This window comes from Kribbella sp. NBC_01484, assembly GCF_036227145.1.
In the GTDB taxonomy this organism is placed as follows: Bacteria; Actinomycetota; Actinomycetes; order Propionibacteriales; family Kribbellaceae; genus Kribbella.
This window is the reverse complement of sequence record NZ_CP109437.1, coordinates 3,283,422-3,341,092: the sequence shown is the minus strand read 5'-3', so window position 1 is coordinate 3,341,092 and position 57,671 is coordinate 3,283,422. Positions and strand designations below refer to the sequence as shown.

Annotated in this window: 43 protein-coding genes (2 of these 43 cut by a window edge); 16 read left to right on the top strand and 27 right to left on the bottom strand. The window is 69.3% G+C overall.

What is annotated here, in order from left to right:
• On the top strand, positions 1 to 872 hold the 3' portion of the coding sequence (locus OG555_RS16435; RefSeq protein WP_329483762.1) for a hypothetical protein. The gene continues 70 nt to the left of window position 1, outside the view; 872 of the gene's 942 nt are visible here — the last part of the coding sequence; its start codon lies beyond the left edge, outside the window; it ends in the stop codon at positions 870 to 872.
• Here the strand turns inward: OG555_RS16435 and OG555_RS16430 are convergent.
• Positions 869 to 2,392 (bottom strand): serine/threonine-protein kinase, encoded by a 1,524-nt coding sequence (locus OG555_RS16430; protein WP_329483761.1) that lies wholly within the window; start codon positions 2,390 to 2,392, stop codon positions 869 to 871. The genes OG555_RS16435 and OG555_RS16430 overlap by 4 nt on opposite strands.
• 172 nt (positions 2,393 to 2,564) lie before the next feature.
• Between OG555_RS16430 and OG555_RS16425 the strand changes: the two genes are divergently transcribed.
• The 8 genes from OG555_RS16425 to OG555_RS16390 all read left to right on the top strand — a co-directional run bounded on the left by OG555_RS16425 (position 2,565) and on the right by OG555_RS16390 (position 10,545).
• Positions 2,565 to 3,722 (top strand): hypothetical protein, encoded by a 1,158-nt coding sequence (locus OG555_RS16425; protein ID WP_329483760.1) that lies wholly within the window; start codon positions 2,565 to 2,567, stop codon positions 3,720 to 3,722.
• A gap of 55 nt (positions 3,723 to 3,777) precedes the next feature.
• Positions 3,778 to 4,515 (top strand): metallophosphoesterase family protein, encoded by a 738-nt coding sequence (locus OG555_RS16420; protein WP_329483759.1) that lies wholly within the window; start codon positions 3,778 to 3,780, stop codon positions 4,513 to 4,515.
• A 17-nt stretch (positions 4,516 to 4,532) separates the two neighbouring features.
• Complete coding sequence (locus OG555_RS16415; RefSeq protein ID WP_329483758.1) at positions 4,533 to 5,663, top strand: histidine kinase; 1,131 nt, start codon at positions 4,533 to 4,535, stop codon at positions 5,661 to 5,663.
• Positions 5,664 to 5,672: 9 nt separating this feature from the next.
• Entirely contained in the window at positions 5,673 to 6,422 is a 750-nt protein-coding gene (locus tag OG555_RS16410; RefSeq protein ID WP_329483757.1) for a LytR/AlgR family response regulator transcription factor, read from the top strand.
• Positions 6,423 to 6,437: 15 nt separating this feature from the next.
• The gene (locus tag OG555_RS16405) at positions 6,438 to 6,818 is read left to right on the top strand and encodes a hypothetical protein (protein ID WP_329483756.1); all 381 of its coding nucleotides are present in this window, start codon (positions 6,438 to 6,440) and stop codon (positions 6,816 to 6,818) included.
• Between the two features lie 25 nt (positions 6,819 to 6,843).
• Positions 6,844 to 8,382: a sodium/solute symporter gene (locus OG555_RS16400; protein WP_329483755.1), complete on the top strand. Its 1,539-nt coding sequence runs from the start codon at positions 6,844 to 6,846 to the stop codon at positions 8,380 to 8,382.
• 187 nt (positions 8,383 to 8,569) lie between these two features.
• Positions 8,570 to 8,902, top strand: a complete 333-nt coding sequence (locus tag OG555_RS16395) for a DUF485 domain-containing protein (protein ID WP_329483754.1) — start codon at positions 8,570 to 8,572, stop codon at positions 8,900 to 8,902.
• Between the two features lie 11 nt (positions 8,903 to 8,913).
• Positions 8,914 to 10,545, top strand: a complete 1,632-nt coding sequence (locus tag OG555_RS16390; protein ID WP_329484834.1) for a solute symporter family protein — start codon at positions 8,914 to 8,916, stop codon at positions 10,543 to 10,545.
• Between the two features lie 1,085 nt (positions 10,546 to 11,630).
• Here OG555_RS16390 and OG555_RS16385 read toward each other — a convergent pair.
• From OG555_RS16385 to OG555_RS16375, 3 genes are read right to left on the bottom strand one after another with little or no spacing between them, the layout of a single operon-like run.
• Positions 11,631 to 13,121 (bottom strand): CYTH and CHAD domain-containing protein, encoded by a 1,491-nt coding sequence (locus tag OG555_RS16385; RefSeq protein ID WP_329483753.1) that lies wholly within the window; start codon positions 13,119 to 13,121, stop codon positions 11,631 to 11,633.
• Between the two features lie 31 nt (positions 13,122 to 13,152).
• On the bottom strand, positions 13,153 to 13,296 hold the full coding sequence (locus OG555_RS16380; protein WP_329483752.1) for a hypothetical protein: 144 nt from the start codon (positions 13,294 to 13,296) through the stop codon (positions 13,153 to 13,155).
• Positions 13,293 to 14,093, bottom strand: coding sequence for a methyltransferase (locus tag OG555_RS16375; RefSeq protein WP_329483751.1), 801 nt, complete (start codon positions 14,091 to 14,093; stop codon positions 13,293 to 13,295). The genes OG555_RS16380 and OG555_RS16375 overlap by 4 nt, the downstream gene beginning before the upstream one ends.
• Before the next feature lie 28 nt (positions 14,094 to 14,121).
• On the opposite strand from OG555_RS16375, the gene OG555_RS16370 reads away from it, so the two are divergent.
• A complete protein-coding gene (locus OG555_RS16370) occupies positions 14,122 to 15,846 on the top strand; it encodes an aminotransferase-like domain-containing protein (RefSeq protein ID WP_329483750.1) in 1,725 nt (574 codons plus the stop codon).
• Between the two features lie 106 nt (positions 15,847 to 15,952).
• Here the strand turns inward: OG555_RS16370 and OG555_RS16365 are convergent, their stop codons facing one another.
• From OG555_RS16365 to OG555_RS16355, 3 genes are all read right to left on the bottom strand, one after another.
• Positions 15,953 to 16,921, bottom strand: a complete 969-nt coding sequence (locus OG555_RS16365) for a hypothetical protein (RefSeq protein WP_329483749.1) — start codon at positions 16,919 to 16,921, stop codon at positions 15,953 to 15,955.
• A 12-nt stretch (positions 16,922 to 16,933) separates the two neighbouring features.
• Positions 16,934 to 18,220 carry an MFS transporter gene (locus OG555_RS16360; protein WP_329483748.1) on the bottom strand — a complete coding sequence of 429 codons (1,287 nt, stop codon included), beginning with the start codon at positions 18,218 to 18,220 and terminating at the stop codon, positions 16,934 to 16,936.
• A gap of 120 nt (positions 18,221 to 18,340) precedes the next feature.
• Complete coding sequence (locus OG555_RS16355) at positions 18,341 to 18,685, bottom strand: sterol carrier family protein (RefSeq protein WP_329483747.1); 345 nt, start codon at positions 18,683 to 18,685, stop codon at positions 18,341 to 18,343.
• A gap of 113 nt (positions 18,686 to 18,798) precedes the next feature.
• Here OG555_RS16355 and OG555_RS16350 point away from each other — a divergent pair, with 113 nt between their 5' ends.
• The gene (locus tag OG555_RS16350; protein WP_329483746.1) at positions 18,799 to 19,428 is read left to right on the top strand and encodes a hypothetical protein; all 630 of its coding nucleotides are present in this window, start codon (positions 18,799 to 18,801) and stop codon (positions 19,426 to 19,428) included.
• Positions 19,429 to 19,453: 25 nt separating this feature from the next.
• Here the strand turns inward: OG555_RS16350 and OG555_RS16345 are convergent, their stop codons facing one another.
• From OG555_RS16345 to OG555_RS16315, 7 genes are all read right to left on the bottom strand, one after another.
• Positions 19,454 to 20,992, bottom strand: a complete 1,539-nt coding sequence (locus tag OG555_RS16345) for an alpha/beta hydrolase (protein ID WP_329483745.1) — start codon at positions 20,990 to 20,992, stop codon at positions 19,454 to 19,456.
• Entirely contained in the window at positions 20,989 to 22,032 is a 1,044-nt protein-coding gene (locus OG555_RS16340) for a PSP1 domain-containing protein (protein ID WP_329484833.1), read from the bottom strand. The genes OG555_RS16345 and OG555_RS16340 overlap by 4 nt, the downstream gene beginning before the upstream one ends.
• A gap of 73 nt (positions 22,033 to 22,105) precedes the next feature.
• A complete protein-coding gene (locus OG555_RS16335) occupies positions 22,106 to 23,080 on the bottom strand; it encodes a DUF4190 domain-containing protein (protein ID WP_329483744.1) in 975 nt (324 codons plus the stop codon).
• A 16-nt stretch (positions 23,081 to 23,096) separates the two neighbouring features.
• Complete coding sequence (locus OG555_RS16330; protein ID WP_329483743.1) at positions 23,097 to 23,765, bottom strand: DUF4190 domain-containing protein; 669 nt, start codon at positions 23,763 to 23,765, stop codon at positions 23,097 to 23,099.
• 123 nt (positions 23,766 to 23,888) lie between these two features.
• Complete coding sequence (locus OG555_RS16325; RefSeq protein ID WP_329483742.1) at positions 23,889 to 25,097, bottom strand: DNA polymerase III subunit delta'; 1,209 nt, start codon at positions 25,095 to 25,097, stop codon at positions 23,889 to 23,891.
• On the bottom strand, positions 25,094 to 27,079 hold the full coding sequence (tmk, locus tag OG555_RS16320) for a dTMP kinase (protein ID WP_329483741.1): 1,986 nt from the start codon (positions 27,077 to 27,079) through the stop codon (positions 25,094 to 25,096). Before tmk ends, OG555_RS16325 begins: the two co-directional genes overlap by 4 nt.
• Before the next feature lie 9 nt (positions 27,080 to 27,088).
• Positions 27,089 to 28,219 (bottom strand): pyridoxal phosphate-dependent aminotransferase, encoded by a 1,131-nt coding sequence (locus tag OG555_RS16315; protein WP_329483740.1) that lies wholly within the window; start codon positions 28,217 to 28,219, stop codon positions 27,089 to 27,091.
• Between the two features lie 63 nt (positions 28,220 to 28,282).
• Here OG555_RS16315 and yczR point away from each other — a divergent pair, with 63 nt between their 5' ends.
• Positions 28,283 to 29,701 (top strand): aminotransferase-like domain-containing protein, encoded by a 1,419-nt coding sequence (gene yczR / locus OG555_RS16310; protein ID WP_329483739.1) that lies wholly within the window; start codon positions 28,283 to 28,285, stop codon positions 29,699 to 29,701.
• Positions 29,702 to 29,975: 274 nt separating this feature from the next.
• On the opposite strand, the gene OG555_RS16305 is transcribed toward yczR, so the two are convergent.
• Entirely contained in the window at positions 29,976 to 30,842 is an 867-nt protein-coding gene (locus tag OG555_RS16305) for a LysR family transcriptional regulator (RefSeq protein WP_329483738.1), read from the bottom strand.
• 61 nt (positions 30,843 to 30,903) lie between these two features.
• On the opposite strand from OG555_RS16305, the gene OG555_RS16300 reads away from it, so the two are divergent.
• Entirely contained in the window at positions 30,904 to 31,827 is a 924-nt protein-coding gene (locus OG555_RS16300; RefSeq protein WP_329483737.1) for a zinc-binding dehydrogenase, read from the top strand.
• Positions 31,828 to 31,960: 133 nt separating this feature from the next.
• Here OG555_RS16300 and OG555_RS16295 read toward each other — a convergent pair whose 3' ends face one another.
• The 5 genes from OG555_RS16295 to OG555_RS16275 form a co-directional block, all read right to left on the bottom strand.
• Positions 31,961 to 34,756, bottom strand: a complete 2,796-nt coding sequence (locus OG555_RS16295) for a glycoside hydrolase family 2 TIM barrel-domain containing protein (protein WP_329483736.1) — start codon at positions 34,754 to 34,756, stop codon at positions 31,961 to 31,963.
• Positions 34,757 to 34,854: 98 nt separating this feature from the next.
• Positions 34,855 to 36,633 (bottom strand): sialidase family protein, encoded by a 1,779-nt coding sequence (locus OG555_RS16290; protein WP_329483735.1) that lies wholly within the window; start codon positions 36,631 to 36,633, stop codon positions 34,855 to 34,857.
• Positions 36,634 to 36,760: 127 nt separating this feature from the next.
• Positions 36,761 to 37,198, bottom strand: a complete 438-nt coding sequence (locus OG555_RS16285) for a Fur family transcriptional regulator (RefSeq protein WP_329483734.1) — start codon at positions 37,196 to 37,198, stop codon at positions 36,761 to 36,763.
• Between the two features lie 133 nt (positions 37,199 to 37,331).
• Complete coding sequence (gene topA, locus OG555_RS16280; protein ID WP_329484832.1) at positions 37,332 to 39,998, bottom strand: type I DNA topoisomerase; 2,667 nt, start codon at positions 39,996 to 39,998, stop codon at positions 37,332 to 37,334.
• A gap of 333 nt (positions 39,999 to 40,331) precedes the next feature.
• The gene (locus tag OG555_RS16275; protein ID WP_329483733.1) at positions 40,332 to 41,666 is read right to left on the bottom strand and encodes an alpha/beta hydrolase family protein; all 1,335 of its coding nucleotides are present in this window, start codon (positions 41,664 to 41,666) and stop codon (positions 40,332 to 40,334) included.
• Between the two features lie 139 nt (positions 41,667 to 41,805).
• Here OG555_RS16275 and OG555_RS16270 point away from each other — a divergent pair, with 139 nt between their 5' ends.
• Positions 41,806 to 45,501, top strand: coding sequence for an NPCBM/NEW2 domain-containing protein (locus tag OG555_RS16270; protein WP_329483732.1), 3,696 nt, complete (start codon positions 41,806 to 41,808; stop codon positions 45,499 to 45,501).
• 140 nt (positions 45,502 to 45,641) lie between these two features.
• Positions 45,642 to 47,084: a class I SAM-dependent methyltransferase gene (locus tag OG555_RS16265; protein WP_329483731.1), complete on the top strand. Its 1,443-nt coding sequence runs from the start codon at positions 45,642 to 45,644 to the stop codon at positions 47,082 to 47,084.
• Here the strand turns inward: OG555_RS16265 and OG555_RS16260 are convergent.
• Both OG555_RS16260 and OG555_RS16255 read right to left on the bottom strand, forming a co-directional pair.
• Positions 47,078 to 48,637 carry a GGDEF domain-containing protein gene (locus OG555_RS16260; protein WP_329483730.1) on the bottom strand — a complete coding sequence of 520 codons (1,560 nt, stop codon included), beginning with the start codon at positions 48,635 to 48,637 and terminating at the stop codon, positions 47,078 to 47,080. The two genes, OG555_RS16265 and OG555_RS16260, sit on opposite strands and share 7 nt — an antisense overlap.
• Positions 48,638 to 48,656: 19 nt before the next feature.
• On the bottom strand, positions 48,657 to 50,237 hold the full coding sequence (locus tag OG555_RS16255) for a GGDEF domain-containing protein (protein WP_329483729.1): 1,581 nt from the start codon (positions 50,235 to 50,237) through the stop codon (positions 48,657 to 48,659).
• Between the two features lie 205 nt (positions 50,238 to 50,442).
• Between OG555_RS16255 and OG555_RS16250 the strand changes: the two genes are divergently transcribed.
• A complete protein-coding gene (locus OG555_RS16250) occupies positions 50,443 to 51,261 on the top strand; it encodes a TIGR03619 family F420-dependent LLM class oxidoreductase (protein WP_329483728.1) in 819 nt (272 codons plus the stop codon).
• Positions 51,262 to 51,281: 20 nt separating this feature from the next.
• Here OG555_RS16250 and OG555_RS16245 read toward each other — a convergent pair whose 3' ends face one another.
• The 5 genes from OG555_RS16245 to OG555_RS16225 all read right to left on the bottom strand — a co-directional run.
• Positions 51,282 to 52,586 carry a cytochrome P450 gene (locus OG555_RS16245; RefSeq protein WP_329484831.1) on the bottom strand — a complete coding sequence of 435 codons (1,305 nt, stop codon included), beginning with the start codon at positions 52,584 to 52,586 and terminating at the stop codon, positions 51,282 to 51,284.
• 300 nt (positions 52,587 to 52,886) lie between these two features.
• Positions 52,887 to 53,681, bottom strand: a complete 795-nt coding sequence (locus OG555_RS16240; protein WP_329483727.1) for a DUF2785 domain-containing protein — start codon at positions 53,679 to 53,681, stop codon at positions 52,887 to 52,889.
• A gap of 194 nt (positions 53,682 to 53,875) precedes the next feature.
• Positions 53,876 to 54,637 (bottom strand): ABC transporter permease, encoded by a 762-nt coding sequence (locus OG555_RS16235; RefSeq protein WP_329483726.1) that lies wholly within the window; start codon positions 54,635 to 54,637, stop codon positions 53,876 to 53,878.
• 1 nt (position 54,638) lies between these two features.
• Positions 54,639 to 55,631, bottom strand: coding sequence for an ABC transporter ATP-binding protein (locus OG555_RS16230; RefSeq protein WP_329483725.1), 993 nt, complete (start codon positions 55,629 to 55,631; stop codon positions 54,639 to 54,641).
• A 366-nt stretch (positions 55,632 to 55,997) separates the two neighbouring features.
• A protein-coding gene (locus tag OG555_RS16225) for a sodium-translocating pyrophosphatase (RefSeq protein WP_329483724.1) crosses the window boundary here: on the bottom strand, positions 55,998 to 57,671 show its 3' portion. Its footprint extends 633 nt past the window's final position; only the last 1,674 of its 2,307 coding nucleotides appear in the window; its start codon lies off the right edge, out of view — the gene reads right to left on this strand; it ends in the stop codon at positions 55,998 to 56,000.

Below are 57,671 nucleotides of genomic sequence, written 5' to 3'. Positions count from 1 at the left end.
CGGCGCACGCCGCGATCAGCTGTGACACCGACACCACCGGAGGCTCGACGTTCTACGACGGGCCGTCCGCGTCCAAGAAGTACGACGCCCGCTTCAGCAACAGCGCGACTATCCCCAACCTGAGCACGCAGACCCCACAGGGCGCGGGCACTTGGTACAACTGGGACGGCTCCGGCAAGAACCTGCTCCTGGTCGGGTCATACCGCGACGGCGCCGACTCGCAGATCTACGGCATCGACCCGGCCACCGGCTCCACCGTCGGCGTCGTGGCGATCGCCGAGTCGCACGTCGGCGGCATCACCGTGAGCAAGGGCTGGGCGTTCGTGTCCGGCGCCGGTAGCAGCATCCGCAAGTACAGCCTGACCGCGCTGCGCGACGCCATGAAGGCAGCGGGTACGCCGTACCTCACGCAGGTGGGGACCGCGCGGGACGTGGCCGGCGCATCGTTCATCGGCAGCTACGGGGACTCGCTGTTCGCCGGCACGTTCAACGAGACGGGCCGCGGCACCATGTACGAGTACAAGATCGCCGACGACGGCACCCTGACCACGGTCGCCGGTGCGTGGGAGGTGCCGACCAAGACGCAGGGTCTGACGGTCACCGCGAATCACTTCATCTACAGCACGTCCTACGGGCGCGGGAACCGCAGCAACATCTATGTGGTGAAGCGCGGCCAGAAGGACCTCGACGCGGCGGCCTTGAGCTGCTTCCGCGCGCCGAGCATGACCGAGGGCATCACCGAGTACAACGGAACGGCGTACCTGGTCTACGAGTCCGGCTCATACCTCTACGCCTCGGACCCGGCCACCCTCAACGTCATCCCCCGCCTGCACAAGGCAACCATCTCGTCCCTGACGTCGCTCGTCCCCTAAGGCGTGTAGGCCGCCGAATCCAGTACGGCCTGACGTTCCTTCGTATCCCCGCGCACCTGAATCCGAAGCTGCGTCGTGTCGTTCACCTGCCGGTACTGCTCCACGACCGGCGGGTGGCCGTCGCAGCTGTGCTGGAAGGTGACGATCTGCACGCCGCCGGCTGTCTGACCACGATCCGCGGTGCCAGCTGTGCATCCCGGTGGTGCGCTGGCGCTGTTCGGCAGCGTTGACGAGGCGACCAGCCCGACGAAGACACCCTGGGTGTCCGAGTTGGTCTGCCACGTCGACGTGCTCGTGCTCACCACCAGCGATTTGCCGGGGTCAACCGCCTTCTGCGACCAGGACCGCGGCACATCGACCGACAGGTGATCGGTCGTCACCTGCACTGGGCGAGTCAGGACGTAGCGGTACCCGCCGTAGCCTCCAGCGGCCGCCAGCAGGAGCGCGACGAGAACGGCGATCACCCGGGAGCGAGCAGACCGCTTCGGTCGGGTGGCGACGGTCGACTGGTTGGACCTGGGCGGCTGGGTCGGCTCGGCCGCACTTGCTGGCTGACCAGCGTCCGTCAACTGGCTCACGCTGGTCGGCTCGGCCGCGCTTGTTGGCTGGCTGGCTCCGGACAGGGCCGTCGCCTGATCGACGGCACCGGTCGCGGGGACCGGTGTGGGCATCTCGTCGGCCGGGACCAGCCCGGGTGGGACCTTCCCGGTGGTGTGGGCTTCCCGCAACGCGTTGAGGAAGCTGTCCAGGTCCGGCCAGCGCTTGTCCCGGTTCGGCTCGAGAGCCCGTCGTACGACGACGTCGATCGCGTCCGGGACGTCCTCGCGCAGTGTGGTCATCGACGGGGGTGGCTTCTCGATCTGCATCACCGCACCGAGGCTGGCCACGCCGTGCGGCGCCTGTCCGGTGAAGGCGGCGTACGCGACCGCTCCGAGCGAGTACAGGTCCGCACGCTGGTCCAGCCGCTCTCCGAGCACCTGCTCGGGCGCGACGTACGCCGGAGTGCCGCCAGGCAACGTGATCCGGGAGACCTCGGCCAGCGACTTGCCCAGACCGAGGTCGGACAGCATCGCCCGGTCGCCGGCCGGATCGGTGTGGAACAGCACGTTGGCCGGCTTCACGTCGCGGTGCAGGACGCCGCGGGCATGCAGGTGCTTCAGCCCTCGGCCGACCTGGGTGATGATGCGCACGACCTCGGCGAACTCCATCGGCCCGGCCTTGATCCGGTCCGCGAGCGTGCCGCCGTCGGCGTACGTGAGGACCATGAACGGGCGGCCGTCGTCGGCCTCGCCGATGTCGTGCACGCCGACGACGTACAGCGAGTCGACCTTGCGGAGGAACCGCCCCTCGGCCAGGAACCGGCGCCGTACGTCGTCGTCCTCGATCCAGTTCTCGGACAGGATCTTGACCGCGACCTCGGCGTCCAGTTGCTCGTCGCGGGCCAGCCAAACGGTCGCGAAACCCCCGGCACCCACCCGGCGGACCAGGGAGTACCGGCCGATCCGCGGTGGCTGGTCCATGGCGCAATTATGCTCGATCGCTCCTGCGACTCGCTCGCCGGAGCAAACAATCGGGCGTCTTGGTGCGTCACACGGGGATGGATATGGAACGAGTCGCAGCGCGAAAGCGGCCGCCGGTGGCTGTGGTCCTCCGAACCGCTGCTGCTCGGGTCATGACGTTAGGAGTCCGCTGATGCGGCAGAAGTACGGGGCGCTGATCGCCCTCGTCGCAGCCGTCGCCGTGGCCGCCATCGCCACCGGCGGAGCCCTCGCCTACCGCCAGGGCCCCCAGGACAACGCCCTGGCCAACGCCGCCCCCCTCTCCGGAACGCCGTCCCCCACCCCGACGCCGACTCCGACTCCGACCGCAACCCCTTCGAGCTCCCCGACGCCGAAGCCCGCCGCCACCAAGTCCGGTCCGCTCAAGACCAAGGTCGAGCTCGCCAAACTGACCCAGGGCCGTGCCCCGCAGGTCACCTACCTGTCCGGCCGCACGGTCCGCGGTGGAGCCGGCCGCGACGTGAAGGTTCCGGGCACGGAGGACATCCAGGACGTCGCCCGCCTGAACCAGTCGGTGCTGGCCGTCGTCAGCAAGGGCACCGACACCGAGATGCTGACGATCGACGACTTCAGCGGAAAGGTGCTCCGGCACACCCCGGACGTCACCAGGATCGTGACGACCGAGGACGGCCGGGCTGCCGCCTATGTCGCCCTGCGCAGATCCGCGGAGAGTGACTCGACGCCGGGCGCCGTCATCTACGCGGAGCAGGAATCGGTCCAGAAGCTCACCCTGCCGGACGTCTGGGACCCTGTTCCGCTCGGCTACGTCGACGGCAAGGTCTACTTCCGGGCCGAGTCCGCCCAGGGCGCGCTCACCTGGACCCTGTACGAGTGGGCACCGGGTGCCTCGAAGGCGACCGCGATCAAGACCGTGCCGAAGGCGACCGCCTTGACCGGCGACGGCAAGCTCGCCGCGTCGCTGAGCAATCTGACCGACTACAACAGCTGCTCCACCGTCGTCGAGGTCGCGACCGCCACGCGGCTCTGGCGTACCTGTGACTATCAGATCCACGGCTTCACCCTCGACGGCTCGACCGCCTTCGGCGGTCCTTTCTACGAGGACGGGTACGGCAGCGGCGTCGCATCGGCCTTGGACGCCAAGACGGGCGCCCTGCTGCACGAGTGGTCCGGGATCTTCCGGCAGACGGTCCCTGAAGACGACCAGCACCTGCTGATCCTGGCCGACGACGGCGAAGAGACCCCCGCCTCGATCATCCGCTGCACGATCCCGACCGGCACCTGCGAACTCGCCACGCCGCTGGCCAACGGCAATCTGCTCATCGGCAGTTGATCTGCCGTGAGCAGATGCCCCTGTGATGCAAGGGGTTTGAGGGCAGACTGACGCCATGGAGCGGATAGCGGTGCTGGCAGATGTGCATGGCGTGTTGCCGGCGTTGGAGGCCGTGCTGGCCGAGGAGGACGTGCTGGCGGCCGATGTGATCGTGCTGGCGGGGGACATCGCCAGCGGGCCGCAGCCGGTGGAGACCTTGGACTTGCTCACGGAGTTGGGTGAGCGGGTGGTGTGGGTTCGGGGGAACGCCGACCGGGAGCTGGTGGAGATGGCTCGGGGTGCGTTCGACCGCGAGGCGCCGGATGCGGTGAGTCCCTGGGCCGCTGAGCAGTTGCGGGCGGACCAGGTGGAGTTGCTGGCTGGGTTGCCGACCACGGTGACGATCGGGGACACGGTGTTCTGCCATGCGACGCCGCGCGACGACGAGGAGATGGTGCTGGTGGACAGCCCGATCTCCCGCTGGGCCACGGTGTTCGACGGAGTGCCTGCAGACATCCGGACAATCGTCTGCGGGCACACGCACATGCCGTTCGCCCGGCAGGTCGATCGGCGGCTGGTGGTCAACGCCGGCAGTGTCGGCATGCCGTACGGCGCTCCCGGGCCGAGCTGGGCTCTGCTGACTCCGGATGGCGTGCAGCTGCGGCGTGCACCACTCGACGCGGTGAAGGCTGCGGAACGCATCGTTGCCGAGTCGGCGTTCCCGGATCGCCGCGCCTGGGTGGACGAGTATCTGCTGAACACCTACTCCGACACCGAGGCCTTGGACGCGTTCAGACCACGTGCGGAGGGTTGAACAGCTACCGTCGAGGCATGTTCGCGCGGCGGCGGAAGCATTTCGGGACTCCGGCTGACAAGGCGACGTATGCGACCCTGCATACCGCCTCGCTGGCCACGCCGCACCTGCGCGAGGGTCTGACGCCCGCAGCGGCGGGTAAGGCGAGCCGCCACCTCAGAGACCTCCTCGGTACGGCGGCCATCGCGATCTGCGACTCCTCCGGCGTACTGGCATGGGACGGCATCGGCGGACCCTACGAGAGCAATCACCGTGGTGATGCGAAGGCCATCGCGGCCCCAACACTGCGGTCCGGACGTACGGCGGTGCTCGGCGCACATGACGTGGCCTGTGGCGATCCGCAATGCCCGATCCGTACGGCGGTGGTCGCGCCGATCGTCACCGAGGAGCGAGTGGTCGCCGTACTGGTCGCGTACAGCATCCGCACGTCGGCCGCACTGGTCAGAGCGACTGAAGAGGTCGCCCGCTGGGTCTCGGGCCAGGTAGAGCTGGCGGAGCTCAACAAGGAACGTACTCGCGCCATGGAGGCCGAGCTGCGCGCACTGCGGGCGCAGATCAGCCCGCATTTCATCTACAACGCCCTGGCCGCGATCGCGTCGTTCGTCCGGACCGATCCGGAGCGGGCGCGTGAGCTGTTGCTCGAGTTCGCGGACTTCTCCCGGTATGCGCTGCGGCGCGGCGGTGAGTTCACCACACTGTCCGACGAGCTGCGCAACGTGGAGCGCTATCTGGTGCTGGAGCAGGCCAGATTCGGCGACCGGCTCAAGGTGTCGCTGCTGATCGCGCCCGAGGTTCTTCCCGTGGTCGTCCCGTTCCTGGTCGTGCAGCCGCTGGTCGAGAACGCCGTACGGCACGGCCTGGAAGGCACAACCGGCGTCGGCCGGATCACGATCCACGCGCGGGATCGGATCAACGAGGCGGAGATCAGCGTCGAGGACGACGGCGCCGGCAGCGACCCCGAGGTGATCCGGGCCGCGCTGTCCGGCGAGTCCGGCAGCGACTCGGTCGGCCTCGGTAACGTCGACGCCCGGCTGCGGCAGGTGTACGGAGACGCGTACGGCCTGGTCGTGGAGACCGCCGTCGACGCAGGCACCAAGGTGACTTTCCGGGTGCCCAAATACTCCTCAGGGGTGCACGCTTCGCCGTAGGGTGACGCCATGGCCGACACTCCGCTGCGCGCGCTGGTCGCGGACGACGAGGAGCCCGCCCTGGCCGAACTGGTGTACCTGCTCGAGCGCGACCCCCGGATCGGCCAGATCAAGACGGCGTCGAACGGACCGGACGCGCTGAAGATCCTGCACGAGACAGACCTGGACGTCGTGTTCTGCGACATCAAGATGCCGGGCCTCGATGGCATCGACCTGGCCCGGGTGCTGTCCAAGTTCCGCCAGCCGCACCCGCAGATCGTCTTCGTCACCGCGTACGACGAACACGCGGTGGCCGCGTTCGACCTCCAGGCGGCCGACTACGTGATGAAGCCGGTCCGGGCCGAGCGGCTGGCCGAGGCTGTTCGCCGGGTCGTCACCGCGGGCGCACCGGCCGCGCTGCAGACACCCGAGGAGACCGAGGACGCGACGATCCCGGTCGAACTGGCCGGCGTGACCCGATGGGTGAAGCGCTCGTCGGTCCGGTACGTCGAGGCGCAAGGGGACTACGCCCGCCTGCACACCGGGCAGAACTCACACCTGGTCCGGATCCCGCTCAGCACACTGGAGGAACGCTGGCGCGACGCCGGCTTCACCCGGATCCACCGCAGCACGCTGGTCGCCCTCGCCCACGTGGACGAGATGCGCGTCGACGGCGGCCGGTGCGCCGTCCGCGTCGGCGGCGACTGGCTCCCGGTCAGCCGCCGCCATACCCGTGAACTCCGCGACCTCCTGGTCCGCTCGACCGCCCTGCGCGGATGACGTGAGGCGGATGACATGAGTACGGCGGAAGGCCCGCGACGGGTCCGGGTCACGAGCCCGCGGACCAGCGCCGCCCGCCGGCCCATCATCCCGACCGGTACGCGCGAGATCGACGAGCAGACCCGGCTCGGCGAGATCTACATGCACTCACTGATCCAGTCCCAGCTACGACTTGCGCTCGCCGTCATCGGCGGCGTCCTCCTCGTCCTCGGCAGCATCCCGTTGCTGTTCTGGCTGGTCCCGCCGACCCGCACGCTGTCCGTCCTCGGCCTGCCGTTGCCCTGGGTGCTGCTCGGCATCGCGATCTATCCCGTGGTTTATGGCGCCGCCCGCATCTATGTCCGCAACGCCGAGCGGATCGAGGCGGAGTTCACCGAGTTCGTCGGGAGGCAGTAATGCCTGCCCCGTCGGGAGGCACTAAATGTCTGCCGCGATGAGCGTGACCGCGATCGGATTGGTGATCGTGGCAACGATCGGGATCGGCCTGTTCGGGCTGCGGATCTCGCGGACCACCAGCGACTTCTACGTCGCCAGCCGCGCGGTCACCCCGCGCTGGAACGCATCCGCGATCAGTGGCGAGTACCTATCGGCGGCGTCGTTCCTCGGTGTCGCGGGCCTCGTGCTGGTGAACGGCGCCGACATGCTGTGGTTCTCGGTCGGGTACACCGTCGGCTATCTGATGCTGCTCGTGCTGGTCGCCGCCCCGCTGCGCCGCTCGGGCGCCTACACGTTGCCCGACTTCGCCGAGACCCGCTTCGAATCCCCGCTCGTCCGCCGGATCTGCTCCGGCCTGGTCGTCGGCATCGGCACGCTCTACCTGCTGCCCCAGTTGCACGGAGCTGGACTGGCCGTGCAGACCGTCACGGGCGCACCGCCCTACGTCGGGGCTGCGATCGTCGCGGTAATCGTGGTGATGAACGTCGCCGCCGGCGGCATGCGCTCGATCACGTTCGTGCAGGCCTTCCAGTACTGGCTGAAACTCACCGCGCTCGCCACGCCGATCTTCGTGATCCTGATCGTCTGGCACCAACCGGTCGGCGTGCTGGACTCCTTGCACGGCGCGGCGGCGCAATGGGCCGAGCCGCTGTCCCGGGCCGGCGGTCGCGACCATCCGCTGTACGCGACATATTCGTTGCTCTTGGCCCTTTGTTTCGGGACGATGGGCCTTCCGCACGTGCTCGTGCGGTTCTACACCAACCCGGATGGACGGGCAGCACGCCGTACGACGGTCGTCGTCCTGGCGCTCCTCGGGTTCTTCTACTTGTTCCCACCCATGTACGCCGTCCTCGGCCGATCGTTCGCGCCTGACCTGGTGAGCAGTGGCGCGGACACCGTCGTACTCAAGCTGCCCGGGCTCGTTTTGCCTGGTACAGCAGGGGATTTGCTCGGTGCGCTGGTTGCGGCGGGGGCGTTCGCGGCGTTCCTTTCGACGTCGTCCGGGCTGACGGTCGCAATCGCCGGAGTGATCGACCAGGACCTGTTGCGGAGCCGGTTGCATCGGTGGACCGGTGGGGACTATGTGGCGGTGAACAGCTTCCGGATCGCGGCGCTGCTGGCGATGACCGTGCCGTACCTGGCGTTCACGGTGACCGGTGCGTTGAGTCTCGCGGACACTGTCGGACTCGCGTTCGCCGTGGCCGCGTCGACGTTCTGTCCGCTGCTGGTGCTGGGGATCTGGTGGCGCCGGATGTCGACGACCGGTGCGGCGGCCGGGCTGGTCGTCGGCGGGATCGCCGCGAGCGCGGCGGCCCTGGTGAACGTGGTCGGCGCACCGCACGGCGGCTGGCCGCGGGCGCTGGTCGGCCAGCCGGCAGCGTGGACGATGCCGCTCGCGTTCCTCACCGTGATCGTGGTCTCGAAGCTCACCCCGGACCGCATCCCGGCCGGCACCGCCCGCAGCATGGTCCGCCTCCACACCCCCGAAGCAGTCGACGTTGATCGAGGCCTTCCCACCCGATGAGACCGCTCGTCGTGTGATTCCTACCGCTTGGCGCAACCGAGTGATCCACCGGCCGACTGGTCTGCTCCGCTGAGCGCTCGTTGCGTGTGGGTGCTGTCGGTGCGACGTGACCGGGACCACAGTACGAGCAGCAGCAGCCCCTGCCGGTCAAGCCGCCCGGCCTCATCCCCCGTCTGGAGGTCACGCGATGAGTGATACGCGCGATCCGGACCTGACGACGTACCGAGATGTCCAGTTGTCCCCGGACTTCTCCGAATTGCGTCGCCGGTTCCGCAACTTCGTGTTCCCGATGACCGGACTGTTCCTGGTCTGGTACTTCGTCTACGTCCTGCTCGCCGCCTATGCGCACGACTTCATGTCGCACAAGGTCGCCGGCAACATCACCGTGGCCCTGTTGTTCGGGCTCGGCCAGTTCGTGTCGACATTCGCCATCACGCTGATCTACGTCCGCTGGGCCGACCGCCGGCTCGACCCGGACGCCGAGAAGCTGCGCCACCAGATCGAGGGAGCCGAGCAGTGACCGCCCCATTGATGTTGCCGCTGGCAACCGACATCGGCAATCCGACCGTCAACATCATCATCTTCGCGCTGTTCGTGGTCGCCACCTTGGCGATCGTGCTCCGGGCGTCGCGGAACAACAAGACCGCGGCCGACTACTACGCCGGCGGCCGGTCCTTCACCGGCCCGCAGAACGGCATGGCGATCTCCGGCGACTACCTGTCCGCCGCGTCGTTCCTAGGCATCGCCGGCGCGATCGCCCTGAACGGGTACGACGGTTTCCTGTACTCGATCGGCTTCCTGGTGGCGTGGCTGGTGGCCCTGTTGCTGGTCGCCGAACTGATCCGGAACACCGGCCGCTTCACGATGGCCGACGTCCTGTCGTTCCGGCTCAAGGAGCGACCGGTCCGGATGGCCGCCGCGATCTCGACCCTCGGCGTCTGCTTCTTCTACCTGCTGGCGCAGATGGCCGGCGCCGGGGGTCTGGTCGCCCTGCTGCTCGGTGTCTCCGGACGGACCGGACAGAGCATCGTGATCGCCGTGGTCGGCGCGATCATGATCACCTACGTGCTGGTCGGCGGCATGAAGGGCACCACCTGGGTGCAGATCATCAAGGCCGTCCTACTGGTGGTCGGCGCCGGTATCATGACGATCTGGGTGCTGGCGAAGTACACCTTCAATCTGTCCAGCCTGCTCGGTGCGGCCGTGGACAACAGCCCGGCGGCCGGCGAGAAGCTCCTGCACCCGGGTCTCCAGTACGGCGCAACGGGGATCAGCAAGCTGGACTTCATCTCACTGGCGCTCGCGCTGGTGCTCGGTACGGCGGGCCTGCCGCACGTGCTGATGCGGTTCTACACGGTGCCGAACTCCAAGGAGGCCCGGCGCAGCGTCAGCTGGGCGATCTGGATCATCGGCATCTTCTACCTGTTCACCCTGGTGCTCGGGTACGGCGCCGCCGCGATCGTCGGCCCGGACCGGATCAAGGCCGCGCCGGGCAAGGCGAACTCGGCCGCACCACTGCTCGCGTTCGAGCTCGGCGGTGAGCTGCTGCTCGGTGTCATCTCCGCAGTCGCCTTCGCCACCATCCTGGCGGTCGTGGCCGGCCTGACGATCACCGCGAGTACGTCGTTCGCCCATGACATCTACGGCTCGATCATCAAGAAGGGCCAGATCAGCGGGGACGGCGAGGTCCGGGTGGCCCGCTACACCGCGGTGGTGATCGGCCTGGTCGCGATCGTCGGCGGCATCTTCGCCAACGGCCAGAACATCGCCTTCCTGGTGGCGCTCGCGTTCGCGGTCGCGGCCAGTGCGAACCTGCCGACCATTCTGTACTCGCTGTTCTGGCGGCGGTTCACCACCCGCGGCGCGCTGTGGAGCATCTACGGCGGTCTGAGCTCGGCGATCATCCTGATCGCATTCAGCCCGGTCGTCTCCGGCAAGGTGGACGCGAAGACCCACGCCAGCCTGTCGATGATCACCGACACCTCGATCGACTTCCACTGGTTCCCGCTGGACAACCCCGGCATCGTCTCGATCCCGCTGGCCTTCTTCCTCGGCTGGCTCGGGACGGTCACCAGCAAGGAGCCGGTGGACGTCGACAAGTTCGCCGAGATGGAGGTCCGCTCCCTCACCGGCGCGGGCGCCGAGAAGGCGGTGCAGCACTAGACCTGTCAGGCAGGCCCTGCTGACTCGACGCGAACCTGCCTGACAGCCCCGCCCCGAGAGACGGACCCGGCCCCCGCCGGGTCCGTCTCTCGTTCAAACAACAAGCAACTACAAGCAAAGCCGAGATACATCCAGCCGGGATCCGTGGACCGGTCCGGCGCTCGTCCCCCGATCCCCCCAGCCCACCGCGCAACCTCGGGGGATATCGAGCTCTCCTGACGTATCCGTGGGTGGTTGGTTCGCCTCCTTCGCGTCCCGGGCAGCCGGCCGCGTTGTGTCGGTTGCCGCCGGGGTGGGGAGGATCTCGTCCCGGACCGGGTGGGCAGATCCTCCCCAGCCTGACCCTGGACGGCCCGCGGGTCTCGACCTGGGCGGACGTGGCGCACTCACTAACCCGGTCCGTCAGCCACCGAGTGCACGCGGCCGAGCGTGGCAGCTCTGGCATCGCGTTGCTGTGAGTGGTGCAGGTCCGGCCAGCGTCCCGGCATCACCCAACCCCGCCACCACCGCCGGGCCGCGTATGGCGGACTCCCAGGCCATCACAATCACCCAGACGCTGCGATAGCCCGCGGGAGTCCGTCGTCCTCGCCTCGTTGTGATGGCCTGGCGGTCCGGCCGGACAGCAAGGGACCTGGGACACCATGTCGAGGCCTGGGACAGGTTGTGAGGTGTACCAGGTCCCGACATGGTGTCCACGCCCCCGCCGCCAGACCGCACCCCGACGATGGGCCGGATATCCGTGCGTGGATTGGGTTCCCCGCTGGTGTGCGCGGAGAGAACCCACAACAGCAGCGGATAACCCATGACCTGAACGCCATCCCGGGGTGTCGGACTGGTCAGCATCCACGGATCCGCGTTCAGGCAGGTGGTGGCGCAGGCTCTCATTCATCTGAAGCATCGGTCCACGCAACAGTGAGCTGTTTGGGAACAACGCCTGCCTCGCGCAACTCCGCCTTCTCGAGAGGAATACCACGGAGAGTCGCTATGGCCTGCGCGGGCAACACGCCTTCGATGTATCCGGTGATCGCCCGGGCCGGCAATCGCTGGGGTGCAGGCGCCGCCAACCGGCAGTCCGTCTCGTGCTGTCAGCGGGCCTCGAGGGTGGGCCAGAGGGCGAAGAAGGCGTCGCGGGAGCGGGTGCCGCGGAGTTCCTCGGCGGCATGCAGGCGGCCGAAGGTGAAGGAGTTGCCACCCTCGAGGTAGACCTCGACGGCCAGTTGGCGCAGGAGGTCGCGCGACACGACGCTGTCCTGGTGTTCGCCGAGAACCTCCTGGACTTCCTCGGCGCGGGCGGCGAGGGAAGCGGCATCGTCCCCCAGGACGGGTACGGCGGACTCGGCGGCGTACCGGAGTCGCTTGGCAGCCTTGCGGACCTCGTGGAGTTCGTGGTCCTGCTCGGCGCTGGTCTCGGCCGACTCGGCGCGGCGGACGGCCTTGCGCAGGCGCCGCCGGTCGTGGTCGACGAGCTCGGGAAGCTGCTTGGCGGCCTTGCGATCGTCGTCGGTCAGCGGCGGCTTGGCGATCAGCTCGTCCAGCACGTCGAGCAGCCGAAAGTAGCGCTCGCTCTCCAGCGCGGCCAGCGCGCCCGCCCGGCCGGCCTTGTAGACCCCGCGCAGATGGTCGTCGATGCGGCCGGCCACGCGGCCCATCACCAGTTCGACCGGCTGCTCGGCGACCTCCGCCGCGAAATGCTCACGCTGAACCTCGGCGTCTCGCGCTGCTCCGAGCTCACCCGCCAGCCACTTCAGCTCGACGCGGATCAGGTGCCCGGCCGCACGATCCACGACCGGCCGGTACGTCGCCAGTGCCGACCGCAGTCGTCGCGTCGCCACCCGGAACTTGTGGATCGAGTCCGGGACATCCCGCCGTACCTCGGGGTCGCGTTCGCGGATCGCCTGCACCTGGGCACCGGCGTACGCGCGGAACAGGTCCGAGGTCCTGGGCTTCTTCGGCAGCTCCAACGACTCAGGCGGCGGTACGCGGTCGCCGAGCGCCCGTGCGAGCTTGCTCGGACCCACGGCCGGCTGAGCGCCCGCGGACCGCAGCAGCTCGCCCGCGGCCTCCAGGAACGCGTGGTCCCCGTTGACGAGCTCGACCTCCCACTCCCGCCAGCTCTCGGGCTCGCCACCATCGACGGTCGCGGTGACGCGGTCGTCGGCGAACTCGGCGAGCACCTCGCCGGCCTCGTCCAGGACGCGATGCACGACGCGCTTGGTGTTCAGCGCGACGACGGGCACGAGCTCCTGCTCCCGGACATGCACCCGCACCGAGCGGACGACCGCGACCGGGACCTTGCGAACCGCCCGCCCGAGCGGATGGTGGACCTCCAGCCGCTCGCCGTTCGACTTGGGGAACTTCACGTGCCAGCCGTCGTCCTCGCCGCCGGTGCGCCGACGCAAGGTCACCTTGTTCGCAGCCAGGTCCAGCCCGGCGGTGTCGAAGTACACGGCCTCCAGCTCGAGCTTGACCGGTCGCGACACCCTCGCGACACCGGGGAGATCGCGCAACGTCGGCAGCCGTGCGCTCTCGTCGACGTCGTACTTGGTCTCGATCTCCAGCTGTTCGGTCGGAGGCATACGTACTGTTTACCAGGCATTCATGAACTGGTCAGCTACGTGCGCGCAGGTCGGCGATGAGGCGCTCCATGTCCCGGTCCGGCACGCCGTTGGGTGACGTCGGCCGGAGTTGCCGCCGCTGGTTGCGGTTGAGCCCCCGCCAGATCAGTACGACGAGGGCCAGCAACGTGATCATGTCCGTCCCACCGCCTTGAAGAACGTGTAGTGAAAGGTGCCGCCGGAAGCCGCGGCCTTCTCCAGGTCACGGATCCCCGCCGCCCACTCGGCCGGGGTGCGCATCCCGGCGGCGATGGCGCGTTCGCGGACCGACTCGACCATCGCGATGAAGGTCTTGCGGGTGAAGCCGTCGACCAGGTGCGGCAGCGTCTCGTCGGCGTACACGGTGCACGGCCGGGCGCGGACGTCGTCGTACCCGGCGTTCTTGAGCAACGGTTGCAGGCGCCGGCCGATCAGCGCGTCGCCGCCGGTCTCGGCCTGGAGGTCGCTGAGGCAGTCGATCACCGCTTGCGCCGCCGTACTGCGCGGGTGGAAGAAGGCTGAGCCGTGGTCGCCCTCGATGACGGTGATCGTGCCGCCGGGCTTCAGCAGGCGGCGCAGTCCGGTGAGCGCGGCGTGCGGGTCCGGCAGGTGCTCGAGGACGAAGCAGAGGAAGACGTGGTCGAACTCCTCCGCGGGCAGGTCGTGCAGGTCCGCGTGCCGCCAGTCGACTCGGGCGTCCGGTGCGATGGCAGCGACCCGGGCCTTGGCTCGCGCGAGTGATTCCTCGGAGATTTCGACGGAGACGAGATCGATGCCGGGGCTGCGGGTCACCAGTTGCACCGTCTGTGCGCCGACCCCGCAGCCCGCCTCGAGGACGCGGCTCCCGGCCGGGTAGCTGGTGCCGTCGTGGAGAAGATCGGCCAGGGTCTGCGCCTGGTCCGTCAGCCGGCGGGTCTCCGCCGGCGTGTAGCCGTGCACGTAGTCGGTTCCCATAACTCCACGGTGCCGCCACAATGGTCCGGTGCACAGGTCCAATCCGAGCCAAAGTGGCAGGTCCAATGGATCGGCCGCCGGTACGTCGCCGACCGGCCCCGACTCCCCGCACCAGAGCCCGGCCGGCGCCGACTTCCTGCAACTGAATCCGGCGGACGCACCCGCGGGCGGCCTCGCGGACTGGCTCACCGACCGCCTCCGCACCGCCATCTCCGACGGCCGCCTCCCCCTCGGCACCCGCCTACCCGCCACCCGAGTCCTCGCCGCCGAACTCCACATCTCCCGAGGTGTAGTCACCGAGGCCTACCAACGCCTGACCGAAGATGGCCACGTGGCCGGCCGCGGCCGAGCCGGCACCATCGTCGTCGCCGCCCCCATCGGCACTCCCGCACCTGCCGAGCGCCGGGCTGGCGACGTGACAGCCGCCGGACGAGAGGGAGCGGCGGCGCAGCGCGGTGGGGAGGTCGACGGCTCTCGGCGACTTCCCACCGAAGGCAGCCCTCGGCCGCGGCGGGACGGGGAGGCGGACGCCGCACCGCACGCTGGGGTAAGGGACGCCGCTCGGCCGATCCTCACTGAAGGCCGTGGCCCTCGGGCGGATGGGACAGGGGCGATGATCGAGCAGCCCGGCTTGGATGTGTTTGACAGTTTGCGGGCTGCGCCGGCGCGGATCGATCTGACGCCTGGGGTGCCGGATCTGGCGGCCTTTCCGCGGAGTGCCTGGTTGCGGGCCGAGCGGGCGGTGCTGAACGATCTGGAGTCCTCCGCATTCGGGTACGGCGATCCAGCCGGGACGCCGGCGCTGCGCCGGGCAGTCGCGAACTGGCTGGCGCGCAACCGGGGTGTCGGCGCAGACCCGGATGACCTGATCATCGTGGCGGGCGTCTCACAGGCGATCGGCCTGGTCGCACAGGTCCTCAAGGACCGCGGCATCACCGAGATCGCCGTCGAGGACCCCGGCTCGCTCGGCTCCCGGCAGCACCTGCAGAACTGGGGTCTGACGACGATCCCGATCCCGGTCGACGGTGACGGCCTCCGGGTCGACCTGCTCCGCGCGTCCGGCGCCGGCGTCGTGATGGCGACTCCCGCGCACCACTTCCCGACCGGCGTCGTACTGGAAGGGGAACGGCGGCGGGAGCTGATCCAGTGGGCCGCCGAGGGCGGGCTGATCCTGGAGGACGACTACGACGCCGAGCACCGGTACGACCGTCCCCCGGTTCCCGCTCTGCGCGCGATGCTCACGGATCAGGTCATCTACGCCGGCAGCGTGTCGAAGCTGCTCGCACCCTCGCTCCGAATCGGGTGGATGCTGCCGCCGCCGCGGTACAAGGATGCGCTGATCGGCATGAAGCGCCTGGCCGACCTCGGCAACGCCGCGCTTCCCCAGCTCACCCTCGCGCAGCTGATGGAGTCCGGCGAGCTCGAACGCCAACTGCGCTTCCTCCGCCGCCGGCACCGGACCCGCCGCGATGCCATGGTCGACGCCGTCCACAACTACTTGCCCACAGCAACCGTCCACGGCGCCGCGGCCGGCCTGCACCTGACCATCACCTTCGACGACTCGTCCAACGACGTCGAGCTGGCCGCAGCCGCACTGCACAAGGGGGTCAAGACCCACCCCCTCTCCTGGCACTGCCAACTCCCGCACGCCCCCGGCCTCGTCCTCGGGTACGCCGCCCGCACCCCCAACGAGATCACCGAAGCCATCGCCACCATCGCCGAGGTCAGGGCTGGCGGACCGAAGAACGGGTAGTAGTCGCCGCCACCCCGGCCACTCGCGCCGATCCACGCCTGGACTCCCCAACTGGAGGCCGAATCAGCCGACCACTACCCGTCCTTCGGTACAGAAAGGCACGGTTTCAGCGGGTGTACAGCGGGGACATCGCCAGGGCGAAGGTGATCATCAGGTCCGGGTCGATCGGCCGGGCAGGCAGTGGGACGAGGTCGACCAGCTTGTCGTCGCCGACCCGGATCGTGGTCCGCCCGGTGGCGGTGTCGACGTACGCCTCGTCGCCCAGCGGGATCGGCTGCGACGTCGCGGCCTTCCGCATCGGCGCCATCAAGGCCTCCGCGTTCGGAGTACGCCGTACTGATGTGGAGAGCACGCTCGTCGGGTTCACCCAGCCACAGACCAGGTCACCGAGCGCGGTCTGACCGTCCCGGCGGACCATCGCGGGCGCGCCCATCACCTTCTCCGCCGCGGCCGATCCGCGCTCACAGTCCGGCCGCGCGATCAGCGGCTGTGCCTCCGGCAATCCGGGCGCCTGCCGGACCACCTCCTGCCCGAGTACGACGTACTTCGCCAGGGTCGCCGGTGGTCCGCTGACCTTGTACAACCGCCCGTCCAGCAGGAACACCACGAACGTGCTGGTCCCGTAGCCACCCTCACCCACGACCACGGGCTTGGCCTTCTCGCCCTTCGTCGCGGCATAGGCCTTCTGCGTCGCCGCCAGCGTCGCCTTGGTTGCCGGAAGCACCGAAGTCCCGACCCGCAGGACCGGCCCGTTCGGACTGGTGCTGAGACCGAGCTGACAGACGTCGTACGTCGGCAACCCGAACTCGGCCGGGATCGCCTTGGGCTGGATCTGCACCACCGGCACCCCGAGCGTCGACTGCACCAGCGACTGATCCATCCGCACACACAGCGTGTCAGCGACCTTGGACGTGGCCGGACCGCTCGGGGTCTCGGACGGCGTCTCCGAGGGGGTCTCGGTAGGCGCGGTGCTGACCGAGACCAACGGCGGCACGTTCGGGGCATCCTCCTGTCCAGGACCACTACACCCCGCGACGACCAGCAGGCCGACGATCAGTACAAGGCGGATACGCATGATGCCAAGACTTTAACTGGCTGTGCGTAGTTCCCTTTCGCGGACCGCGTGTTCGTCGGTGCGGGAGTCGTACTGCCAGAACTCGCGCAGCCAGGCCGCGGTCCCGATCACGCCGACGACGCACAAGGCGCCACCGCTGACGATCGCCGCCCGGACACCGGTGAGGTCTGCGACCAGGCCGGAACGGGCCTGGCCGCCGAGCGGACCGAGGGAGTAGCCGAGCATCTCGATGCCCGCGAGCCGGCCGCGCATCTCGTCCGGGATCGTTTGGTTCCAGATCACCGACCGGAACAGCACCGAGACCATGTCCGCGGCTCCGGCTACGGCGAAGAACGCAATGGCGAACCAGATGTTCGGCGCCAGCCCGGCGATCCCGACCGCGGCACCCCAGCAGATAGTGGCGAGGACGACGGCCCGGCCCTGGTGGTGGACGTGTTTCGCCCAGCCGCTGGTGAGGCTGGCGCACATCGCCCCGATCGCCTCGGCGCTGTAGAGGAGACCGAGCAGTTTCGGTTGCTGCAGGATCTCGGTGGCGAACGCCGGGAACAGCACGATCGGCATCGCCAGGAACATCCCGACCATGTCCACCAGGTAGGTGGCGAGCAGGTCTCTGCGGCGGAACGCGTACACGATCCCGCCGCCGATCGCGCGCAGGCTCGGCGGCGTGCTGTGCTCATTCGTCCGGTACGGGCGCAGGCCGAGGTAGAGCGCGGTCGCGAGCACCAGGCCGGTCAGCTCGACCGCGAACGCCCAGGTCACGCCGACCGCTCCGACCAGCAGGCCGGCGAGCGCCGGGCCTGCGAGCTGGCCGACCTGCATCGTCAGCGAGCTGAGCGCGACCGCGGCCGGGATCTCCTCGTGCCGCACGACCCGCGGGAGGAGGGCCTCCCGGCTCGGCCGCTGCAGGGAGGTGGCGATTGCGTTCAGCGCGCCGCAGACGTAGATGAGCCACACCTGCGGGTGGTCCAGCAACGAGTTGCCGAGCAGTGCCGCGCAGATCAGGGCCTGCGCCATGCCGGTGCCGATCAGCAGCTTCCGGCGGTCCACATGGTCCGCGAGGGCGCCGCCGTACAGGCCGAAGACGACGAGCGGCGCGATCGTCACCAGACCCATCGCACCGACGGCGAAGTTGGAGCCGGTGAGCTGGTACAGCTGGTACGGCAGCGCGACGTACCCGAACATGCCGCCCAGGAAGAAGACCGATCCCGACACCAGCAGGATGCGGTAGTCGCGAGAGCTGTGCCACGGGGTCAGATCGACACGGAGCCGGGCCAGCCACGCGCGGACACTTGCTGCCACTGGCACATAGTGCCAGCTCCGATCGCCGGGGAAGAACCGATTTGTCCCTACCGTGAGATGCACGCGGCCGCGGCATCCTGGGGGTGCCGCGGCTCAGTGCTGTCTGCGATGTGCGCGCTCTCAGGCCAGTGGCAGCAGGGCGCTCAGGTCGGTGCGTTCGCCGCTGGCGCGGAGTTTGCCGGAGTGGCGGGCGTCCGCCCAGGCGACGCGGCCGAGGGCCAGGTCGATCCAGAGCTCGGGCGGGAGCTCGACCACGGCGCCCGGCGTACCCCGGGTATGCCGCGGACCCTCGATGCACTGGACCGCGCCGTACGGCGGGACCCGCACCTCGACCGCGTGTCCGGGAGCCTTCGCGACCAGGAGCTTCAGCAGCTGCTTGGTGAGCAACTTGAGGTCGGCGCGTTCCGCCGTACCGGCGTCATATCGCTGCAGGGCCTGGTGAAATGCGGGGTCGTGCGTGCTCACGAGGTGTCAGCGTACTGCCGCGACGAAGTTTGGTGCTCATCCGTAGCGGCCGATTGCGGAGACGCCCCTCTTGTCGGGGATAATCGGCCGGGAGAGAGGGAAGCGAGGTCGGGATGCTCACGCCCAGGCACCAGGCACTGCTGATGACGCTGGCGGGAATGACCGTCGGCGTAGCCGTGTTCGGCGCGGTGCTCGCCTTCAACGGCAATCCGTTGGCAGGTGACGACACCCCGGCCGGGATCGTGAACAGTCAACCCGCCGCCAGCACGCCGGCCCGGACCGACGGGCTCCAGCCCGACTCCCTGCAGTACGCCGTACAGACCTTCGGCAGCGCGGACGCACCGGTGTCGGCCGAGGTCCCGACCGGGTGGAAGAGTTCCCAGGCCGGCACGCGGCCGCGGTTCCTGGACCCGACCGGCGTCTGGCAGCTCCGGTTCGACACCCGCGGCAGCAAGCAGTCCCCGGACGAGCTGGTAGCGGCCCGGGCCCGCAGCATCAACGAGCGGGATCTCAAGGTGATCAGCCGCGACAACGGCACGCTGATCTACACGTACGTCGACCAGACGCGCGGGCCGCGGATGGGCCTGTCCCGCTGGATCTCCACCGACGGCGGCACGAGCTCCGCGGTCGAGATCACCGTCGGCGGGCGCCCGCAGGACGAGGCCGGCCTGCGCGCCATCCTCCAGCACGCCACCGACACGCTGCAGCTCCCGCCCTCAGCGGGCGACACCCGTCCGAACTGAACAGACTTCCGGCGCTACGCGCCGGCTAACACTTGATGTCGGCGGTCGGCGCCGTACCTTGCAGCAGGTAGCTCTCCACGGCGTTGTCCACGCACGGATTGCCCTGCTTGTAGCCGGTGTGGCCGTCGCCGTCGCGGGTGATCAGCACGCCGCTCTCCAGCTGGTGCGCGAGCCCGACGGCCCATTCGTACGGCGTCGCGGGGTCGCGAGTGGTGCCGACGACCATGATCGGCTTCGCGCCGGCCGCCTTGATCGTGTGCGGCTTGTCCTCGGCCTTCACCGGCCAGTTCGCGCACGGCAGCGAGCCCCAGAGCAGCGCGCTCCCGAACCGCGGCGAGGCCGCCTCGTACTCCGGCATCTCTGCCTTGGCCTCCGCGACCGAGGTGATGTCCGGGCGATCCAGGCAGTTGACCGCATAGATCGCCTCGTTGGCGTTGTCCGAGTACCCCGACGGCTCGCGGTCGGTGTACTGATCGGCCAGCGCGAGCAGGCGAGCGCCGTTCCCGGCCAGGCCGTCGAGGACCGCGTCCTCGAGCTGCGGCCACAGCTGCTTCAGGTAGAGCGGGGACAGCACGCCGAGCAACACCAGCGCCTGCGTGACCTCGCGTTTCCCGTCGCCGGGCAGCGGGGTCGCGTCACTGTCGTTGATCAGCTTGTCGATCTTCGCGAGCACCTCGGCCTTGCTGCTGCCGAGCCGGCACGACCGCTGGGCGCAGTCCTCCGCGAACGCGTCCAGCGCGGTGTCGAAGCCCTTCGCCTGGGCGATGTTGTTCTGCTTCGCGGTCTTCGACGGGTCGACCGCGCCGTCGAGCACCAGCCGGCCGACGTTCTTCGGGAAGAGTTCGGCGTACGTCGCGCCCAGGTAGGTGCCGTACGAGAAGCCGAGGTAGTACAGCTCCGGGTCGCCGACGATCCCCCGCAGTACGTCGATGTCGCGCGCGGCGTCCTTGGTCGACACGTGCGGCAGCAGCTCGCCGGACCGCTGCTCACAGCCGTCCGCGAGGATCTTCGCCTCGTTGTTGAGGTCGGTGATCTCGGCCTCGTTGTCCGGGCTGCCGTCGGTCGCGATGAACTTGTCCATCTGCGCGGTGTCCAAGCAGCGCACCGGAGTCGACTGGCCGACCCCGCGCGGGTCCCAGCCGATCACGTCGAACTTCCGCAGCAGCGACGAGCCCAGCACGAACCCGGCCGAGGCGGCGAACTTCTCGCCGGAGGCACCCGGCCCGCCCGGATTGATGAACAACGTCCCGATCTTCCCGGCCCGGTCCCTGGCCGGCACCTTCCGCGCCCGCAGCTCGATCGTCTGACCGGTCGGCTTGGTGTAGTCCAGCGGCACCGTGATCGTGGCGCACTGCTGGTTGGAGCCACAGCGCTGCCAGTCCGGCTGCTGCTGGTAGAACTTCTCCAGCCCGGCCGGGATCGGCCCGACCGGCCCCTTGGGCGGGTTGGCCCCCGTCCCGGTCGCCGTACCGTCACCCGCATCCTGCGCGCGACTCGCCACCCCACACCCACTCACCAGCACCGCCAGGGCTGCCACCAGCACCGTTGTCCTGCGGAATCTCACTGCGGGCTTTCTCCCTCGTCTTCGTGGTGCAGTCGGCGCCGGCGCCGTGGCTTGCGTGGCCGCCGCTCCTCGGGCGCCTCGGCCGCCGTCGTCTCGGCCGCCGTTCCAGCTGGTGGCGTCTCGGCCGCCGCCTGGGCTGCTGGTGCGTCCGTGACCCCGGGTTCGTCCGGTACGACGTCAGCCGGCTCCTCGGGCAGTGGTGCGTCGGAGGTCGTCGTACTGGAGGCTTCGTACTGTTGCCGCGGCGAGCACACGTCCGCGCGGCTGCACGCGCACCGCCGGCCGGATGCCGCCAGCCGGACTACCACGGTGTCGCTCGGAACGTTGTGCCCGACCACCACTCCATCACCCGCGGGGGTCTCCACCTGGGTCCCGGCCGCCGGCGCCTTCGCGTTGAACTCCTGATAGAGCGGGTGCTCGTACTTCAGGCAGCACATCAGCCGCCCGCACGCGCCCGAGATCTTCAACGGGTTCAGCGGCAGGTCCTGGTCCTTCGCCATCCGTACGCTGACCGGCTCGAAGTCCTTCAGGAAGGTCGCGCAGCACAGGTCCCGCCCGCACGGCCCGATCCCGCCCTGCAGCCGGGCCTCGTCGCGCGCACCCACCTGCCGGAGCTCGATCCGCGCCCGGAGCGCCCTGGCCAGATCCCGCACGAGCTCGCGGAAATCGACCCGGTGCGGCGCGGAGAAGTACACGATGACGAGCTGATCGACGTCCGCACGGCGGTCGACGAAGTCGATGCCGACCACCTTCATCGGCAGGCCGTGCTGCCGGATCGTCCGTTTCGCGATCACCCGGGCGTCGGCGCGCCGCTGCCGGTTCTGCTCGTCGCGATCCAGGTCCGCGGACGTGGCGACACCCTCACACAGCGGCAGGCCGCCGATCTCCTCGGTGACGTACTGCGGCGCCCACACGCACTCCGCCACCTCCGGCCCGTCATCGGTCGGAACCAGCACTTTGTCCCCGACACGCGGACGATGCGGGCCGGGGTCCAGGTAGTAGAGCCGCCCATACCGCTCGAACGACACAGCCATAACCATGCCCACGGCGCCAGGGTACTTGCCGGAAGCCAGCTCCACCCATGCGCGCTCCTACCCACCCGACCGGGGGTGCTCAGCGGTGGGTGCCCTTCACGCTCCCGGTGAGCGGCTCGTCGTCCGGTCCGTACGCCGCACAGACCACCAGGCGGTCGTTGTGGTTCCACAGGCTCTCATCGGGTGACCAGTACACGAACTCGAGCTCGGACTCGTCCGCCGGGGTGCCGACGTACGTGCCGAACTCCGTCGCACAGGTGTTGTCGGCAGCCTTGCGAACACCCTTGTCGCCCGGGTACGGACCGTCCGGGAGCGTGACATCGGCGATGATCTCGGCGTCGTGCGGCTCCGCACAGGGCTTTCGGATCGCCTCGTTCTCGTCCTCGCCGTCGTCGTAGCAGTCGCCGACGGCCAGGTATTCGACGTACGTGATGTCGGCCGGAGCTGACGAGACGGGCTCGGGGGCGCTGGAGGTGTCGTCGACGGTTGAGCCGATCGCGATGAGGACGCCGAAGAGGACGAGATAGCCGATGATGGTCAGGGAGCCGATGACCAGGCCGGCGATCGCCATTCCCTTGCCGGTTTCCTGGCGCTTCTTGAGTTGGACCAGGGCGGCGATGCCCAGGCCGATCGCCACTGGGGCGGCGAGGCCGAAGAAGATGCCGCCGATGCCGGTCGCCAGCGCCGCCGTGGCCAGCCCGTTGGTGCCACCCGTCGTCCCCGGATACCCGTAGCCGTACCCATAGGGCGCCGGCGCCGGGCCGTACGCCGCCGGATACTGCGGCTGCCCGTACTGCGGTTGGCCGTACGGCGCCTGGCCACCCGGCTGTCCGTACGGCGTTTGCCCACCAGCGTGGCCGTACGGCGGCTGCGTGGGCTGCGGCTGCGGTTGGCCGTACGGCGGTGGCGGCTGCTGGGGCTGAGGCTGGCCTGGGGCGGCCCATGGGGTGGCGGGCTGTTGGGCGTGCGGCTGGTCGGGCCGGCCGTAGTTCGGGAACGACCTCGGCGCGTCCTGTGGGCGGCCCGCGTCCGGGTCGTATGGTGGCTGCGTCACTCTTCCCCCGCGAGTACTACCGTTGCGATCCGCGCATACTACCGGTCAGCCGCATCCCCGGCATTCCGAGCAGGCACAGGACGTTGCCATCAGCAACAGCACGATCTTCCAGGACGACGTAGTACATGTCCAGTTCGGACCGCTCGTACGGCTTCCCGACGAACGCGCTGAACGAGGTCGCGCACTGCTGGGTCGCGACCGTCTGGGTCTGGTCGGCGGCCAGGCCGGTCAGACTGGCGCGGACCTTCGCGTACGCCTCCCCGGTGTGCGCAACCGCACAGTCCGCGATCCGCACCACCCGCAGGGCTGCGGCCTCCAGGTCCGCGTCGAAGCACCGCCCGACGGCGACCTGCGCGATCCCGACGGTCCGGCCGATGCCGGCCCGACGCTCGCCGAGCAGGTTGAGCGTGACCGCGACGCTGGTCGCGAGCACCCAGCACAGACTGACCGCCAAGGCGCCGTACGCGAGTTTCTTGCCGCGGCCGCCGGTCCGCTTGATCCGGCGCAACGCGATCCCGGCCAGCACCAGGGCGATCGGGACCAGGCCGGGAAGGCTGGTCACGAACGCCGCCACGGCGTAGCGGTCCTGCCGCTGCTGCGCCGGTGTCGGTACGCCGGCCAACCACGATTCAGCCGGCGGCAGCGAGGGCCGCGCCGGCTGGATCGGAGGGGGCGGCTGGCTCATTGGCGTCCGTTCGGCGATCGGCCGAGCGGTAGTGCTCGGACACCCAAACATCGGACTGGCCGGTCTCGGTGTTACAGCAGCTGCCCAGTAATCGGACGGCAGTCTCAGACAGTGACCACGCGGTTATCGCTGGACCCGGCGCGGGACGTGCGGGCCGTCGTTGCGGCCCTCGAACAGCGACACGGTCATCGCCTCGAGGGCGAGCAGCGGTGCGACGTTGGCCTCGATGGCCTCACGACAGGCAGTGATCGCATCGATACGGCGAATGGTCTGCTCCGGCGTGGTCCGGCCGGCCAGTTGCTCGATGGTGCGGTGCAGCTCGGCGTTGATCAACTCGGTGCCGGCGTTGGTCTGCACGACCAGCACGTCCCGGTAGAGCGCCATCAGATCGACGAGTGACCGGTCGAGCACGTCGCGTTCCCAGCGCTTGGCGCGCGCCTTCTGCTGCTCGTCGAGCTCCTTCAGCGCAGCGTTGGCCTCGCGCGGCTTGGCGCCCTTGGTCCCGACGCCGAGCGCCTGCTCGAGCGCGGCCCGCTCCTTCTCGTCGACCTTCTCGGCGCTGGCCTTGGCCTCGTCCTTGGCCGCCTCGACCAACTGCTGGGCAGCCTTCAGGCACGCCCCGAGATCCCGTAGTGCGAACGGAACCTCGAGCACCTTGTTCCGCCGGTCGCGCACCTCTTCGTCGCGCGCCAGCGCCCGCGCCCGCCCGATGTGCCCCTGCGCCGCCCGCGCCGCGAACCCGGCCAGCTCCGGATCCACTCCCAGCTTGCTGGTCAGCATGTCGGCCACCGCGGCCACCGGCGGCGTCCGCAGCACCAGGAGCCGGCACCGCGACCGGATTGTCGGTACGACGTCCTCCACGGTCGGCGCGCACAGCACCCAGACCGTCCGGGGCGCGGGCTCCTCGATGCTCTTCAGCAACGCGTCGGCGGCCTGCTCGGTCAACCGGTCCGCGTCCTCGACGACCATCACCTGCCACCGGCCCTGGGTCGGGCTCATCGCCGCCCGTCGGACCAGTTCACGGATCTCGCTGACCCGGATCGACAGCAGTTCGGTGCGGATCAGCGACACATCCGGGTGCGCGCCGCTGAGCGCCGTACGGCAGTCCTTGCACTCGCCACAGCCCAGGTCCTGACACTGCAGCGCGGCCGCGAACGCCCGCCCGGCGTTCGACCGGCCGGATCCGGGCGGGCCGGTGATCAACCACGCATGCGTCATCCCGGCCACCGCGGCGCCGGTCTCGCCCCGCATCCCGGCCGCCGCGCCGGCCACGGCCCTCGTCAGCACGGCGACGGCCGGCTCCTGCCCGACCAGGTCGTCCCACACACTCATAGGTCCACCTTCGGAAGGATCGGCTGGAGCCGGGCGCGGATCTGCTGGGCGAGGTCGTCGCGGTCCTGCGTGGCGTCGAGGACCAGGTAGTGCTGGGGCTCCGCGGCGGCGAGCTCGAGGAACGCGGTCCGGACCCGCTCGTGGAAGTCGTGCGACTGCGACTCGATCCGGTCCCGCTCGGCGAAGCGGCCGAGGCCGCTCTTCGGGGGCAGGTCGAGCAGGATGGTCAGGTTCGGCCGGAGGTCGTCGGTGGCCCAGCGGTTCACCCGCTCGACGTCGGACAGGTCGAGGTCCCGCCCGGATCCCTGGTACGCCAGCGCGGAGTCGACGTACCGATCGGTGATGACGACGGCGCCAGCCTTGAGCGCGGGCTTGATCACCGAGTCCACGTGCTCGGCCTTGTCGGCGGCGTAGATCAACGCCTCGGCACGATGCGAGATGTCGCCGGTGGCCGGATCGAGGACGATCTGCCGCAGCGTCTTGCCGAGGTCGGTCGCACCCGGCTCACGGGTGAGCAGGACCTGCTGGCCCTGCTCCTTGAGCCACTCGACCAGCAGCGCGGACTGCGTCGACTTCCCCGCGCCCTCGCCGCCTTCCAGCGCGATGAACAGTCCGGTGGTCGGATACACACCAGGAGTCTTGCCGAAGCTGCGCCGTAAGTCGCCCCAGAACGGGACGCCCGGTCGGTCGTCCATCTGCCGCCAGGCGATCAGGCCGATCACGCCGGCCACGATCGCGGCGATCAGCATGGTCATCGAAGCGCCGTTGTAGGTGACGGACTTCCCGCCGATCGTGTACGTCTGCCGGCCGATCGCCCCGGCGGCGAACGGCGCGATCGCCAGCGTGACCGCCAGGACCGTGCGGACGGCGGACTGGACGAACGCGAAGGTCCGCCCGCGGACCGCGTCCGGGACCTCGAGACCGAGCAGGGTGTAACCGGAGACCCAGGAGGCGCCGGCGCAGAAGCCGAGCAGGATCGCGATCATCGTGGCGATCTCGATCTGCTGGATCAGTGCCAGGCCGGCCAGGCAGATGCCGGAACCGACCAGTCCGGCGGCGAACAGCCGGCGCCGGGACAGGCCGGAGAAGATCCGCGGCCCGAAGCCCATGCCGAGCGCGAGACCACCGAAGACGGCCCCGAAGAGGACGCCGTACCCGGGATCGCCGGCGCCGAGATCCTCGACGTACGTGCGGCCGAGGCCGATCACCACCGCACCGGCCGCGAACGCGCCGGAGATCCCGACCACGAGGCCGCGGACGACCGGCGTACCGGTGACGTAGGACCAGCCCTCGACCATGGTCCGCCACAGCGTCGGGTGATCCTCGTGCTCGTGGACGGCGCGGCCGATCTCGGCGACCGACAGGATCGCCAAGGCCGAGACGACGAAGGTCGCGGCGTTCACATAAACGGCCAGGTTGATGGCGAAGTCGCCGGCCCAGCGAAAGAGGAGGGTGATCGCGGTGAAGATGACCGCGGCCGGCAGGGCGGTCCCGTACGTCGTGATCAGGCTGATCTGGTTGGCCGCCTCGAGCCGGTGCCGGGGCACCAGGTTGGGCACGCTGGCGTCCTTGGCCGGACCCCAGATCAGGCTGACGATCTCGATCAGCACGGTTGCCACCAGCACCCAGGTCAGCGTGCCGACGAGCGGGATGCTGACGAAGAACGCGGCCCGGATCAGATCGCCGATGATCATCGTCCAGCGCCGGTCCAACCGGTCCGCGATCCAGCCGGCCACCGGGCCCATCACCAGGGCGGGCAGCACGCGCAGGAACAGCACCCCGCCGATCGCGAAGTTCGCCGCCTGGTAGTCGTCGCCGGCGAACGCCTTCGCCATCGCCGTCAACGCCAGCAACCCGATCCAGTCGCCGAGACTGGACAGCCCGAACCCGACCCACAGCCGCCGGAACGCCCGGATCCGCAACACCGCACGCACATCGTGCGCCGGTGCAGGATCGGTCAGCGGGTCATAAACCTCCGGCACACCCAAAGCCTAGTGGGCGGCATCGACAGCCTGACGCAGCGCATCCAGGGCCGCCTTCAGCTCGACCGGAGGCGGGAATCCGAACCCCAGCCGGAACACCCCGGGCTCGTCGCCGAACCAGTCGCCGTCGGCCAGTCGCACCCCCAAGTCCGCGGCCGCCCGGCGGAACCGACCCAGATCGACCTGCGGCTTCAGCCGAACCGCGCACAGCGCACCCGCATCCGGCCGGATCCACTCGATCACGTCGCTGTTGTCCCGCACCCACCCCTCGGTGATGGCCAGTCCCTCGGCGAGCGACGCCCGTCGTACGGCGAGAATCTCGTCCTCGCGCTCCAGCACCCGGACGGCGAGCGCCTCGGTCACCGGGGACGCGGACACGACCGTGTTGAACTTCGCGGTCACCACGCGGTCGACCAGGTCCGCATCGGTGCTGACGAGCCAGCCGATCCGCAGCGCGGCCGCGCCGTGGCATTTCGACAGCGACGCGACCGTCACGACCTTCGGGCCGAGGTCGACCGCGGTCGCCGCGACCGGATCGTCGCCGTACGCCGCGGCCCGGTAGGTCTCGTCGACCATCAGGTACGCGTCCGGGCAGATCTCGGCCATGGCGGCGACGATCTCTTCCAGGGTCTGGCGGGGTATGGCGACTCCGGACGGGTTCTGTGGTGTCGTCAGGCTGACCAGCTTGGTGTCGGGCGTGAGCTGCGCACGGACGGCGTCGGCAGTCAGGCGGTAGCCGTCGTCGAAGGTCAGCGGGACCACGCGGACGTCGGCACCGATCGACGCGTAGGCGTTGCCGGTCGACGGGAACAGCGGCTGGGTCGTGACGACCTGACCGCCGCGATCCACCAGCAGGTAGGCGAGCAGGAAGATCGCGTGCATTCCACCGACCGTGACGACGACCTGCTCCGGGCGTACGCCGTGGCGGCCCGGACGCGATGAGCTGTCCAAATATGAATCCGCGATCGCCGTACGCAGCCGGAGGTCGCCGGGCGCGGTGCCGTAGCCGAGCTCGAGGTGGGCGAGCTCCGGAGTCAGGAGGTCGCCCATGCGCAGGTCCGGCCCGTAGCTCTCGCCCAGGTCGTGCCGGGGATGTTCGGCGGTCAGGGACGCGATGTCGTTGCGGGGAAAGGTGGCCATACCGCCATCGTCCGAGGGTTTCGCTGGCATCCCCAGAGCCAATCCGGCAGAATTGGTTCGCGAATGAGGCCAATCGAGGTGGTTGAGCGGTTGGGCCGCTGGTCGTCCGGCCGCGGCCCGCTGTACGTGCTGCTCGCGACCCGGCTCCGCCGGCTGATCGACGACGGCGAACTACCTCCCGGTGTGCTGCTGCCACCGGACCGGGCACTCGCCGGCGCGCTGGCAGTCGGGCGGACCACAGTCGTCGGGGCGTACGAACTTCTGCGGTCGGAGGGGCGGATCACTCGCCGTCAGGGCAGTGGGACGCGGGTCGCCGGTACGCCGACGACCGGTGCTCTTGAGGACGCCCCCGTGGATCCGATCTTCCTCGACTCACTGGAGTCGCGGGACGACGACGTACTGCTCGCCATCTGTGCCGCTCCCGGCGATCCCCCGCCGCAACTGGCCGAGGCGTACGCGCAGATCGTGCCGGAGCTCAGCCGGATCTCGGGTGACATCGGGTACTACCCGTACGGCCATCCGGTACTGCGTGAGGCGCTGGCCGACCGTTATGCCGAGCAGGGTGTGCCGACGACGCCGGACCAGATCCTGGTGACGAACGGGGGTCAGCAAGCGCTGTCGTTGCTGGCCCATGCGTTGCTGTCGCCTGGCGATCAGGTGCTGGTCGAGGCACCGACGTACCCGGGTGCTTTGGAGGCGTTCCGGGAGAAGGGCGCGGTCCTGCGCGGTCTGCCGGTCGGACTCGAGGGCTTCGAGGCCGCCGTCCGGGAGCGTCGTCCAGCGGCCGTCTACGTCATCCCGACGTACCAGAACCCCACCGGCTCGGTGCTCCCCCCGCTGGCCCGTGAGCGACTGGCCAGGGGCGCGGCCGACGTACCACTGATCGAGGACGAAGTGCCGGCCGACCTCGGCTTCCCCGGTGAGCCGCGGCCCATGTCCTTGGCGGCCTTCAGCGACGCTGTCATCTCGGTCGGCTCCCTCAGCAAAAGCATCTGGGGCGGCCTCCGCACCGGCTGGATCCGCGCCGCCGTACCCCTCGTCAACCGCCTGGCCCGCATCCGAGCCGTCCACGACCTGGGCGGCAACGTCCCTGCGCAACTGGCCGCCGCCCACCTGATCACCCAACTGGACGACCTAGGCCGCGCGGAAGAACTCCAATCCCGCCACGACCACCTCCAAGCCCTCCTGGCCGAGCACCTCCCCAGCTGGCACGTCCCAGCCATCCAAGGCGGCCAAACCCTCTGGGTGAAACTCCCCCAAGGCGACGGCAACTCCTTCGCCCAAACAGCCCTCCGCCACGGCCTGGCCATCCTCCCCGGCGCCGGCCTCGACGTCACCGGCGCGAGCGACCCCTACGTCCGCCTGCACTTCCGAGCCCGCCCGGACGACCTCACCGAGGCCGTCACGCGCCTGACCACCGCCTGGCACGCCTACAACCCCCCAGCCGACCGAGTACACCCCCGCCCGACCATCGCCATCTGATCGAGCGATGACGCATAACGCACTGGTCTGAGCGCTTGGACCGCACGTCGCGGGTCGGCCAAATCACGGACCTATCGCACTGACCAACCCCGTGGTGCCCCGACCAACCGTGGACCGCCATGCCATCACAAGTGCAGGGCTCGCAGTACCCGTGCGAGGGAGTTGCCCCCGGGCGCGCGTTTGTGATGGCCTGGCAGTCCGCGTGATTGGCCGACGCCGGTCTGCGAACGCGGCGCCGGGCACCGACGCGTAGGACAGGCCGCCGGAACGGTCTTCAGCTCGTGGCCTCGGCGCAGGCCTGGACGAACTGCCACAAGGCGGTCGAGGACGCATCGGCCCGCCACGCCAGGACGAGTTCGCTCGGTGGCAGATCGGTGACCGGCACCATGACGACGCAGCCGCGGGCCAGCACCGGAGCGTTGCCTTCGGCAAGCAAGCAGATGCCGCGGCCACCGGCCACGGCCTCGTACGTCGACTCCGGGTCGCTGATGGTCCCGGCGATCACGGGCGGTGCCCCGGCTCGCTCCGGCAGGGCGAGGAAGTGATCCCGTAACGCTCCCGCGCTCCGCGGCAAAGCAAGGATCGGCTCGTCCACGATCTCGGCGAACCGCACCGACTCCCGCCGCGCCAGTGGATGGTTCTCCGTCATCGCGACGACCCGCCGCTCCCGTGCCAAGGTCAGCCACCGGTACGCCGACGGCTCCGGCAGCGGCAACCAGCAGAAGGCGGCGTCCGTGGTGCCCGCGGCCAGTCCCGCGGTGGGGTCGTCCCACGGGACCTGACGCAGGTCGAACTCGATCGGCTCGGGCAGGTGATTCCTGATCCGCGGCAGCAGGTTCCGCCCCGGACTCGTCTGCATGCCGATCACCAGGTGATCGCAATGTCCTTCCAGAGTCGCGACCGCGGCCTCCCATCGCTCGATCACCTCACGCACCCGTGGCAGCAGTTCGGCGCCGGCCGGAGTCAGGCAGATCCCTCGACTGTCGCGGCAGAGCAGAACGCGACCCAGGTTCTTCTCCAACGCCCGAACCTGCTTGGACAGCGCCGGCTGGCTCACGTACAACCGCTCGGCCGCCGCGGTGAAGCTCCCTGCCTCGGCCACCGCCACGAAGTACCGCAGGTCCCGCACGTGTGCGTCCATAACCAACGGTTGTACCAGCAGATCTTGGACCACCCGGCCCAGCTCACCACAGGCTGGACGCATGAGTCTTCCTCAGCAGATGCGCGCGCTCGTCTTCGATCCCCCGCACGGTCTCCGGATGGCCGAGGGCGCCGTCCCGCGGCCCGGGCCGGGGCAGGCTCTGATCGCCGTCGAGTACGCCGCGCTCAACTGGGTCGAGGTGGCCCGGATGGATGTCGTCCATCGCCCCGGCGACATCGTCGGGCGAGACTCGGCCGGAATCGTCGTCTGTGCTGCCAAGGACGGCTCGGGCCCGGGCGTCGGTGAGCGCGTGGCCGGGTTCCGGCCGGCCAGTGCATGGGCTGAGTTCCAAGCAGTCGACACCGCGGACATCGCCGTCGTACCGGCCGAGGTCGACCTCGCGTCGGCCGCTGCCCTACCAGGTGCAGCCGTGAGCGCCCTCCAAGCGGTACGGCGGCTCGGCTCCACACTGGGTCGCCGGGTACTGGTCACCGGCGCCTCAGGTGGGGTCGGCCGCGCAGCGGTCCAACTGGCTGCGCTGGCAGGCGCAGAGGTGGTCGCAGCCGTTGGCGCTGCCGGACGAGGTCTCGGTCTGACCGAGCTGGGCGCGAGCGAGGTAGTGACCACACTCGACAACCTCAGCCCGGTGTACGCCGTACTGGACGTGGTTGGCGGTGACACCCTGACGGCGGCGTACGAACTGGTCGAGCCGGATGGCGTCGCCCTGTCGATCGGCAGCACGGCCGGCCAGGTGGTCAGCTTCGACTTCGAGGCAGCCCGGCGCCGCGGCGGACGGCAACCGATCTCGGCCTTCGCCGTCAGCGGGCCGTTCGGTCCAGACCTCGCCTACCTGCTCGACCTCGTGGCCGCCAACCGCTTCGACCCGCAGATCGGCTGGCACGGCTCGTGGCACGACGCCGGCACAGCGATCACAGCCCTCCTCAACCGCGAGGTCCGCGGCAAGGCAGTCCTCCACCTCGACTAGCCGATCGCGCCGTCCACCCACGGATCGCCACGCCATCACAACGCGGAGCCGGCGGCACCTTCGCGCGGGAGTCGCTCGGATTCGCGTCGTTGTGATGGCCTGGCGGTCCGCGTAGGTGGACCGGCGAGGTGACCTATGCCGTGGTGAAGCGGACGGCGAGGGTGGCCGGGGCTGTTGTGAGTTTGTCGCGGTCCGGGAGGGCCGGGCCGCAGGCGGCGGTGCCTACGCCGGATTGGGCGATGTCGAGGGTGACGTAGGTGGTGTCGCCGGGGACGAGGTCCGCGGTGTGCTTGGCGGTCTCCAGGTCGTCGGTGGTCCAGTCGCGGACGGTGAGGCCGAAGGGGGTGCCGATCGCCTCGACGCGGAGGCCGTCGAAGGTGGCCCAGCGGGTGTCGATGCGGTGGCCGTTCTCCTGGGGGCGGACGTACGGCGTCTGCAGCTCGGCGACCGTGGCCGAGTACTTGCCGACCGCGGCGGCCTCGCGGCTGTCGGCGTACGCCTCGTTGGGGCCGGTGCCGAACCACTCGACGCGCTCCACCTTCGGAAGCTCGAAGGTGACGCCGAGCCGCGGCAGCACCTCCGGGAACAGGCCTTCGGGTACGACGTTCAGCTCGAGAACGACCGCGTCGTCGACGGCGGTCCAGCGCCAGGTGCTGACGAGACCCCACTGCAGCTGCGGCGGCGCCGTACGGGTCACGACCTCCCACGCGCCGTCGCGCTCACCCTGGGAGACGATCCGGTGCTGCACCCGGTGCAGACCCTGCTCACGCCAGGCCTTCGCAACCCCGGGAATAGCGTCGTTGTCGATCGGCGCTCGCCAGACATCCAGCCGGGCGTTCTTCACACCGGCGACGGTGATCCCAGCGACGCCTGCCTCACCGTCAGCGGGCGATCCACCAACAACAGCCGCTGGCTCAGCCGGCTCGTCCAGCCGGATCTGACCCCAGGCGATCCGATGTCCGGCTTCGGCCCACGGGGTCGGCGAGGTGAGCTCGGCCGCCACGGTCACCCAGGTGTCGGGCCGACCCGCGTCACCCGCCTTGATCACGCCGGGCGGAAACTCCACCGACACGGTCTCGCCCGGAGCGATCGCCGGGACCGGCAGAGTTCCGCTCCCGACCAGCTCACCCTCGACCTCGGTCACGATCGTGAACGTCAGATGACTCGTGTCCAACACCTCGTAGCGGTTCGTGATCGACACCCCACCGTTGCCATCAGCAACGATCCGCAACGGCTCGATCACCTTGACGTACTCGAGCATGCCGGGTGACGGCGTCCGGTCCGGGAACAGCAGCCCGTCGCAGACGAAGTTCCCGTCGTGGATCGTCTCGCCGAAGTCACCGCCGTACGCGTAGACCTCGCGTCCGTCGATCGTGGTCCGGATGCCGTGGTCGATCCACTCCCAGATGAAGCCGCCCTGGCAGCGCGGGTACTTGTCGAACACCTCGCGGTAGTCGAGCAGCCCGCCCGGCCCGTTGCCCATCGCGTGGCCGTACTCGCACAGGATGAACGGCAGGTTCCGGTACAGCGAGGAGTCGGCGCCGATCTCCGCGCAGCCCTCCGGCGAGGTGTACATCCGCGAGTAGATGTCGACGAACTCGGCCTCGGTGTCGCGCTCGTAGTGCACCGGCCGCGACGGGTCGAGCTCCTTCGCCAGGTCGTACATCGCGCGCAGGTTCTCGCCCATCCCGCATTCGTTGCCGAGCGACCAGATGATGATCGACGGGTGGTTCTTGTCCCGGTGCACAGTGCGCGCCATCCGCGCCACCAGGTCGTCGCGGAACCGCGGGTCCATCACCGGGTTCGGCAGCTTCGGCGGCTGCGGCTCGTACCCGAACCCGTGCGTCTCCAGGTCACACTCGTCGATCACGTAGAGGCCGTAGGAGTCGCACAGCGAGAGGAAGTGCGGGTGCGGCGGGTAGTGGCTGGTCCGGACCGCGTTGATCCCGGCCCGCTTCATCAGCAGTACGTCGTCCAGCATGTCCTGCTCGGTCAGCGCGCGACCGCGGTCGGGGTGGAACTCGTGCCGGTTGACGCCGTTGAACAGCACCCGGTTGCCGTTGACGGTCAGGATGCCGTCGACGATCGCGACCGTGCGGAAGCCGATCCGCAGCCGCACCTCACCACCCTCGGTCCGCAGCACACCGTCGTACAGGCGTGGCACCTCGGCGCTCCACGGCTCGACGCTCTCGATCCGCGTGTGCTCGCCGGTCGCCAGCTCCAGGCCCAACTCGGGCACCGAAACAGTGCCCGGTACGTCGGACTCCACGAGCAGCGTGCCGGCGCCGTCGAGGTGGTCGTACGCCGCCTTGACGAAAACGTCGGTCGCGACACCCGGACGCAGGGCGATCAGGTTGACCTCGCGGAAGATCCCGGACAGCCACCACATGTCCTGGTCCTCGACATAGCTGCCGGCCGACCACTGGTGCACGCGGACCACGATCCGCGCTTCCTTGCCTGGGGCAACCAGGTCGGTGACGTCGAACTCCGACGGCAGCCGCGAACCGGACGACCAGCCGGCCAGCTCGCCGTTGACGTGCACCGCGAACCGCGAGTCCACACCCTCGAACCGCAGCACCACGCGGGCGCCGGCCCAGTCCGCCGGGATCGCCACGGTCCGGACGTAGTCACCGGTCGGGTTGTCGGTCGGCACGTACGGCGGCTCGAGCGGGAACGGGTAGACCACGTTCGTGTACGCCGGCGCGCCGTACCCACTGAGCTGCCAGTGACCAGGGACGGCGATCGTGTCCCATCCGGAGGTGTCCGGGACCTTCAGGTCGTCCGGGGCGTCGGCCACGCTCGGCGACAGCCGGAAGCTCCAATCACCGGACAGCGGCAGCTTGGCCGAGTCGTCGTCCAGCCAGGCCCGCGGGGGAAGCACGTTGGCGCCGGGAGCAAAGTCCTCGACGTAGCTGTGGTCTTGGGTCACAGGTATCGAGCCTAAGCCCTAGCTGTTCACGAATCCACATCGATCAACAGATATGGACAGCCCTGACCCGATGTGGCCAGGGCTGTCCGTGCGTACTCCTATCCGGTGGTGGCGCTGAAGATGTCGTTGTTGCCGAAGTCGGCCGGGCAGTCGCCGAGCGGCCAAGGCGCGGGCAGAACCACCTGGCCGGCATTCGCGGACTGCTGACGCCAGGCGTCGAACGCCGGGCAGTCGGCCGTACGGCGGACGTCGGTCCACACACCGGCGCCATAGTCACGGGTGGCGATGCTGTAGACATAGTCGCCGAGGAACTCGTTGTACAGGATCCGGCCCTGCGACGAACCGCGCGCATCGCCGAGCGGACCGGTGTACTCCGTCGTCCACGCGCCTGGCGCACCACCTGCCCCGATCGCGGCAGTCTGCAGTACGCCGTGCTCCGGCCGCGGATTCACCGTGGTCGTCTGGAACGGCTGGGTGAACGACTGGGACGTCACATACACCCGGGTGCCGTCCGGGCTGATGGCCGGCGCGGCGTACGCCGCGATATCACCCGCCGGCGAGATCGGCGTCGGTGTGCTGAAGGAGGCCGCCCCGTTGGACGAGTAGGCGAAGAACGCCCGTTCGTTGTCGGGACCGTCGCGGCCGTCGACCCACGCGTCGACGATCTCGTTGGTTGCGTCCACGCCGGTCGGCGCGCCGTTGGCGATGTCGATGCTCGGCATCGCGGCCAGGTCGGTCCGAGCCCCCGAGACCCCGTCGATGATGCACCGCCCGGTCACCGGGTCGTTGTGGAAGCACGGGTCGGTGATCGCCACGACATCCTGCGGCCGCCGCCAGGTCTGGCCGCCGTCCAGCGACTTGATCACGCTGTGGAAGCCGGCCAGGCTCGTCCCGCCGAAGTGCGTGAAGAACACGTAGACGACACCGTGGCTGTCGGTCCGCACGGTGCAACCGTCGTACGAACCTTGTTTGCCGTTGGCGATAGCCGGTGCGACCTGGTGCTGCTTCCAGGTGACCCCGCCGTCACGGGAGGTGGACACCATCGGTTTCAGCGGGAAGGCGTTGCCCCCGCTGAAACTGTGGAAGTCGGAGTAGCAGACGTACACGTTGCCGAAGAACGGGCTGCTCTCGGCGTTGTCCGCCCAGATCTGCTCCTTGTCGAGTCCGGAACTGAAGGCCGCATGCGGTGCGGCGAAGTACGGCTGCGACCAGTTGGACTGGACGGCGATCCGGTCCGGCGTCGCGTTGTCGATGCTCGAGACGGTCACCCCGGTGGGGCTGTTCTGGCCGCTGCCGTTGCGGATCACGGTGTCGGTGAGGTTCGTGGCCAGAGTGGACAGGTAGAGCCGGTCGCCGTTGCCCCAGGAGAATCCGTTCGGACCAGGGGCGGGTCCGAAGGCCACGCCTGGGTCACTGCGCGAACGCAGGCCGTTCTCGTAGTAGTTCGGCACGGTGTGAATCGGGCCGACGTGTGGGACGCAGGGCTCGACGGTCGGACTGCAGTCGGCCGCGGTCAGGCCTGAGTACGTCGGCTGGGTCCAGGTGTGACCGCGGTCGAACGAGAAGTACACACCCGTCAGGCCGACGCCCAGGTTGAAGGTTCCGAGCGGGAACGAACAGGCCGCGTGCTGGGTTGACGCTTCACGCGAGCACGGCTGCATGTCCACCAGGTCGTTGGCGCCGGCCGCGAGTACGTCCGGGCGATGAGCGCTGGCCGCCAGTGCGGGCTCGTTCTGCGCATTGCGTGGGTGGAGGTTCGTGGGGCTGGCGACGCTGACCAACGCGTCGACCGCAGGGGCGGAGTGGGCTGCCGGAACGCCGATCGCGCCGAGCGCGAGAGCGGCGGCCAGGATCAGACATCGTCGTAAGGAACGCACGGGGGACTCCTCTCCGCGCGGCCCAGGTCCGGGCAAGCGGAGCGTTCACCACAGGAATGGCCTGGGCCGTGACAAACGTGTCCGGCGCCAGCGTAAGCCTGGCCGCATCATGCGCCCAGGGCTCACGTCAAGTGCTCTCGGCGCAGTTCTTGCAGATGCCGACGAGGGCCACCTGTTCCGGGGCCAGGTGGAAGCCGAGCTCGCGCTGGACCTTCTTCCGGGCCGACTCGAGGATGTCGCCGGGAGCGTCGTACACCTTCCCGCACTCGGAGCAACGCAGGTGCAGGTGGCGTGGCGCGAGATCCCCCGCCAGGTGGTACGTCGTCCCCGCCCGGCCGAGGTGGACGTGCGTGACGAGGCCGAACTCACCGAGCGCGTCGAGAGCCCGGTAGACGGTGGCACGGTGGATCCCCGGGCGCAGCTCCTCGGCCCGTTCGCCGATCTGCTCCGCGCTCAGGTGCTCCTCGGTCCCCGCGAGCACCTCGACGACCGCCAGCCGAGCCGGGGTGACCCGCTCACCCCGCTCGCGGAGCCGCTGCGCGCTGACCTCGACCGGACTGGTCATGGGGCCTCCCGGCCTGGACTGAGGAACGTAGGGAGCGAAGCGACCGGAGCGACGAGGGAAGGCCGGGAGTAAAAGCCCCATGACCCGCCGCGCCGGAGGCGTGGCATCGATGCCGTCACGGGCGCACCCTCTTTCAGGACTTCTTCGCTGCCGTCTTCTTGGCCGTGGTCTTCTTCGCGGCGGCCTTCTTCACGGCCGTCTTCTTCGTGGTGGTCTTCTTGGCCGTCGTCTTCTTCGCGGCGGTCTTCTTGGTGGCCGACTTCTTGGCGGTCTTCTTCACCGGCCCGCGGGCCCGCTTGTCGGCCAGCAGCTCGGCGGCGCGCAGCAGCGAGATCGTCTCGACCGAGTCGTCCTTGCGCAGCGTCGCGTTCGTCTCGCCGTCGGTCACGTACGGACCGAAGCGCCCCTCCTTCACCACCACCGGCTGACCGGACTCCGGGTCCGCGCCCAGCTCCTTCAGCGGCGGCGCGGCAGCCCGGCGCCCACGCTGCTTCGGCTCGGAGTAGATCTTCAGCGCTTCCTCGAGGGTGATGTCGAACATCTGGTCCTCGGTCTGCAGCGACCGCGAGTCCGTGCCCTTCTTCAGGTACGGCCCGTAGCGCCCGTTCTGCGCCGTGATCTCCTCGCCGGTGGCCGGGTCCTTGCCGACCACTCGCGGCAGCGACAGCAGCTTCATCGCGTCGTCGAGGCCGATGCTGTCCAGTGCCATCGACTTCAGCAGCGAACCGGTCCGCGGCTTCGCGCCCTTCGGCGCGTCCTCCGGCAGGACCTCGGTCACATAGGGTCCGAACCGGCCCGCCTTCGCAACCACGCGCAGGCCGGTGTCCGGCGCCGTACCGAGCTCGTGCTCGACACCGGACGGCTGGGACAGCAGCTCCTGGGCCTTCTCGACGGTCAGCTCGTCCGGCGGCAGGTCCTCCGGTACGTTCGCGCGCCGCTCGTCCTTGTCCTCGACGTACGGCCCGTAGCGCCCGACCCGGAGCACGATGCCGCTGTCGTCACCGCCGACCGGGAACGTCGACATCTCCCGGGCGTCGATGTCGCCCAGGTCGCTCACCATCGACTGCAGGCCCTCGAGGTTGGTGTCACCGAAGTAGAACCGGGACAGCACGCCCTCGCGCTGCAGGTCACCGGAGGCGACCTCGTCGAGGACGTCCTCCATGGTGGCCGTGAACGCGTAGTCGACCAGCCGGGTGAAGTGCTCCTCGAGCAGCCGCACCACCGCGAACGCCAGCCAGGCCGGCACCAGCGCCTGGCCCTTCTTGTAGATGTACCCGCGAGCCACGTTCGTGCCGAGGATCGTGGCGTACGTCGACGGCCGCCCGATCTCGCGCTCTTCCATCTCCCGGATCAGCGTCGCCTCGGTGTAGCGCGCCGGCGGCTTGGTCTCGTGCCCGGAGGCGAGCACCTCGATCGCGGGCAGCACGTCGCCCTCGGCGACGTCCGGCAGCCGGGTCTCCTGGTCGTCCGTCCCGGCGGACGGGTCGTCCGCGCCCTCGACGTACGCCTTGAGGAAGCCGTGGAAGGTGATCACCCGGCCGGACGACGTGAACTCGCACTTCTCGCCGGTCGACGCGGTCGCGTCGATCCGGATCGAGACGCTGCGGCCCTCGGCGTCCTTCATCTGGGACGCGATCGTGCGCATCCAGATCAGCTCGTACAGCCGGTACTCCGAGCCGGACAGACCGGTCTGCGCCGGGGTCTGGAAGACCTCGCCCGCCGGCCGGATCGCCTCGTGCGCCTCCTGCGCGTTCTTCACCTTGGAGGTGTAGACCCGCGGCTTGTCCGGCAGGTACGACGCGCCGTACAGCTCGCGGACCTGGGCCCGGGCGGCGGTGATCGCCGTGTCCGACAGCGTGACGCTGTCGGTTCGCATATAGGTGATGTTGCCGTTCTCGTACAGCCGCTGGGCGATCTGCATCGTCTGCGAGGCGGACATGCCGAGCTTGCGGCCGGCCTCCTGCTGCAGCGTGGTGGTCCGGAACGGCGCGTACGGCTTGCGAGTGTACGGCTTGGAGTCGATCGACCGGACCGAGAACTGCGAGTCGCGCAGCGCGCCGGCCAGCGCGGTCGCGGTCTCCTCGTTCAAGTGGACCGTGTTCGCGCCCTTCAGCTCACCGATCGAGCTGAAGTCGCGGCCCTGCGCCACCCGCTTGCTGTCCACCGAGACCAGGCGGGAGGGGAACTGCCGCGGCGTCCGGCTCTCGCCGGCGTCCAGCGTGGCGTCCAGGTCCCAGTACGACGCACTCCGGAAGGCGATCCGCTCACGCTCGCGGTCGACCACCATCCGGATCGCGACCGACTGCACCCGGCCCGCCGACAGCCGTGGCATGACCTTCTTCCACAGCACCGGCGAGACCTCGTAGCCGTACAGCCGGTCGAGGATGCGGCGGGCCTCCTGCGCGTCGACCAGGTCCTCGTCGATGTCCCGGGCGTTGCCGACCGCGTCCTGAATCGCCTTCGGCGTGATCTCGTGGAAGACCATCCGCTTGACCGGGACCTTCGGCTTCAGCTCCTCCAGCAGGTGCCAGGCGATCGCCTCGCCCTCGCGGTCCTCATCGGTGGCGAGGAAGAGTTCGTCGGCGCCCTTCAGCAGGTCCTTCAGCTTGCGGATCTGCGCCCGCTTGTCGGCCGGCACGACGTACAGCGGGTCGAAGTGGTCCTCGACGTTCACGCCGAGCCGCGCCCAGGGCAGGCCCTTGTACTTCGCCGGGATCTCGTCCGCCCCACTCGGCAGGTCCCGGATGTGGCCGAAGCTCGACTCCACCACGTACCCGGACCCCAGGAAGCCGGCGATCATCCGCGCCTTCTTCGGCGACTCGACGATCACCAGGCGCCTGCCCGTCGATGTCTTCGTCCCTGCTGCCCCTGCCACTGCGCTCCTTGCTCTCGCCTTCTCGTCCTGCCGACAACGCCCGTGACCGGACGTCTGTTCCCCCGAGCACACTCCGACCCCGTCCGAGGACAGAGTACGGCCGACGGCAACGCATTTCTCAACGCACGGTAACCGGTGCGGGCCCGATTACACCCCTCAGGGTTCCAGAGTGTGGCCAACAACCCACTCTCACGCGCGTCACAGCCGCCCCGTTTGACCTCCCCGAGTCCCGCCCGAGCTTTCCGAGCGTACGCCGTCTCAGCGGGCGAAGTGGACTTCCGGGAATTTTGGGGAGTCGCCGCGGAGCAGAAGGGACGGGCGGCGGCGGAGGGTCTGGTCGAAGAAGGCGGCGATGTAGGCGCGCTGGGCCAGCACGCTGCGATGCGGCTCCGCGCCGCCGACGAGAGCCTTCAGCACGGAGTTGATGATCGGGTCGTCGCCGTAGATCTCGTGGAAGAGTTGGTCGAAGATGAACTGGTAGTCGGTGAACGCTTTCTGCTTGGTCCCGGCCAGGCTCAGATTCAGCTTCCCGCCGCGCTGGGCGGCCCAGAAGCTCGCCCAGGACGGGTCGTAGTACTCCTTGCCCGGATCGGTCCGCTGGGTGTCGGCCGAGCCGAACAGCAGGAACGGCTGGGCCAGTCCTTTCCGGGCCACCTCGCCGAGCGGGCCCTTCGCAGGGTCGTCCTGCAGGCTGCCGTCCAGGTCGATGCCGGCCAGCACCCGCTCGTCCTCGAGCAGCGTGTTCGCGGTCGCGTACCCACCGAGCGAGAAGCCGAACATGCCGACCTTGCGCAGGTCCAGCCCGTCGCCCAGCCCGTCCGGGAGATCGTTGCCCTCGGCATCGGGATTCCCGCCGCCGGCGATCCGGTCCAGCTGGTCCAGGACGAACCGCGCGTCCGCGGTCCGGGTCTCGACCGCCCGCCGGGTGAAGTCCGGATCGGGCAGTTGCGAGGCCGGCACGCCGGGCAGGAACCGTCCGCCGGGAAACTCGACCGGCGTCTCGTGCGTGTGGTCCATCGTCACCACGACGTACCCACGGCTGGCCAGGTCCTCGACCTGCGCGGTGTTCACGAACCGGCTGTACTGATGGCCGGGCGAGAACAGGACGACCGGATGCCGGATGGGCTGCATCGGCGCGTCGACGCGCGAGTGCGTCACGGTCCCGGCGAAGTCGAACGACCCCGTCGGCAGCGCGAGCCCGTACTCACCGGTCCAGGCGTCGTCCACCTCGACCGCGGTCCGGGCCGGCATGTACTTGGCGACGGGCGCGGAGCCGAACACCGAGGCCGGATACCAGAGGCTGATCATCAGCTCCCGGCGTCCGCTCGGCATGGTCGGATCCGGCCGGGACTGGTCGACCAGGTGGATCGCGGTCGTCCCGAGCGCACGCCGCCCGGTCGGCGCCGGTAGCCGGAACCTCACCGGATGGAAGTCCGGGTCGCCGGCCGGGCGGGCGGTCGCGTCCGGGTCGATCGGGACCGCCCGGGCCAGGCCGGGAGCGGCCAGTGCGAACCCCGCGGCCAGCCCGCCGGTCAGCAGGCCGCGCCTGGTGAGTGAGTGACGGGTGGTGCTGATGGGACGCGAGTTCGCCATGCGACTCATCGTCATCGCCGGTTTTCACCCTGTGATGGAGACCCCGTCTCAACTTGATGACGGCCGACCGCGTGACAAGCCGACCACTCTGCGCTTCAATGACCGCATCTTGTTCATTGATGCGTGAAGTGAGGCACTCGTGAGCATCTTTGTCCGCCTGAAACGTTCAGTAATCGTCGCGGCCGCCGCCATGGCCGTGATCACCGGCGTCCTGGTCAACGGCGGGCCCGCGACCGCCCAAACCGCGGCCGGCGACACCACGCTCGGTGACGTGACCGGGTTCTCCGCCGACAAGGCGACGTACACCCTCAGCGCCGGCGCGGCGAAGGTGCGCGTGGTCTTCCTGAAGGACGACGTCTTCCGGCTCTGGCTGGCGCCGGACGGGAACTTCACCGACCCGGCCGGTACGCCGCCCACCGATCCGAACGCCCCGGCGTCGACAATCGTCACCAAGACCGACTACGGCACCCCGCACACGGACTGGCGGGACCGCGGCTCCTACTACTCGCTGACGACCGGCAAGGTCGAGGTCCGCGCGCAGAAGTCGCCGCTGAAGTTCTCCCTCTACCGGACGAACGGCCAGCTGGTCTGGGCCGAGACCGCTCCGCTGTCCTGGAACGACACGTCGACCACCCAGTCGCTCGGCCGCGGCCCGAACGAGCAGTTCTTCGGCGGCGGCATGCAGAACGGCCGCTTCTCGCACCGCGACCAGACCATCAAGATCTCCGCCGACTTCAACTGGGAGGATGGCGGAAACCCGAACGCCTCGCCGTACTACATGAGCACCGCGGGGTACGGCGTACTGCGGAACACGTTCAGCCCGGGCAGCTACAGCTTCACCAGCCCCGTGGTCACTACGCACGACGAGCAGCGGTTCGACGCGTACTACTTCGTCGGCGACCTCAAGACCTCGCTGGACCGCTACACCGAGCTCACCGGCCGCCCGTTCATGCCGCCGATCTACGGACTCGAGTACGGCGACTCCGACTGCTACAACCGCGGTCACTACGGGACGGACCCCGATCCCAGCAACGACTGGAAGGTCAACCCGGACAAGGTGACCACGCTGGACGCCGTGAAGGTGGCTCAGCGGTTCAAGGACGAGGACATGCCCGGCGGCTGGATGCTGGTCAACGACGACTACGGCTGCGGCTACTCCGCCAACACAGACTCCGAGCAGGTCGACGGCACGTGGTGGGGCAAACGCGACATCCCCGCACTCAAGCAGACCGGTGACGAACTGCGGCAGCGCAACCTCCAGATGGGTCTGTGGACGCAGTCCTCGCTGGACCGGCAGCCGGCCGAGGTCGGCGACGCAGGGGTTCGCGTACGCAAGCTGGACGTCGCCTGGGTCGGCCCTGGCTACCGCTACGCGCTGAGTGCCTGCGACACCGCGCACAACGGCATCGAGCAGTACAGCAACGCCCGTGGCTTCGCCTGGATGGTGGAGGGCTGGGCCGGCGCGCAGCGGTGTGCGGTGCAGTGGACCGGCGACCACAGTGGTTCGCTGGACGCGATCAAGTGGCAGATCCCCGCCATCACCGGCTCCGGCAACTCCGGTATCGCCTACAGCGCCGGTGACGTCGACGGCATCTTCGGCGGCTCGGCCACGTCGTACGTCCGGGACATGCAGTGGAAGGTGTTCAACCCCGCCTTCATGACCATGTCCGGCTGGTCCACGCCGGCGTACAAGCAGCCGTGGGCGTACGGCGATCCCTACACCTCGATCAACCGGAAGTACCTCAAGCTCCGCGAGCGCCTGCTCCCGTACTTCTACACGTACGCCGCTGAGGCGCACCGGACCGGAGCACCGCTCAACCGCTCACTGGTGCTGGAGTACCCGGACGACCCGAAGACCTGGGACGACACCACGAAGTACGAGTTCCTGGCCGGCAAGGAGTTCCTCGTCGCACCGATGTGGGGCGCCGACGAGGTGAAGAACGGCATCTACCTGCCCAAGGGCCAGTGGATCGACTACTGGACCGGCCGGGTCTACCAGGGCCCGACCACGGTGAACGGCTACCACGCCGCACTCGACACACTGCCGCTGTTCGTGAAGGCCGGAGCGGTCGTGCCGATGTGGAAGGCCGGGATCAACAACGCCGCCGAGCAGGGCTTCGGCGACCGGCTCTCGGTCGACATCTATCCGCAGGGCAAATCGTCCTTCACGCTCTACGAGGACGACCGCGTCACCCGCTCGACCAAGTCGGCTCAGCAAACCTTCGCGGTGGACGCGCCGACGCAGTCCCGTGGCGACGTGACCGTGAAGATCGGCGCCAGCGTCGGCTCGTACACCGGCAAGCCGGCGACCCGTCCGTACGAGCTCACCGTCCACACCGGCACCGCGCCGCGTGAGGTCACGGTCGACGGACGCCGAACCAGCTGGAGCTACGAGAACGGCGTCGTCCGGATCGACACCGCACCGATCTCGACCGCACACACCGCGGTCGTCCGGCTCGCCGACACCTCCTCGGTCGGCGGTGGCAGCACGGTCACCAACACCTTCGGCACTCCGGAGCTCACCACTCCCTCGCTGTGGAACGCTCCGGGGCAGGCCACCGAGGTGACCGCCGCCTTCCGCAACGGGACCACGACGACCGCCCGCGACGTGCGCCTCGACGTCCAGGTGCCCAGCGGCTGGACTGTCACCGGCTCGAACACCTTTGCCGGCGTGGCTCCGGGCAAGACGGTCACGACGAAGCTGCAGGTCACCCCGGCCGCCGACGTCAAACCCGCAAGCTTCACGCTGGAGCTGAAAGCCAGCTATGTTGCCCAGGGCAAGAGCTACACCAACAGTGCGGTGGCAACGGCGCAGTTGCCGTATGCCTCCTTGTCCCAGGCGGCGAATGTCGTCGGGATCAGCGACGCGGCAACCTATGCCCAGGGCAACTTCGACGGATCCGGCGACAGCTACAACGGCGAAGCGCTCGCCACGGCCGGCTACACCCCGGGTGCCACGGTCACCGTCCAGGACGCGCAGTTCACCTGGCCGACCGGAGCGCCCGGAACGCCCAACCTGGTGAAGAACCAGCCGGCCCCGATCCTGGTCTCCGGCACCGGTACGCACCTCGCGCTGCTCGGTGCGGGCGCGAGTCTCAATGCCCGCGGCACGGTGACGATCATCTACACCGACGGCTCCGAGTCCCAGGGCACGTTCCAGCTACCGAACTGGTGCTGCCAGGACCCGGCGACCGGTGGCGCCAAACTCGCGGTGTCGGTGAAGGGCCGCTACACACCAGCGGGTCTGAGCAACACCACGACCGACTACCGGGTGTTCTACACCGCCGTACCGCTCGATCCGGGGAAGACGGTCAAGGCGATCAAACTGCCCGGCGGCGGGCTGGGCTTCTTCGCCGCCACGATCGCAGACAAACCGTTGCCGCCGGCACCTACTGGCGAGCAGTGGGTGAGCGACCTCGAGTTCCTCGACTCGACCAACGGCTGGGGACCTGTCGAGCGGGATCACAGCAACGGCGAGGACGGTGCCGGTGACGGCGGCCCGATCACTCTCGACGGCGTGCAGTACGCGAAGGGCCTCGGCACCCACGCGCCGTCGTCGGCCAGCGTGCGGCTCGGCGGCAACTGCACCACCTTCACCGCCAAGGTCGGGGTGGACGACGAGATGGAGGACCGCGGCAAGGTCAGCTTCAAGGTCCTGGTCGACGGGGTCGCCAAGTACACCTCGGATCTCCTCACCGGTACGTCGCCCACCGCGGACGTCTCGGTGAACGTGGCCGGCGGCCAGACCCTCACCCTTCAGGTCACCGACGGCGGCGACGGCATCACCAGCGATCACGCCGACTGGGCGGACGCCAAGCTGACCTGCAACCCATAATCGCCCGACCTTGCCCACTGAGATCTGGGGTTGCCCCCTCAGATTCTCAGTGGGCAACCCTCTGACTCGGGGGATGACCCCCGAGTCGGAGGGTTCGCGCTGATGGGTGGGGTGGCGGGGGTGGGTGCGAGGATGGGGGTGTGAGTGAGCTGACGGGGACCGACGTGGACGCGCTGCGGCGGGCGTTCACGGCAGCTGGATACACGGTGGACGGTGTCGCCGACCGGCTGGGTCCCCAGGCCAACGGTGCGCTGGCCCGCAACGAGACGACTCTTGCGGGCCGGCGCACCGGCGGCGGTGACGAGCTGGACACGATGATCCGGTTGTTCCTGCTGCAACACGCCGTACCGGAATCCCTTGTCACACAGGCGATCCCTGGCCTGGATTTGGTTGCTCTTGGCATCATCAAGGTCAGTGGCGGGGAAGCGCGGGCCGTCCTGGACATCCGGCCGTTCGCGGAGGACGACCGGCAGTGGTGGGTGATCGCCGACCTGACGCCCGGGCTCGACGGGCGGCGGGAGCCGATGCGGTCGGACTACGTGCTCGGGATCGCGCCGGCCAGCCTGAGCCTGATCCACTTGACCGTGCCGATCAAAGCCGAGCGAGCGCTGGACATCGGCACCGGCTGCGGGATCCAGTCGCTGCACCTGGCCGACCGGGTCAACCAACTCGTCGCCACCGACGTCAATCCGCGAGCACTCCAGCTGGCCCGGTGGACGGCCGCGCTGAACCGGATCGACCTCGACGTCCGCGAAGGCAGCCTGTACGAGCCGGTCAGCGGCGAGCGGTTCGACCTGATCGTGAGCAACCCGCCGTACGTGATCTCGCCACCCGGTGGCGGGCTGACCTACCGCGAGACCGGGTTCGCCGGTGATGCCGTCGTAGAGCAACTCGTGCGGCAGGCGCCGTACCACCTGACCGAGGGTGGCTGGTGCCAACTGCTCGCCAACTGGACCTGCGTGCGCGGTGAGGACTGGCAGGACCGGATCGCCGGATGGACGGGTGACCGGTCCGCGTGGGCGGTGCAGCGCGAGCAACTCGACCCGTCCGAGTACATCGAACTCTGGCTGCGTGACGCCGGTCTGCACGGGTCCCCGCAGTACACGGCCCGGTACGACGAATGGATGCGCTGGCTCGACGAGCAAGAGGTCGAGGCGATCGGTATGGGCTGGATCACCGTGCACAACGTGGAAGGCACGCTCGAGGCCGAGGCCTGGCCGTACGAGATCGAGCGGCCGATCGGTCCGCACGTACTGCGCCGGTTCGAGCGGGCGGAGGGGTTGCCGGACGACCTCACCGGCCTGCACCTGGTGCTGGCGGAGGACGTGGTCCAGGAGACGAGCGGTCAGCCGGGTGCCGAGGACCCCGCCACGATCGTGCTCCGGCGGCAGCGTGGGATGCGGCGGGCGGAACAGGCGGACACCGTGCTGGCCGGCTTCGTCGGCGCGTGCGACGGCGAGCTGAGTGTCGGGCAGATCCTGGGCGCACTCGCCGACCTGCTCGATCGTCCATTGCAGGATGTATACCGCGAGTACCTGCCGGCGATCAGACGCCTTGTCGTGGAAGGCTTTCTGGACTACTGACGGCGCCGGCGCTTCTCGGCGTACATGCGCCGATCGGCCTCGGTCAGCAGGTCGGCCACCGGCGTACCGTCGGTGCTGCTCGCCTGCCCGATGCTGAGCCGCAGCATGGCGAACCACGGCTCCCGGGCCACCGCCGCCTCCCGCTCCGCCGCGGCCTTGATCCGCTCCACCAGCTCCCGCGAACCACGCTCGTCCGGCTTGTCCAGTACGACGACGAACTCGTCCCCACCGGCCCGCGCCACCACGTCCTCGGCCCGGCACTGCTCGGACAGCAGTTGCCCGACACGACGCAGTACGTCGTCTCCGCAGGCGTGCCCGTAGCTGTCGTTGATCACCTTGAGGTTGTCCACGTCGATCGCGATCACCGCCACGGACCGGCCGGCGTCGTGCGCGACCGACATCCGCTCGTCCAGCGCCCGGCGATTGCCCACACCGGTCAGCGGATCCTCCCGTGCGGCCCGCCACTCCGCGTCATGCCGGATCGAGAGTTCATGGTTGGCCAGTGCGCTGCGTACGGCGTACAGACCGCGCAACCGCTCCGCCCACCAGCCTCTGGTGATCGCCCGCGCGTACTGCAGCCCAGCCACCGCTCCCGGATCGCCTGACTCCGCCACGATCAGCACAGTCGTGTGCCGGATCAGTGCCTCGACCGGCGGATCGGATGTGGGTGGCAGGTCGCTCCCGGCTCGGTGCGCAGCCTCCATGGCGTCGTCGAGCCGTCCGATGGTGGCGTACGCCTTCGCCAGATACGCTCCCGCGATCGCAGCGAGCTCCAGGTCGCCCAGCTTGGCCAGCTGGTCCCTGCAGTCCTTGAGGATCACCGCGGCCTCGGCAGCGTCGGTCTGGTCGTTGCTGGCGGCCAGCCACAGCCTTCCGGCGATCGGCCAGTACCCGAGCAGGTCGGCACGGACGATCACCTCGACCGCCTCACCCGCCCACTTGTGCGCGGACCGCCTCCGCTCGCGGATCTCCTCGTCGTACGACGTGTCGCCAAGGCGCTCGAGTTCGTGCGCCCAGCGCAGGTTGGACTCGGCCAGATTGAGCCGGTTGATCGCGGGCGCCTCGGCCAGCCCGAGGGGATCGTGATCGCCTTCCGCGGCGAGCTCGAAGTGCGGGACACACAGCTCGTACAACCGGAGCAGGTCGTAGGCGTAGCCGAGGCCGGTGTGCGCCCAGCCGGCCAGCCCGAGGTCGCGGGTCCGCGAGAGCGCGTTCTCCGCGGCGACCAGGTCCGCGACCGAGTCGCCGCCCTCGCCGGTGCGGATCAGCGTGACGATCCGGATCGCGATCGCGTTCGCCTCCCAGCCGGGCTCGTCGATCGCCCGGGCGACCCGGATGCAACCTTCGACGGCGTCCAGCGCCTCGACCGCGTCGGTGGCGTGATGCGCCGCGACGGCCCGTACGTACTCGGCCGCGGCCCGCTGATGGCTGGGCTCCGGCCCGAGCTCGGTCAGCAGCGCGTTGATCTCGAGCGCAGCCTCGGCCGGACCGCCCGACTGGGCCAGCGTCATCGCCGCCGCGATCCGTGCCGTCACCCCCGACGTCTCGCGCACCACACCTCCCCTGCGTGCCTCACTCGTGCCGCGTCTGCCCGTACCTCATCTTGTGGCGCTTGTCCCCGTACAAGCGCCGATCCGCCGTGGCGACCAACTGATCCACACCGACGCCTTCCGCGGTCGCGGCGTACCCGATACTCAGCCCGAGCCGCCCCAGCCAGGGCTTGTCCGTCGTCGCCGCGATCGCGGCGACCGCGGTGCGGATCCGCTCGGCCAGCTGCGCACCGCCCTTGGCGTCCGGCTGGTCGAGTACCACGAAGAACTCATCGCCTCCCGATCGAATCACGGCATCGGTCGCTCGCGCCTGTTCTACCAGGAGATTTGCAACAACCTGCAGCAATTCGTCCCCACAGGCGTGCCCATACGTGTCGTTGACCAGCTTCAGGTCGTCGACGTCGATCGCGAGCAGAGTCACCGCGCGCCCCAAGTCCCGGTCCGCGGTGAGCCGCTCGTCGAGGGCGCGCCGATTCCCCACGCCGGTCAGCGGATCGTGCCGCGCCGCATGCCACTCGGCATCGTGCCGCGCGGACAGATCATGCGTGGCAAGCGCGTGCCGTACGGCGTTCAGCGCCCGCTGCCGCTCCTTCCACCAGCCCCGGGCCACTGAGCGCGCGTACTCCAGGCCGGCCTGGGCCCCGGGACCCCCGACGCCCGCCGCGATCTCCGCTCTGGTCTGCAGCACGAGCACATGCGTCGACGGATCGGCCAAGGGAATCAAGTCATCCGCGGCCCGGTCCGCCGCGGCTCGCGCTTCCTCGGGTTTGCCATCGGCGTGCAGGGCTCTGGCCAGGTAGGCGCCGGCGATCGCGACGCGCTCGGTCTCACCCAGCTTGCTGATCTGGTCGCGGCACTCGGTCAGCTCGGTCACCGCCGCGGCCGGATCCGCTTCCGTGGCAGCCGCCGCGAGCCACAGCCGGGCCGACAGCCGCCAGAACTCCTGGCTCTGGTCGTCGACGATCACGCGCTCCGCCTCCCGCGACCAGTACGCCGCCGAGGCGAGCCGATCCTGGATCTCCCGGCCGTACGACGGATCGCCGAGTCGCTCGAGTTCGTGGGCCCAGCGCAGATACGTCTCGGCCAGGTTGAGCCGGTCGATCGCCAGCGACTCGGCCAGCTCGAACACGTCGTCGTCGAGCTGAGCGGCCAGCTCGTAATGGGGAATGCACAGTTCGAAAAGTCTCAGAACCTCGTACGCGTAGCCGAGACCGGTGTGGGCCCAGGCGGTCAGGCCGGCGTCCTTGGTCCGGTCGAGGGCGTACTCGGCCGCGACCAGGTCGTTGACGGTGTCGCCACCGCGGCCGCTGCGGGCCAGGTTGATGATCCGGATCGGCAGCGCGTTCGCTTCCCAGCCGGGCTCGTCGATCGCCTTCGCGACCGCGATGCAGTCGTCGACCGCACGCAGGGCCTCGTCGGCGTCACTCGCGTGGTGGGCCGTGACGCCGCGCACGTACTCCGCGGCGGCGAGCTGGTAGCTCGGCACCCCGCCCAGCTCGGACCGGACCGCCTCGATCTCGGCTGCCGCGGTCGCATGCCCACCCGACTGGGCCGCTGTCATCGCGGCGGCGATCCGGACGGTCAGCGCATCACCCGTCGACATCTCGCCAATACCCATACCCGCCGACGGCCTTCCCCTGTTCCCGTCACCCGCACCTCGGGCCGGACCGCCCATTGTGACCACCCACCCCCACCTCTGTCACGACCCGATCCGGCCAACGACCACCTAGTGCCATCTCAGCACTACTCTCGAGAACCACCAGTTCCGATTTGCCTTGACCCCAAGGGCAGGGTTTTAGGGTCGCGGGATGAAATTCGCCGTGAGCTACAGCACGCCGTTCTACGGGATGGATCCGGACAAGCTGGTCGGGTATGCGCAGCGGGCCGAGGCTTGTGGTTTCGAGGGTTTGTATGTCCCTGAGCACGTGGCGCTCTATCGGGGCGCGACCTTCGGCAGCGTGGAGATGCCGACCACGTTGCCGTACGCCGATCCACTCGACCTGCTCGCGTTCGTCGCGGCCGCGACCGAGCGGCTCCTGCTGGGGACCGCGGTGTTGCTGCTGCCGTATCACCATCCGGTCGTGCTGGCGAAGCGGCTCGCGACGATCGACGGGTTGTCGAAGGGCCGGATGCGGTTGCTGACCGTTGGTCTGGGCAGTCTGCCGGGCGAGGCCGAGGCGATGGGCGTGGATTTCTCGACCCGTGGCCGTCGTACCGACGAGGCGATCGACGTACTGCGGCTGCTGTGGTCGGGGGACGCGGACGGCGTGAGTCACACCGGCGAGTTCTTCGCCTTCGAGGGTTTGTGCAGCTTCCCTCAGCCGCTCGCGCCGCTCCCGATCCACATCGGCGGCTCGTCCCGCGCCGCGGCTCGCCGCGCCGGCCTGCGTGGCGACGGCTACTTCCCCGGCGGCGCGCTCCCGCCTGCTGAACGCACCGCCCAGTGGGACCTCGCCCGTACGACGTCCGGCCGCGACGACCTCGAGTACACCCGCTGGGCCTCCACCGACCTGACCCCGCAATCGGTCGCGGCGTACGAGGCACAAGGCGTCACCCGCCTGGTCGTCAGCCCGCCCACCCTGGACGACCTCTCAGCCTTCGCAGAACGCTTCGGCCTGAACGCCTGAACGCCTGGACGCCTGACCGCTCAGCCGGCGGCTTGTTCGGCGGGGCTGGCGTGGAGTTGGACGGGGAGGGTCTCGACGCCGTAGACGATGGAGAAGTCGCGGAAGCGGAGTTGTTCCTCGGGGACGGCGAGGCACAGGTCGGGGAAGCGGTGTGCGAGGGCCGTGAAGGCGGCGCGGAGCTCCATCCGCGCCAGTTCGGCGCCGACGCAGCGGTGCATGCCGTGACCGAACGCGAGGTGCGCGGACGACACCGTACGGCGTGGGTAGAAGTCCTCGGCGTCGTCGCCGAACACCTGCTTGTCCCGGTCGGCGCCGGACAGCGACACCGCGACCAGGTCGCCCTTCTTCACCTGCTGTCCGAACAGCTCCTGGTCGTGCCGCGCGAACCGCGGAAACGCCACCTGCACCACGGTCAGATACCGCAGCAGTTCCTCGACGATCCCGTCGACGGCGCCCGGCTCGTTCCGGATCCGTTCGAAGTTCTCCGGATCGCGCAGCAGCACCAGCGTGCCGAGCGCCAGCATGCTGGCGGACGTCTCGTACCCACCCAGGAACACCCCGTCCGCGAGACCGCCGAGCTCGATGTCGTCGATCGCGTCGCCCTGCTCGCGGATGATCGACCCGATCAGCCCGTCGCCGGGGTTCGCCCGCTGCTTGCGGACGATCTCGAACAGGAAGTCCCGCGACTCCGAAGCCGACCCGAACACCCCGATCCCACCGCCGGACAGGTCGAACCGGGCCGGCCCGAGCGCACGGAAACGGTCCCGATCGGACTCCTCGACGCCGAGCAGGTCCGCGATCAGCAGGAACGGCACGTTGAAGGCGAAGTCCGAGACGATGTCCGCGACCGGTCCCTTGGCCTCCATCAGGTCCAGCTGGTCGTTGACGATCTTCTCGATCGCCGGCTCCAGCCGGGCCAGCCGGCGCTTGGTGAACTCGGGCGTCAGCAGCTTGCGGAGCCGGGTGTGGTCCGGCGGGTCGGTGAACCCGAGACCGCCGATCCCCTCCGACGGCTTGTTCGGGTCCGAGCCGACCAGCGGCCGGATGTCGTTGCTGAAGTTCGTGGTGTCGGCGAGCACGGACTTCGCCTCCGCGTGACCGCTGACCACCCACACGTTGAGCCCGAACAGGTGGGCCAGTTTGTGCACCGGCTCGGTCTCGCGCACCCGTGCCAGCACCGGCACCGGGTCCACGCCCTCCCGGCGCAGCGGCATCGAGACCGAGCTCGGGATCATCCGCATCTTGGACAGGTCGAGACCACCCCTGCGGGTGGTCCTGCTCAAGATCCGGTTGCCGACCCATCTCTTCAGGTATGTCGCAACCATGACTTCCACGCGCCCTCTCTGAAACTGCTGCCCCCGACGGCTTTCGTCACCTAAAAGCTAACGTTGCCAAGGACCAGATCTAATGGTGTTGGCACTACTTCGGTAATGGCGTTGGCACCACCATGGGAGGGGTCCATGGTTCTGCCAGCACAGACCTTGTCACAGACGAGATCCCCGCAGCCACCGGAAACCACCTGTACACCGCCCTGGACCACGGCACGCCGTACATCAGGGTCACTTCAGGGAAATCACAGCCGAAAGTAGGATGCGCCGGCCACCGGTGGTCTGTTGCCCTGTCTCTCAAAGGTAGTACGGCGTCACCATGCGGATGACCTCGGTGATCTTCGCCTTCACCTGATCCCGCTGTGGGATGTGGGCAACGTCCTGAGCGCCGGGCAGCCGAAGACCATGGTCGACGAGCAGGTAGAGAGCTCGCAGGGTGCGGATGGTGTTGGTCACCTCAGGGGTGATGCCTTCCGCGGGCGGGGTCGCGAACGCCCGCAGCGCCGGGTCCAGCCACTCGGTGGCGTCCGAGTCGGTCAGGTCCGGGCGGGTCAGGGTCACGGCCAGGGCGTAGCCGAGGCGATCGTCTTCCATGTCGCGCAGGACGTACGGCGTGGGCGTGAGCAGGCGGCCGATGCCGAGGCGGAGCATCTGGACGGGTTCGACCGCCGGGTGCAGTCCGAGGGTGCCGAGCAGGTCGGCGCCGTGCGCGACGGCGTGCAGCCAGCCGAGTTTGGCGTCGTACCCGCGCAGGTCCTCCTCGGCGACGTACCAGCGCTCGTACGGCGGCACCCAGCTCGCCTCGAAGACACCGGCGGAGACGATCGCGTCCAGGATCAGTGGGGCGAAGGTCCGTGCCTGGATCTCGCTGTCGCCGAACCTCGGAACCATCTCGTCGCCCAGGGCGCGCAACTGCTGGGTGGAGAGCACACCACGGCCGATCCAGGTGGCGAGTACGGAGTACGCCTGCCTGTCCCGCACCAGCGGATCCGGCGACCGCAGCATGCCGGTCAGCTCCGCGACCAGCTCGTCCACCGGACGATCACCCGGAACCGGGTACCCGTCTTCTCTTACCTGCGCCCAGTCGGTCATGCGCGGCACGGTAGACGCTTCCCCAGGCCACCCGCTACCCCGTGCCCAGGTACGCCGCCCGACACAGGGAAACGGCCCGTGGCGCGTCCGGTCTCCCAGACGTTCCACGGGCCGCGTAGCGACCAGGACCCCTCAGCCCGGCCGGGCCCCACGCCCCGGCCAGGGCCCCTCAACCTCAGCCGGGGTGGTCTGCATCAGGCGTCGCGCTTGCTCGCCGTGACCAGGGCGATCGTCATCAGTGCGGCCGCCCAGCCGGCGAAGTACAGCAGTGCCCACCAGGGGCCGAGCGCGTACTGGTCGCCCGCGTTCTGGCCGGCCAGGCCGAAGTCCTGGCCCTGGTTCAGGAACGAACTGCCGTTCGCGAACGGCGCCCACTTGGCCAGGTCGTCGCCGACCTTGGGGATCAGGGTGACCAGGTTCTCGACCAGGAGCGGCCAGAGGATCAGGATCGCGATCGCGCCGGCGCTCTGCCGGATCAGGATGCCGACCGCCACCGCGATCACCGCGGAGATCGCGAAGACCAGGCCCTGTCCGGCCAGCAGCCGCCACTCGGCACCGGTGTTGATGGAAAGGTCGGCGGTGCTCGCGAACAGGCTGCCGACGCCCCAGGCGCCGAACGACGCGATCAGGCCGACGACGGCCGCCAGGAAGGCGACCACGGCGGTCTTGCCGAGCAGCAGCGCGGCGCGCTGCGGGACAGCCTGGAAGCTGGTCCGGATGGTGCCGAACCGGTACTCCGTGGTGACGGCCAGCGCGGCCATCACCATCATCACCATCTGGCTGAGCTGGGCGCCCGGCTGGGTGATGAAGATCGTCGCCTGCTGCTCGTCGGCACCCTTGAGGAAGCCGGTGGTCAGCGCCGCGAAGCCGACGGTCAGGAAGGCCGCGATGACCATGCACCACCACGGCGAGCGGGTGGAGAAGAGCTTGATCCGCTCGACTGTGATCACCGACATGTCAGTTGTCCTCCTTCGGACCTGCGGCCACCTCGGTGGCGGTGGGCGCGTCCAGCTGGGTCACCGCAGCGATCTCGTCGTGCGCGTGGTATTCGACCGAGTCGCCGGTCATCCGCATGAAGGCCTGCTCCAGTGAGCCGCGCTGCAGGGTCAGCTCGTGCAGCACGATGCCGTGCGCGGCGGCCGCCTCACCGACCTGGTCGGTGGTCAGGTCGCCCTCGACGAACAGGACCTTGCCTTCGTTCTCGATGTCCTCGATCCGGGTGACCAACTGCTGCTGGTGCAGTACGCCGGCCAGCTGGTCGAGCTGCGGTGTCCGCACCTTGACCGTCGTACCGCTGGCGCGGTCGACGAACTCCTGGGTGGTGCTCTGCGCGATCAGCTTGCCGCGGCCGATGACGATCAGTTCCTCGGCGGTGAGCGCCATCTCGGACAGCAGGTGGCTGGACACCAGGATGGTCTTGCCCTCGTCGGCCAGCCGGTGCATGAAGGTGCGGATCCAGACGATGCCCTCCGGGTCGAGGCCGTTGACCGGCTCGTCGAAGAGCAGCACCTCCGGGTCGCCGAGCAGGGCGCCGGCGATGCCGAGCCGCTGCGACATACCCAGCGAGTAGGCGCCGGCCCGCTTGCCGGCGACCGCGGTCAGGCCGACCATCTCCAGGACCTTGTCGACGGAGTCCTTCGGCAACTTGTTGGACGCGGCCATCCAGGCCAGGTGGGCCCGGGCGGACCGGTTCGGGTGCACCCACTTCGCGTCCAGCAGCGCGCCGACCTTGGTCAGCGGCCGGTGCAGGTCGCGGTAGCGCTGGCCGTCGATGGTGACCTCGCCGGCGGTGGGGGCGTCCAGGCCGAGGATCATCCGCATGGTGGTCGACTTACCGGCCCCGTTCGGGCCGAGGAAGCCGGTCACCTTGCCGGGTTTCACCTCGAAAGACAGGTTGTCAACGGCAACGGTTGCGCCGTATCGCTTGGTGAGGCCCTTTGCCTCGATCATCGCCGTACTCCTCGTTCGGGTGGCGCGTCAGTTGGTCGTCGGGACGTTCTGTGTCGCATTCAGTATCGAGGTCGGACGGGGCCAGATCATCGGACCCGGGGCGGATCCGGTGTGTCCACCCGTGGGTTGATTCTGCCGTCGGGCCGGAGACCGCTGCCATCGGTTAAAGCCCTGACCACAACCCCGACGATCCCCCATCCACCCAGCGGGGCGCATCAGCCGAAAGTCGACGGCCGCCGCTACTTCGGGCTGGTTGACCGCGACCGCCAGGACTGTCAGAAAGGCGGAACGGCCCGCCGGGTGATCCGGCGGGCCGTTCCGCTCGAGCTACATCGGTGTACGACGGGTTCCGCCGTACGACTGCGGTCAGGCGGCGGCGTTCACCTCGGCCGGGGTGTCGGAGATGACCGACTCACGGCGCTTGGAGACGATGACGGCCACGGCCAGGATCAGCACCGCCACCAGGGCGATCGCGATCCGCAGCGGAGTGTTGGTGTTCTCGCCGATCGTCGACATACCCACGACGGCAGGGGCGATCAGCAGCGAGACCAGGTTCATCACCTTGATCAGCGGGTTGATGGCCGGACCGGCGGTGTCCTTGAACGGGTCACCGACGGTGTCACCGATGACGGTGGCCTCGTGCGCGGGCGAACCCTTGCCGCCGTGGTTGCCGTCCTCGACCAGCTTCTTCGCGTTGTCCCAGGCACCACCGGAGTTGGCCAGGAAGACCGCCATCAGGGTGCCGGACGCGATCGCACCGGCCAGGTAGCCGGCCAGCGCCGAGGCGCCGAGACCGAAGCCGACGGCGATCGGCGCGGTCAGCGCGAGCAGACCCGGGGTGGCCAGCTCACGCAGCGAGTCGCGGGTGCAGATGTCGACGACCTTGCCGTACTCCGGCTTGCCGGTGCCCTCCATGATCCCGGGGATGTCGCGGAACTGGCGACGTACCTCGTAGACCACCGCGCCCGCGGCGCGGCCGACGGCGTTGATGGCCAGGCCGGAGAACATGAACACCACCGCGGCACCGATGATCAGACCGACCAGGGTGGACGGGTCGAAGACCAGCGCGTCCGCGTTGAACGCCGCGTCGCCCGCGTCGTTCAGGACCGCGTAGATCGAGTCGGTGTAGGAGCCGAACAGCGCGGTGGCGGCCAGTACGGCGGTCGCGATCGCGATGCCCTTGGTGATCGCCTTGGTGGTGTTGCCGACGGCGTCCAGCTCGGTCAGGATCTGGGCCGCCTCGCCGTCGACGTCACCCGACATCTCGGCGATACCCTGCGCGTTGTCGGAGACCGGGCCGAAGGTGTCCATCGCGACGATGACGCCGACCGTGGTGAGCAGACCACAACCGGCCAGCGCGATCGCGAACAGGGCGACGACACCGGAGCCGCCGACCAGGAACGCGCCGTACACGGCGGCCGCGATCACCAGCGCGGTGTAGACGGCGGACTCGAAGCCGACCGAGATACCGGACAGGATCACGGTCGCGGCGCCGGTCAGCGACGTCTTGGCGACGTCCTTCACCGGCTTGTCCTCGGTGCCGGTGAAGTAACCGGTCAGGGCCAGGATGATCGCGGCCAGCACGATGCCGATGATCACCGACACGGTGGCGATCAGCCGCGGGTCGCCGTCGTGGGCGGCGATCACGTCGGTGGCGCCGGTCAGGTCCCGGAAATGGCTCGGCAGGTAGACGAATGCGGCCACCGTGCACAGGATCGCGGAGATCACGGCGGAGACGTAGAACGCGCGGTTGATCGTGCGCAGCCCGTTCTCGCCGGTCCGCGGGCGGGTCAGGAAGACACCGATGACCGCGGTGACGGCACCGATGGCCGGCACGATCAGCGGGAAGATCAGGCCCTGCTCACCGAAGGCGGCCTTGCCCAGGATCAGCGACGCCACCAGCATCACCGCGTACGACTCGAACAGGTCGGCCGCCATACCGGCGCAGTCACCGACGTTGTCGCCCACGTTGTCGGCGATGGTCGCCGCGTTGCGGGGGTCGTCCTCGGGGATGTTCTGCTCGACCTTGCCGACCAGGTC

Coding starts and splice junctions, on each gene's coding strand:
- OG555_RS16400 (WP_329483755.1), top strand. CDS start 6,844: ATGTCTGCCGCGATGAGCGTGACCGCGATCGGATTGGTGATCGTGGCA.
- OG555_RS16325 (WP_329483742.1), bottom strand. CDS start 25,097: ATGAGTGTGTGGGACGACCTGGTCGGGCAGGAGCCGGCCGTCGCCGTG.
- OG555_RS16420 (WP_329483759.1), top strand. CDS start 3,778: ATGGAGCGGATAGCGGTGCTGGCAGATGTGCATGGCGTGTTGCCGGCG.
- OG555_RS16330 (WP_329483743.1), bottom strand. CDS start 23,765: ATGAGCCAGCCGCCCCCTCCGATCCAGCCGGCGCGGCCCTCGCTGCCG.
- OG555_RS16285 (WP_329483734.1), bottom strand. CDS start 37,198: ATGACCAGTCCGGTCGAGGTCAGCGCGCAGCGGCTCCGCGAGCGGGGT.
- OG555_RS16410 (WP_329483757.1), top strand. CDS start 5,673: ATGGCCGACACTCCGCTGCGCGCGCTGGTCGCGGACGACGAGGAGCCC.
- topA (WP_329484832.1), bottom strand. CDS start 39,998: ATGATCGCCGGCTTCCTGGGGTCCGGGTACGTGGTGGAGTCGAGCTTC.
- OG555_RS16275 (WP_329483733.1), bottom strand. CDS start 41,666: ATGGCGAACTCGCGTCCCATCAGCACCACCCGTCACTCACTCACCAGG.
- OG555_RS16340 (WP_329484833.1), bottom strand. CDS start 22,032: ATGGTTATGGCTGTGTCGTTCGAGCGGTATGGGCGGCTCTACTACCTG.
- OG555_RS16350 (WP_329483746.1), top strand. CDS start 18,799: ATGCTCACGCCCAGGCACCAGGCACTGCTGATGACGCTGGCGGGAATG.
- OG555_RS16245 (WP_329484831.1), bottom strand. CDS start 52,586: ATGGTTGCGACATACCTGAAGAGATGGGTCGGCAACCGGATCTTGAGC.
- yczR (WP_329483739.1), top strand. CDS start 28,283: ATGAGGCCAATCGAGGTGGTTGAGCGGTTGGGCCGCTGGTCGTCCGGC.
- OG555_RS16385 (WP_329483753.1), bottom strand. CDS start 13,121: ATGCCTCCGACCGAACAGCTGGAGATCGAGACCAAGTACGACGTCGAC.
- OG555_RS16415 (WP_329483758.1), top strand. CDS start 4,533: ATGTTCGCGCGGCGGCGGAAGCATTTCGGGACTCCGGCTGACAAGGCG.
- OG555_RS16425 (WP_329483760.1), top strand. CDS start 2,565: ATGCGGCAGAAGTACGGGGCGCTGATCGCCCTCGTCGCAGCCGTCGCC.
- OG555_RS16390 (WP_329484834.1), top strand. CDS start 8,914: ATGTTGCCGCTGGCAACCGACATCGGCAATCCGACCGTCAACATCATC.
- OG555_RS16250 (WP_329483728.1), top strand. CDS start 50,443: ATGAAATTCGCCGTGAGCTACAGCACGCCGTTCTACGGGATGGATCCG.
- OG555_RS16405 (WP_329483756.1), top strand. CDS start 6,438: ATGAGTACGGCGGAAGGCCCGCGACGGGTCCGGGTCACGAGCCCGCGG.
- OG555_RS16395 (WP_329483754.1), top strand. CDS start 8,570: ATGAGTGATACGCGCGATCCGGACCTGACGACGTACCGAGATGTCCAG.
- OG555_RS16235 (WP_329483726.1), bottom strand. CDS start 54,637: ATGTCGGTGATCACAGTCGAGCGGATCAAGCTCTTCTCCACCCGCTCG.
- OG555_RS16240 (WP_329483727.1), bottom strand. CDS start 53,681: ATGACCGACTGGGCGCAGGTAAGAGAAGACGGGTACCCGGTTCCGGGT.
- OG555_RS16380 (WP_329483752.1), bottom strand. CDS start 13,296: ATGATCACGTTGCTGGCCCTCGTCGTACTGATCTGGCGGGGGCTCAAC.
- OG555_RS16315 (WP_329483740.1), bottom strand. CDS start 28,219: ATGGCCACCTTTCCCCGCAACGACATCGCGTCCCTGACCGCCGAACAT.
- OG555_RS16365 (WP_329483749.1), bottom strand. CDS start 16,921: ATGCGTATCCGCCTTGTACTGATCGTCGGCCTGCTGGTCGTCGCGGGG.
- OG555_RS16430 (WP_329483761.1), bottom strand. CDS start 2,392: ATGGACCAGCCACCGCGGATCGGCCGGTACTCCCTGGTCCGCCGGGTG.
- OG555_RS16230 (WP_329483725.1), bottom strand. CDS start 55,631: ATGATCGAGGCAAAGGGCCTCACCAAGCGATACGGCGCAACCGTTGCC.
- OG555_RS16375 (WP_329483751.1), bottom strand. CDS start 14,093: ATGGGAACCGACTACGTGCACGGCTACACGCCGGCGGAGACCCGCCGG.
- OG555_RS16305 (WP_329483738.1), bottom strand. CDS start 30,842: ATGGACGCACACGTGCGGGACCTGCGGTACTTCGTGGCGGTGGCCGAG.
- OG555_RS16255 (WP_329483729.1), bottom strand. CDS start 50,237: ATGTCGACGGGTGATGCGCTGACCGTCCGGATCGCCGCCGCGATGACA.
- OG555_RS16300 (WP_329483737.1), top strand. CDS start 30,904: ATGAGTCTTCCTCAGCAGATGCGCGCGCTCGTCTTCGATCCCCCGCAC.